This window comes from Caulobacter vibrioides (assembly GCF_002858865.1).
Classification (GTDB): Bacteria; Pseudomonadota; Alphaproteobacteria; order Caulobacterales; family Caulobacteraceae; genus Caulobacter; species Caulobacter vibrioides.
On the sequence record NZ_PJRR01000020.1, the window covers coordinates 1 to 43,962 of the forward strand.

The following is a 43,962-nucleotide window of genomic DNA, read 5'->3' on the forward strand; positions in this document are numbered from 1 at the left end:
TGGCCAGCAACCAGATCCCCGGACCGTCCGAGTACCCCCCTCGAACCTGTCCCCGCTCGACCGCCCCCCGCCGCCGCAAATGGTCGCTGGCCATGCGCCCTTTCCTCGCGACGAGGTGGAACCAGTATAGGGCGGGTTTCAACGCCGGGGACAAACTGTCGCGTAAAAGTGGGAAGTGATTGATTTCGTTGGATACGGCGTCGCCGGCGCCGAGCGTTCACGCCCGCCAATCCCCGTAAGACCAGTCCCCTCTCCCAGAGGGAGAGGGTGGCCGCGAAGCGGTCGGGAGAGGGGTTTCAAAGCCGCCGCCCTGCCGGCGCGCCGGCCAAGGCCGTACCCCCTCACCCCAACCCTCTCCCCATGGGAGAGGGCGCATGGTCACCGCAACCTAGATCGAAATCGTCTTCAAGGGATTGGGCCCATAGCGATTGGCGCCCTGCTCGCCGCCCATCACGCCCAGCTCGACCACCGACCAGATGATCACCAGCGAGAACAGGAAATCCAGGAAGTGCTCAGGCTGCGGCCAGACCGCGACCACCGCGATCAGGATCAGCATCGACCACCAGCCCGACCGGCCGCGATCATGCAGACGCTTGGACAGCAGGCAGGCGCCGGTGAACAGCAGGATCGGATAGACGAACCACCCCGTCAGCCAGTGCAGGGTGTAGTTGGCGATCGCCTCGTAGAAGACGGCGACGCCGACCACCACGGCCGAGGCGACCAGGAACGGCGTGCGCGCCAGCCTGCCGTTCGACGACAGGAACAGTTCCGCCAGTTCGCTACGATCGCTCATGCCCGCTCCTTCGAGTCGGCCACGCCGACCGCCGCAATCTAGAGCGAGCGCCGTTCCGGCGCAAAGACGTCAGTCGAAGACGCCGGCCAGGTGATCGCCCACGCCGGGGCGCCCCAGAAATCTCGGCGAAGGGCCATAGGCGTTCGCCTCCGGGGTCCCGTCGATCAAGCCTTAGTCGACGAAGACGTAGACCCAGCCCACCAGGGCGAACAGCCCACACGCCCCTCCGGCGCTACGCAGGCCCGCGTCAAACAGATAGCCCATGGCCACGCCCGCGCCATAGACAAGGCCGATCAGCATGACGCTACGGGCGGCTGGGCGGTTTCGATCATGGCCGCGCTTGGCGGCGATCGCCGCGCTGGGCCAGAACAGCGCCAGATCGATGATCCCTCGGACGGCGTATCCGGAAGGGTCCTTCATTCCTTCCCGCGTAACAGCCAGGGCCAGGATCACGAGAACGACATGCCCGATCGCCAGCCCCAGCGACGCGAGCAGAAAGTCGAGCCGCTTCATCCGTCCCGCGAAGGAAAAGAGCGCCCAGAGCACGGGACCGCCCGCCCGGGATCGTTCAGTCGAAGGTCTTGGCGACGTCATCACCCCGCCCGCCATGGCCCTTGGGCGAGGCGCCGTAGCGATTGGGGCCCTTGGTCCCGTCGATCAGGCCGTAGTCGATGAACATGTACAGGCCGACTGGGATGATCAGCAGGCCAAGGACACCGGCCGTCATCACGTCGCCGGCGGCGTTGAAGACCGCGCCGGCCTGGCCCAGCCCGAGACCCGCCGCCATGAGCGTCAAGGTCCACCAAGCAGGGCGGTTTCGGTCATGGCCTCGCTTGATAGCGATCGCGGCGCTGGGCCAGAGGAACAGCAGCGTCAATCCGAGGCTGAGGGGCATGTAGGTTGACGCCTCAGCCATCCCCATCCCCATCGCCGCGCCGATGGCGATCAGCAGCACGAAGCGCACGACGCCGAGGCCGATACTGGCGATCCAGTACTCCGATCGCCGGAAGCGGCCGTCGAAGCTGAAAAGACCTTCGATCACGGGATGGGTTTTGCGAGCCATGAGTCGGAGGCTATCGACTCCACCCCAGGTCGCAAGCCTTATCCTTACGCGAACTCGACCAGCACCTCGTCCGCCGCCACCGGGTCGCCGCCCTTGGCGTTGACCGCCTTGACCACCCCGTCGCGCTCGGCGCGGATGATGTTCTGCATCTTCATGGCTTCGAGCACGCAGACGACCTCGCCCTCGCGGACCTGCTGGCCGGCCGTGACGTCCATCGAGACCACCAGGCCCGGCATCGGCGACAGCACCAGCTTGGAGGTGTCGGCCGCCTGCTTCTCGGGAAGCTTGTCGTGCAACTCAGCTGAGCGCGGGGTCAGGACCAGCACGCGCGTCTTGGCGGCGCGGTGGCGGATGGTGAAGCCCTCGGCGGCCGGCGCGGCCTGGACGGTGAAGGCCAGTCCGTTCAGCACGGCCTTGAACACCGGCTTGCCCGGGCGCCAGTCGATGTCGGTCAGGAACAGGGTCCGGCCCTCGTCGAGCAGTTCGACCGCCACTGCGCCGTCCTCGCCGCCGACCTTGACCCGGCGACGGGTGTCGCCGATCGCCACCACCCACTCGTCGCGCGCTTCGCCGATCAGGCCGGACTCGTAGCTGCGGGCCCGGGTCGCATAGACCCGCTGCATGGCCGCGCCCACGGCGGTCAGAATGTCCAGCTGCACAGCCGTCGGGGTCGTGCCGTTGAAGCCGTCGGGGAACTCGTCCTTGATGTAGCTGGTCGCCAGCGCGCCCGAGCGGAAGCGCTCTTCGTCCATCACGGCGGCCAGGAACGGGATGTTCTGGCCCAGGCCCTCGATGTGGAAATCTTCCAGCGCCCGGCCCATGCCATCGATGGCGGCCAGGCGGGTCGGCGCCCAGGTGCAAAGCTTGGAGATCATCGGATCGTAGAACATCGAGATCTCGTCGCCCTCGCGGACGCCGGCGTCGTTGCGGACCTTGTAGCCGTCTTTCTCGCCTTCGGCCGGCGGGTCGTAGCGCACGAGGCGGCCGATCGAGGGCAGGAACTTGCGGTACGGGTCCTCGGCGTAGATGCGGCTTTCGATGGCCCAGCCGTTGATCGAGAGGTCCGACTGGCCAAAGGCCATCTTCTCCCCGTAGGCCGAGCGGATCATCTGCTCGACCAAGTCCAGGCCGGTGATCAGTTCGGTGACCGGGTGTTCGACCTGCAGGCGGGTGTTCATTTCCAGGAAGAAGAAGCTCTTGTCCTGACCGGCGACGAACTCGACCGTGCCAGCTGAGTCATAGTTCACGGCCTTGGCCAGGGCGACGGCCTGGGCGCCCATGGCGTTGCGGGTGGCCTCGTCCAGCAGCGGGCTGGGGGCTTCCTCGATGACCTTCTGATTGCGGCGCTGGATCGAACACTCGCGCTCGAACAGGTGGACGACATTGCCGTGCTTGTCGCCCAGCACCTGGATCTCGATGTGGCGCGGGCTCTCGATGAACTTTTCGATGAAGATGCGGTCGTCGCCGAAGCTGGCCTTGGCCTCGGCGCGGACAGCCGGGAAGCCCTCCTCGACGTCCTTGCGGGTCCAGGCCACGCGGATGCCCTTGCCACCGCCGCCGGCCGACGCCTTGATCATCACCGGATAGCCGATCTCCTCGGAGATCTTCACGGCCTCGGCGGTGTCGGCGATCTCGCCGATATGGCCGGGCACGCAGGAGACGCCCGCGGCTTGAGCGAACTTCTTGCTCTCGATCTTGTCGCCCATGGCGCTGATGGCGCCGGGGTTGGGGCCGATGAAGACGATGCCCTCGTCGGCGCAGCGCTGGGCGAAGCCGGCGTTCTCGGACAAGAAGCCAAAGCCCGGATGCACGGCCTGCGCGCCCGTTTGCTTGCAGGCGGCGATGATCTTGTCGGCGACGAGGTAGGACTGATTGGCCGGCGAGGCGCCGATGTGTACGGTCTCGTCGGCCATCTCCACAGCGAGGCTGCCCGCATCGGCGTCGGAGTAGACGACCACCGTCTTGATCCCCAGACGACGGCAGGTCTTGATCACCCGGACTGCGATCTCGCCACGGTTGGCGATCAGGATCTTCGAGAACATCGGCAACTTCCGCCCGCAGTTTTTTGTGCTTTGCAGCATGGCCTATCAGGCCTCGCCGGGTTTGCAAGCTTGCCCTTACGGCGCTAAACCGGACCAAAGGCATGACACCGGTTACCGAACACGGGGTCCGAGATGGTCGCCATCGGGAGGAGACGGTCGTCATGAAGTCGATGTTCCTGGGCTCGGCCTGCGCCCTGGCCCTGGCCGGCGCCGCCAACGCCGCGCCGGCCGGTGATCCGGCGCTTCTCTTCCGGCTGTCGGGCGACAAGGGTCTGGTGGCCGACATCGCCGCCGGCGATCCCATTCCGAACTTCGCCGACAAGGTCACCCTGATCGAGGGCAGGAACGGCCAGGGCTTCCGCGCCGCCGATGACGGCGTCGTCTCGTGGAACGCCCCCGGCAATATCCAGGCCCAGCGGGGGACCCTCGCCTTCTTCTGGAAGTCCGGCTACCCGGTCGGCGTCGCGCCGTTCGTGATCTTCCGTGTCGGTTACGCCGACCATTCCAGCTGGGACATGGCGTTCCTGCGCATCGACTGGAACGGCCAGGGCTTCGACGCCTTCGTCACCGACAATGGCCTCTCGCGCACCCGCGTGTCGTTCAAGGTCGACAAGGCCCCCGCCCCCGACGCCTGGACGCATCTGGCCTTCACCTGGGACGAGACCACCGGCGTCCAGCTCTTTGTCGACGGCAAGCTGGCGGCGAAGAAGGAGGCCAAGGCCGTCTATGACGCAGGCCTCGACCAGTTCGGCGTCGCCGGTCGCGTGATCGCGCCGCACCAGGTGCAGAGCCGCTACAACTTCACGCGCGGCGGGGATCTGGACGAGTTGCGGGTCTATGACCGCCCGCTGGCCGCCAGCGCCATCGCCGCCCTGGCCCGCAACGAAACCCCGGCCATCGCCGCGCCCGTCGCCACGCTCGATGATCCCGCCGTCCGCGCCGCCTGGAAGCAGCGCTATGGCTGGACCAAGGCCGCGCCGCCGCTCCTGGCCGACGGGAAGACCACGATCCGCAAGGTCGAGATCGCCGACGCCAAGGACATCAAGCAGTGGATGTGGCGAGCCAATGACGGCATCTCGGAAACCACCTGGCCCGGCGTCTACAACCGCTCGCGCCTGCCCGGCCGCGACGACTATTTCCCGCTGCCGGACTGGAACGTCTATGTCGACGGCGGCAAGGCCCTGACGCTGGCCCTGCCCGACGAGCCGATCAACCGCATCGAGATCCAGGGCCCGGCCTATGGCGATCTCTCCTGGGCCGCCAAGGCGGGCGACAAGGGCGCCGGCGTGGCGAGCCGAGCCAAGGACCAACAGCGCAGCGTCGCGAGCCTGGACCAGCCGCTGAAGGGCGGCGTCCTGACCTTCACGAACGTCGCGCAGGAAACCCCGATCCAGGAGCTCTGGGCCTATAACGTCTTCGCCGGCGCCGAGCCGAAAGACGCGTTCAAGATGAGCTACACGATCCGGACCGAGGTGGCGCCGGACTATCTCAACCTGGCCGACCTGAACGCCTACATCGCGGGCCGCCATCCGATGGGCGAGCGCGCTACGGTCGTCGCCCTTCCCGAAGGCGCGCCGAACCGGCTGCGCCCTGCCGGCGACCTTACGGCCAAGGGCCTGCCGATCGTCCACGTGCTGATCCCGTCCGGCTTCGGCGATGCGCCGGCGGCCAAGCCGCTGGCTCGCAACTGGGCCTATGGCTGGGAGAACGCCCGCGACGGCCTGGACGGCGTCGCGCTCGACATCCCCGCCCTGCCCGGCGCGGCCGGGACGATCATCCCCCTGAACATCCAGGTGAAGGACCCGATCTGGCCGGGCCGCAACATGATCGACGTCAGCGTCTCGGTGAAGGCCGGCGAGGCCCGCACCGTGTGGCTGGACCTGCGCGACCGCATCCTGACCGCCGACAGCCTCTACCTGACCCTGGCCGCCGACAGCGCCGAGTTCGGTCCCAAGGCCCTGGACGGCGCCAAGATCCGTCTGGTGCTGAAAGACCGCGACCAGGCCAAGGTCGAGCACATCCAAGACCGCCTGAACCAGGTGAAGGACAACTGGGCCTTCCTGGTGGAGGAGCACACCACCTCCAAGCGCCAGGGCCTGTACCGCCGCCTCTACGCCGACATTTCCGACCTGCTGCGCGTCGATCCGGACAACAAGATCGGCCGCGAGTACTGGGGCGACATCACCTATGGCAGCCAGGGCTGGCCGGCGTTCGAGCAGCCCAAGCCAAGGGACGACACGCCGCTGTGGGCCTTCCGCCAGTTGGAAGACCTCAAGCAGGTCTCCAAGTTCATCACCTGGTGGATCGACGAGCGGCAGGCCGACTTCGGCGACTTCGGCGGCGGCCTGTCTGACGACAGCGACCTTCTGCAGCAATGGCCCGGCGTGGCCTTGATGGGCGTGCAGCCCGACAAGATCACCCACTCGCTGAACCGCCTGACCGACGCGGTCTACAAGAACGGCATGTTCACCGACGGCCTGTCGACCATCGCGACCGACGAACTCCACGCCTATGAGGAGGGCATCAACGCCAACGCCGAGGCGATGTACGTCAACTACGGCGATCCGCTGGCGGTCGAGCGCCTGTTCACGACGGTGAAGGCCTTGCCCCGCATCGTCGACCAGAACCCGGCCGGCCATGTGCACTTCAACACCAACTGGTACAGCGGCAAGATCTCGTATCGCGAGGGCCCGTGGGAGTGGCAGAAGCCCTATTCGTTCGGCGTCACCCATCCTTCGATCCTGATCGCCGACTACAATGGCGACGCCACGGCCAAGGCCACGGTGCTGGGTCTCGCCGACGGCTATCTGGCCCACGCCAAGCCCGATGGCTCCCTGCCCAACGAGATCAACTGGCGCAGCGACGCCGAGCGCGGCGGCACGGTGCTGCAGGGCTCGGGCGCGGATGGTCCGTTCCAGCTGTTCTGGTCGGCCTGGCGCCTCTCGGGCGATGCGAAATATCTGGCGCCCATCCACTGGCGGATCGGCAAGAACGGTCTGAAATCGCTGGCGGCGGTCAACGAGAACGCCCTCACCGCGCTGAACCTGGGCGCGCCCAACAAGGACGCCCTGGTCAAGGCCGCCGCCAAGGGCGGCGCGTTCGAGCGCTACGCGGCCTGGACCCTCACGGGCGACAAATCCCATCTGGAGGACCTCTACGCCGACGAGATCCAGTGGAACGCCCAGCATATGTACATGCACACCGAGGGCCACTGGTGGTCAGACCGCGTGGAGCTGCCGTCCGATTTCCTGCAACGCACCCGCCTGGGCGGCATCGCCAACAAGCGCGGCCAGATGAACCCGGGCCATACGGTGTCCTGGCGCTTCGACGGCGCTGACGGCACGGATGTGGCCCTGCTGGTCAAGGACGCGACCAGGAGCGGCTTCAAGGTCATCGCCTACAACACCACCGACAAGCCGGTGACGGCGACCATGACCGGCTGGAATGTCACGCCCGGCCAGTGGCGCCTGACCCAGGGTCTGGACGCCGATGGTGACGACGCGATCGACGGCGCCGGCGAAGCGCGCACGGTCGCCTTCGAGCGCAGCCTGGGGACCAGGATCGTCCTGCCCCCGCGCCAGACGACGATCCTCGACATGAGCCTGGCCAGGGCGGGCGATGATCCGGCTCAGCGCGCGGATCTGGGCGTGGGTCGCGGCGATGTCACGGTGAAAGGCGCTACGGTCACCGCCAGGGTTCACAGCCTGGGCGCCCAGGATACGGCCACCGCCCGGCTCGACCTGGTCGATCAAGCGGGCAAGGTGCTGAACACCGCCGCGATCCCGCCCCTGAAGGCGCCGCGCGACTTGCTGCCCAAGACCGCTTCGGTGAAGCTGAAGATCCCTGCGGGCGCAAAGGCTTCGGGCCTGCGGGTCCGCATCGTCTCCAGCCAGCCTCAGAACACCGCCCTGAACGACGAGGTCGTGCTGCCATGAACAAGACGCTTGCCCTGATCGCCGCCGCCCTGACCCTGTCCGGCGGATACGCCTTCGCCCAGACTGCGCCGGCGCCCGCTCCTGCCTATTCCAGCCGCGTGGTCACCCTGGCCGAGGCGAAATCGATCGTCGCCGCCGCCGAGGCCGAGGCGCGCAAGAACGGCTGGACCATGACCTTCGTCGTGGTCGAGTCCAACGGCCAGCCGGTGCTGCTCGAAAAGATGGACGGCACCCAGTACGGTTCCACCGAAGTGGCGATGAAGAAGGCCCAGACCGCCGCCAACTTCCGCCGCCCGACCCTGGTGTTCCAGGACGCCGTGAAGAGCGGCACGCTGAACGCGATCTTCACCGGCGCCATGGCCGTGGAAGGCGGCGAGCTGCTGCTGGCCGACGGCAAGATCGTCGGCGCCATCGGCGTCTCGGGCGGCACGTCGGCCCAGGACGGCGTGGTGGCGCGCGCGGGTCAGGCGGCGATCAAGTAGAACCTTCCGCCAAATCAATCACCTCTGTGTCATCCCGGCCGTAGCGCGCAGCGCGGAGAGCCGGGACCCAGGGGGTGTCGAAACGCGGTGCGCGCGGCCCCTGGGTCCCGGATCGCCTCTACGAGGCGTCCGGGATGACAAGTGTTTCGGTCTTGTGGGAATGGCGCTGAGGTAACCCCTAAGCCGAAAACTCCCGCGCGAACATCGCCTCGTATTCCGCGATCAGCGCTTCCTGTTCGGGCGCCACCAGCCGCGCCACGGCCGCCGCGAAGGTCACCGGCGCCAGGCCCGAGGCGCTGACCAGCTTGCCGTCGGTCACCGCCTTCGGCGTATCGACATAGTGCTCGGCGCCCGCATAGCCTGGGACCACGCCCTCCAGCCAGTCCTTGCCGTTCGAGGTGTGCTGGCGGCCGGCGAACAGGCCGGCCCGCGCCAGGGCCGTGGTGCCGGCGCAGATGCCCGCCACCGGCTTGCCGTCGGCCAGGGCCTGGCGGATCAGCGCGCTGATCGCCGGATCTTCGCCCTCGCTCCAGGCATCGCTGCCGATCAGCAGGAAGACGTCGGCGTCGCTCAGCACCGGGTCGTCGAACCGATAGTCGGCCGCCGCCAGCACGCCGCCGATCGAGGTTTCCGGATCGCCGGTCGGGGTGGCGATCTCGATCTGCACCTTCAGGTGCTCGCGCAGCAGGGCCAGCACCGCGCCGGCTTCCCAATCGGCCCAGCCCGGCTGCAGAAAGGCGACGGCGACGGTCATGCGGGGCTCCTAGTGCTACCGAAAAGACGCTCAAGCGCTTACACTGGCCTTCATGACAGACGCAGCCACCCTTTCAACCGCCGGCTTTGACCTGACCCCGCCGACCGAGGCCGAACGCGAACGCCTGGAGGCCGATCTGACGGCCGAGGAGGCTCGCGTCCTGCTGCGCCACGGCACCGAGGCGCCGTTCTGCGGCGGCCTGCTGGGCGAAAAGAGCCCCGGCGTCTATGGCTGCCGCCTCTGCGGCCTGCCGCTGTTCAAGCACGAGACCAAGTTCGAGAGCGGCACCGGCTGGCCCAGCTTCTACGCGCCGTTCGCCGAGGACCACGTGGTCGGCGTGCGCGACACCTCCTACGGCATGGTCCGCATCGAGACCCGCTGCGCCCGCTGCGACAGCCACCAGGGCCATGTCTTCCCCGACGGCCCAGCGCCGACGCGGCTGCGCTACTGCATCAACTCGGTGTCGCTGCAGTTCGTGAAGGTGGGCGCTCCCCTGCCCGATCCGCTGCATCGGGGCGACAAGATCACCTGACCCAAAGGGAAGTTTGACGGCGAGCCTCTTTCGACATCCCCTCTGCCAAAAGCTCGATGATGAGCGACAGCGGAGGGAACATGTCCAAAGCGGCTTCAGCGCCCCTGGCCCTGCTGGGCGCGGCGGGATCGCCCTATACCCGCAAGATGCTGGCGCTGCTGCGCTTTCGGCGCATCCCGCACGCCATCCACTGGGGCAGCCACCGCAACCCGCCGCCGGGCCTGCCCGCGCCGAAGGTCAAGCTGCTGCCCACCTTCTATTTCCCCACCGCCGACGGCTTCGAGGCGGTGACCGACTCCACGCCGATCATCCGCCGCCTGGAGCGCGAGCACGCCGGCCGCTCGGTGATCCCGGACGATCCGGTCGTGGCCTTCCTCAACGACCTGATCGAGGACTATGCCGACGAGTGGCTGACCAAGGCCATGTTCCATTTCCGCTGGGCGCACGCGGCCGACATCGAGAACGCCGGGCCGATGCTGATCTACTGGCACGACCCCACCCTGCCCGCCGCCATGGCCGAAGTGGCGGCGCGCGAGATCTCCAGGCGCCAGATCGACCGCCTCTATGTGGTGGGCTCCAACCCGATCACCGCCGCGACAATCGAGGCCAGCTACGCCCGCTTCGTCGAGGTGCTGGACGGCCTGATCGAGCGGCAAGGCTATGTGTTGGGCGCGCGCCCCTCGGCGGCGGACTTCGCCATCCAGGGCCAGCTGTCGCAACTGGCGATCATCGAACCGACCTCGGCGGCCATCACCGTCCAGCGCTCGCGCCGGGTCCGCGCCTGGCTGGACCGCGTCGAGGACCTGTCAGGCCTGGAGCCCGACGCGGCTCACTGGGCTTCGCGGGCGGACCTCACAGACATTCTGCGGCCGCTTCTGACCGAGATCGGCCGGGTCTATGCGCCGTTCCTGCTGGCCAACGCCAAGGCCGCGACGAACGGGGCCGAGACGGTCGAGGCGGAGATCGACGGCCGCCCCTGGACCCAGCCGACCTTTCCCTATCAGGCCAAGTGCCTGATGGCGCTGCGGCAGGCCTACGGGGCGCTGTCTGCCGCTGACCGCGCGGCGGCGGACGCTGTGTTGGCGGAGACGGGGTGCGAGGCGTTGTTTGGGGCGGGGTGACCGGGTAGCTAACAGCTTTCCTTAAATCCTACTCAATTGATATGAATTGAGCGCAGACCCCGCCCCGCCTTAGAGATCGCGCATCAGCGCTCAACCTCCGGCGGACCACCATGCCCCTCCCCAACCGAGACGCCACGCCGCCGATCCTGATCGTGCCGGGCCTCTACAATTCGGGTCCCGACCACTGGCAAACGCACTGGGAGCGAGCCTTGCCCAACGCCGAGCGCGTCGAGCAACAGGACTGGGAGCGCCCTCTGCTGGGCGACTGGACCATCAGCCTGGCCGAGGCCGTGCGCCGGCGGCCCGGCGCGATCCTGGTGGCGCACAGCCTGGGCTGCGCGCTGGTGGCCCACTTCGCCCAGGTGACGGGCGGACGCGGCGTCGCCGGGGCCATGCTGGTCGCGCCGGCCGACGTCAATCGCGAGGGGCCGGCCGGCCGCCTGCTGGTGGGTTTCTCGCCGATCCCGCGCCAGCGCCTGCCCTTCCCCAGCCTGGTGGTCGCCAGTCGCAACGATCCCTATGTGGAGATCGACCGCGCCGAGGCCTTCGCCCGCGGCTGGGGCTCGCGGTTCGTCGACCTGGGCCGGGCGGGCCACATCAATGTCGACTCCGGGCACGGCGCCTGGCCAAAAGGGCGAGCGCTTCTGAAGAGCCTGATCCGCGACATCGAAGCCGCCGACGCGCCTAGACGCTCGCGCGCAGCAGGGCCTCTGGCGTCAGGGCCCGTGGCGTAAAGCGCGCCTCGCGGATCGCGCCCTTGAAGTAGTCGACCTTGTTCATCCGCGCCCCGACCGAGGATCGCCCCTGCCCCTGCGGCTTGAAGGCGATGTCGGCCTCGCCCTGCAGCTGGCCGTCGACAAAGGCGCGATAGGTCTTGCCGTCATAGCTCTGGGCCACCCAGTACCACTTGCCGACCGGGAACAGCTTGTCCTGGAACAGCAGGGTGTGCTTGTAGCCCGGCCCGGTGGTGAAGGTGTCCAGGGCCCAGGCCTGGCCGGTCACGCGGATCTCGAACAGCATGCGGGTGACCGACGGCGGCGCGCCGGGCGTGGGGTCTTCCTCGTTCAGGTGGAACCAGCGCTGGGCGAACACCCCGCCGTCGGGGCGGAACAGCGCCTCGAAGGTGAACTGGCCCATGCCGGCCAGCGGGTGGCGGTCGATCAGCAGCCGGTCGTCCACCCCGTCGAACTGCACCGCCTTGCCATAGGGACTGTCGATCAGCCGGGGATCGCCCTCGACCGTGGTCCTGGCGCCGCCGATGTCGCTGAGGCGATCAAAGGTCCAACGCGTCTGGTCCGGCGCGTCCTTCGGCGGCTTGGGCCGGCGGCCCATGGCCAAGACCCCGCTCCCGCCCGACAGCGCGCCCAGCCCGCCCAGCACGGCGCGACGGCCGACAGCGCGCAAATCCGCGCGGGCGCTGTTGGATGTGGTCATGACGTCTCCTCCCGGGGGCGCTTGATGACACCGGTATCAGCACTGATGCTGGAGCGAGGCCCGGGCTTTTTCAAGCCGAAACCGGGTTCGTCCGTCTGGAAGAGAAAGGAGTTGGTGCGGGCGGTCGGGGTCGAACCGACACTCCTTTCGGAACCGGATTTTGAGTCCGGCGCGTCTACCAGTTTCACCACGCCCGCATGTCTTCGCGCTCGCGAAGGGTGGTCTTCCTAGCAGGCGTTCGCGGCGAATTCCAGAGGCGCGATGGACGGTTTAGCATCGTTCCACACGGAGATTCCCGATGCCCAAGCCCGGCCCTCGCAACCTGATCACCGACGTGCCCGGCCTGAAGGTGGGCTGTGTCGAGGACGAGGCCGTCCGCACCGGCGTGACGGTGGTGCTGTGCCCCGAGGCCTGGACCGCCGCCGTCGATGTGCGCGGGGGCGGGCCCGCCGTCCGCGAGACCGACACCCTGCGGCCCGAGAACAGCTTCTCCAAGGCCCACGCAATCTGCTTTTCGGGCGGATCGGTGTTCGGCCTCGGCGCGGCCGACGGGGTGGCCTCAGCCCTGTCGAACCGTGACGTTGGTTTGCGGATCACCGCCGGCACGCCCGCCATTCCAATCGTGCCCGCCGCCTGCCTGCACGACCTCTCGAATGGCGGCGACAAGGCCTGGGGCCTGACCCCGCCCTATCGCGCCCTGGGCATGAAGGCGGTCGAGGCGGCCGGCGAAGACTTTCCGTTGGGCCCCGTCGGCGCGGGGCGCGGGGCGATGGCGGGCCTGCGACCGGGCGGGCTGGGCTCGGCCTCGCTCGACCTGGGCGACGGGCTGATCGTGGCGGCCCTGGTGGCGGCCAATCCCGTGGGCTCGGCCTACATGGCCGATGGCGAGACCTTCTGGGCCTGGCCGTTCGAGATCGATGGCGAGTTCGGCGGTCGCCGCCCCGGGGACATGCCGCCGGCGGTCGAGCCCCTTCCCGACGATTCGAAGCTGGGCGCGCGCCTTGCGGCCGGCGCCAACACCACCCTGGCCCTGGTGGCCACGACGGCCGACCTGTCGACCGCCGAGGCCCAGCGGATGGCGATGATGGCCCATGACGGCATGGCGCGGGCGGTGCGGCCCTGCCACACGCCCTTCGACGGCGATGTCGTCTTCGCCCTGGCGTCCGGCGCCAGGCCGCTGGGCGACGATCCCATGCGCAGCGTGCTGCGGACCCGGATCGGCTCGGCGGCGGCCGACTGCCTGGCGCGCGCGATGGCGCGGGCGGTCTATGAGAGCAACAAGGGCCGCTAGAGCCCTTTAGCTTTAGATGGAATCATCTAAAGCGTTTGAAAGGGCTCTAAGTGTTTGACTTTAGAGCCTGTTTATCTGGTTTAGATGGTTCCATCTAAACCAGACAGGCTCTAAGGCCTAGGGCGGCGAGATGGTCTCGCCGCCGGCCAGCTGGATGGCGGCGGTTTCCAGATGGTCGAGCAGGCGCTTGAACGTCGCCACCTCGCTAGGGGCCAGACCCGCCAGCAGCGTCGCCTCGTAGGCCAGAGCCAGCGGCGCGATCTCGGCGAACAGACGACGACCCGCTGCGGTGAGTTCCAGCGTGTGCGACCGCCGATCCGAACGCACCGTGGTGCGGGCCACCAGCCTGCGGACGACCAGTTCCTGGGCGGCGCGACTGACGCGAACCTTGTCCATCGCCGTGCGCGTGACGGCCGTATGCTGGGTCAGCGGCCCCTCAGCCAGCACCGACATCAGCCGCCACTGCGGGATGGTCAGACCGAAACGATCTTCGTAGGCGCGGGCGATCAGACGGCTGACCGCCGCCGACGCCGTCGCCAGACGGTAGGGCACGTAGTCCGAGAGACTGACATTGGCTTCGGGCGCCTCGGGCGCGCCAGACGTGATCGGAGAGACCGTTGCGGTCATGTCCCTACCCCTCGCCCTCCCAGGCGCGGCCGCCTTCGGAAGGAGCGACCTTTCGCTTGATCCGTTAAGCCCGATCGCCGCCCTGATGGGGACGCCGCCAGTGCTGTCTGTTTGGGCTTCGGCGCCGCTGGAGCTCAATGCTCGTCACGGTTTAAGCCGAAGATGCCTCATGATCGCACGTCACTTGAGCAGAGAATAGTCATCTCGCCTTCCTGAACGGCGATCCGTCAGTGATGGGCGGCGGCGGCGTGCTTGTCCTTGGGCGGCTCGGGGGTCGTCAGCAGCGCCTGCTGGCAGGCGCGCAGTTCGTCGAGGCACGTCTTGCGATTCCAGAAGTCGGAGAACTCGGCGACCGCCAGGCGGAGCAGCTGGATGTGCTCCTTGTACTCCAGCGGCTTGGGCCCCTCGTCGTGAGGGTCGTGCTCGCCATGGTCGGGCTTGGTGTCGGTCAGCAGCACGGTCTGCGAGCCGACGATCGTCACATTGCGGCTCAAGACCTCGACTCCGGCCTTGGCGGGCGTGGCCTTCGGATCGTCGTGGTGACCGCCGCCGGCGTGATCGTGATCCTTGTCGTGCCCCTTGTGGTCATGGCCCTTGCCGTGACCGTGCTTGTCGCCCTTGCCGTGATCGTCCTTCTTGTCCTCGGGACGCTCGCCCTTCATGGCCTTGTTGAGCAGTTCGAAGGTCTTGCCGCAGGGACCGCCGAACGCCAGCACCGGGCCGATTCGCAGCTTCACCTCGTCGATCAGGTCTTGGGTCTTGGTGACCAGCTCGCCCGAATGGGCGCTGCTGGCGGCCACGCACTTGGCCTTGATGGTCTCGTGGATGATCTTGGGGGTCTCGGCGTGCTTGTCGCCCTTGTCGCCCCGCCCCGTCAGGCGGCCGGCGAAGAAGGCCAGGCCGATGATCGCCAGGCCGGCGAGCACAAGAAGGAAGACCAGCGTCGGATCGAAGACCGGCACAGGTTGATCCACCGGAAATTCTGACTGGTACACCCGACTTCTCCGCCCCACGCGACGCGCCATTTGATGACGCACGATATGGTTAACGCAACAGCGTTACGGATGCACGGCCAAGGTGCTTACAAGGGGCGAGAAATAACGGCGGAAACCCGCGCGCCGTGCTCGTAACGCGACGGGCCGCCATAGACTGCGACCTCACAGAGGATGTCGCCGCCCTCGCCTGCGGCCCAGATATAGCTGCGCTCGACCTCGACATGGCGGCCGGCGGGCGAGATGCCCTCGAAGGTGTCGCCCCAGGGAATCACGCCCTTCAGGTCCTGCCAGCGCAGCGTCATGGCGCGCGAGAGCTCGTCGCGCGCCATCGCTTCAAGGTCGGGGTCGGAGGTCGACAGAACCTCAGCCCTCGGCCGAGTCGCGGAAATAGGCCTCGACCTCGCCCTGCAGTTTGATCGTCATCGGATTGCCCTTGCGATCCAGGGTCTTGCCGGCCGCGACCCGCACCCACTTCTCGCTGATGCAGTATTCCTCGACATTGGTCTTCTCGACGCCCTTGAAGCGGATGCCGATGCCGCGCTCCAGCAGATCGGCGTTGTAATAGGGGCTGTCCGGATTGACGGAGAGGCGGTCGGGGGGCGTGTCGCTCATGGTCTTCAGCTTTCGGTGCGGGCCGCGCGGCCCCTGTCTTGGCCGGGGGTGATAGCCACGAAACGCGCAGAATCCAAATCCGGAAGACGAGGAGCCCTCCCCCGACGAAGGGCTCCTGCGCCGCTTCAGGTCGTCTGGTCGCTCTTGATCGGATCGGCGGCCGAGACCGCGCCGTCATTGTTGGTGTCGTGGGTCACGAACATCCGCCAGCCGGAATAGTCGAACTCGGCCTTGGTGATTCCGCCGCTCTTGTCGCTGTCGAGCACGCCGAAGCGGACATCGGTCTGCCGCATCTGGCGCATGCGTTCCTCGGCCTTCTTTTCAGGCGTCATGTCCGAAGCCGTCAGCTTGGCCTCCAGCCGCGCCTTGAACTCGGCGACGTACTCAGCTTGCGACAGCGCGCCGCTGTTGTCCGTATCGGTCTTGGCGAACTGGATGGCGCGGGTGGCGGCGTATTCGTCCTTGGTGACGACGCCGTCGCCGTTCTGGTCCTGCTCCTTGATGAAGATGTCACGAGCGTGCGAGGCGGCGTGGGCCGCGCCGGCGATCAAGGACACAGCCACGGCGGCGGTCAGGAGAGTGCGGGTCTTCATGACGGGTCTTTCGCTCAACGGAGGGATTCGAAGGTCAGGGCGTAGGTGAAGCTCTGGCCCGGCTGGCCGGGGGCCGGTGCGGCGACGCGGTAGCGCGACTGGATCTGGTAGACGCCCGACCGATCGACCCGGACGGCGAAGCGGCCGTTGGCGTCGCTCTTCAGCGTCTTGGGCGCCGCCTTGGTGTCGGCGTAGCGGTCGTCAGCGCCGTGCAGGGTGATAGGCAGGTTCGCCACGGGCTTGCCGTCGAACAGCACCTCGAACACGGCGTCCTGGCCGGTGACGATCTTGCTGGGATGGGTCACGGCCCGGAACTCCAGACCCTTGCCGTGCGGCGCCAAGGCCGCATCGCTGGGCGCGCCGCGCGTCACATAGACGTCGGCCAGGGTCAGGCTCTGCATGTCGATGGCGTCGGCCGGCGCCTTGGAGCCTTCGAAGAACTCCCACTCGCCCTTGACCAGAGCCGCCTTGGCCACGCGGCCGGCGCGCAGACCGGTGGTGATCCTATAGGTGCCGGGCTTCTCGGTCGCGGCTTCAACCAGAGCCAGTTCGCGTGTGTAGACCGGAACCAGGACCGTGCGGACGCCGTCCGGCCCGATCACGGCGTAGCCGTCGGACTTCATCGCCACCTCGGGCGTGAAGAAGCTCTCGGTGAAGGCCCCCTGCACCGTGACGACCTTGCGGTCGGACGCATCGAACACGGTCGGCAACAAATAGGGCGAATGGGCCTGGGCGGCGGGCCCGAGCACGGCGAGCAGGAGCGCGCCGCCTGTCAGGCCGGCGCGAAACGAACGGATCATTGGACAAACCCCAAGCGCCGCATCGGCTGCGGCGGCTCCGCTTTATTGCGATTGATTCTGAGAATCAATCTTAATTAGCTTGACCAAGCCCCTCGCCGGCCTTAGGCCCCTCGACGCCAGTTGCGAGCCATTCGCATGTTTTAGTGTTTAGAGGGGATCTCGATGTCGCGCCTGAAACTCGCCGCCGTCGCCGCCGCTTCCACCGCCGTTCTGATGGCCACGGCCGCCCGCGCCGACGCCGTCAAACCCGAGGCTGACGCCGTCGAGGTCGACAAGGTCACCGTCACCGCCACGCGCTCGGAGAAGGCCCTGTCCAAGGCGCCGGCCAGCGTCACCGTGATCTCCGGCCAAGAGATCGAGGACGGCCTGATCAAGGATATCAAGGACCTGGTCCGCGACGAGCCTGGCGTTTCGGTGCGCAGCGCCCCTGCCCGCTTCACCGCCGCCGGCGCCTCGACGGGCCGCGATGGAAACGCGGGCTTCAACATCCGGGGCCTGGAAGGCAACCGCGTGCTGATCGTCGTGGACGGCGTGCGCGTTCCCGACAGCTTCGCCTTCGGCGCCCAGTCGGTGGGTCGTGGCGATCACGTCGATCTCGATACGCTGAAGTCCGTAGAGATCGTCCGAGGCCCCGCCTCGGCGCTCTATGGCTCCGACGGCCTGGCCGGCTCGGTCAGCTTTATCACCAAGGACCCGTCCGACATCGTCAAGGCCGGCGAGACGTTCGCGGGCCGGGCGCGCATCGGCTACGCCTCAGCCGATCAGAGCTGGACCGAGAGCGTGCTGCTGGCCGGCCAGTCCGGCCGCTGGCAAGGCCTGCTGACCTATACCCGCCGCGACGGCGAGGGCCAGAAGACGGCCGGGACCAACAACGCCGCCAACACCGACCGCACGACCGCCAACCCCGAGGACAACCAGTCCAACGCCATCCTGGCCAAGCTGATCTACAGCCCCAATGACAACAACCGCATCCGCCTGACGGTCGACCACCTGGATCGCGACGTCGACTGGACGGTGCTGTCGGCGATCGCCAAGCCGCCTCTGGCCGCGACCAGCGTCATCGGCATGACCGCATTCGACAAGGTCAAGCGCGACCGGGTCACCGTCGACCACCGCTTCGACGGCGGCCAGGGCCTGATCGACACCGCGCAAACCACGCTTTACTGGCAAAAGAGTACGACGCGTCAGTTCTCGGCCGAGGACCGCAACACCGCCGCTGACCGCACGCGCGACGCCACCTTCAACAATCGGGTGTTCGGCGGCAGCGTCGAACTCCACAGCCGCTTTGACCAGGGCGCGGTGACGCATGACGTGGTCTGGGGCGGCGACGCGTCGATCACGCGCCAGAGCGGCACGCGCGACGGCACGGTGCCGCCCGTCGGCGAGTCGTTCCCGGCCAAGGCCTTCCCGACCACCGACTTCACCCTGGGCGGGCTCTACGTTCAGGACGAGATCAAGGTCGGTCGCCTGACGCTCTATCCGGCGCTGCGCTTCGACTACTACAAGCTCGATCCCAAGGCCGACCCGCTGTTCCACGCCTCGGCCGCCGGCCAGAGCGACTCGCACCTGTCGCCCAAGCTGGGCCTTGTGTGGGAAGCCAGCGACGTCGTCACCGTGTTCGCCAACGCCGCGACGGGCTTCAAGGCCCCGTCGCCCTCGCAGGTGAACACCGGCTTCTCCAATCCGGTCTCGAACTACCAATCGATCTCGAACCCTGACCTCAAGCCGGAAACCAGCCGCACGCTGGAGGCCGGCCTGCGGCTGGCGCAGGGACGCTGGCGAGCCTCGGTGGCCGGCTTCACCGGCGAGTATGACGACTTCATCGAGCAGGTTCAGGTCGGCGGGAACTTCACCGCCGCCAGCCCGGCCGTCTACCAGTATGTGAACCTGTCGGGCGTGACGATCAGCGGCGCGGAAGCCAAGGGCAGCGTTGATCTGGGCGGCGGCTTCACCGCCCGCGCGGGGGTCGCCTACGCCAAGGGCTCGTCGAAGGCGAACGGCGTCACCACGCCCCTGGTCTCGATCGATCCGGTCAAGATCACGGGCGGTGTGGCCTATCGCGCACCGTCGGGACGTTTCGGCGGCGATCTCGCCGTCATTCACGCCGACCGCAAATCGGCCAGCCGCGCGGGCGTCACCTGTGCCGGCGGTTGCTTCATCCCGGCGGCCTTCACCGTCGCCGACGCCACGGCCTGGTGGGCTGTGACCGACACCGTCACCTTGCGCGCAGGCGTCTTCAACCTGACGGACGAGAAATACTGGTGGTGGAGCGACGTCCGCGGCCTGTCGAACACCTCGACGGTCAAGGACGCCTACAGCCAGCCTGGCCGGAACTACAGCGTGTCCTTGGCGCTGAAATTCTGATCAGGCGGAGCGGCGCGCGCGGGCGGGAAGCCGCGCGCGCCGACATCCTTGCGGACAAGCGCCTCGGCCCCTGCTAGCAAGGCGCGGTCACGACATCGGAGTTCGCATGCTGCGTCGCCTTTACGACTGGGTCATGGGCCTGGCCGCCTCCCGTCACGCCTCCAAGAGCCTCTTCGCCGTCTCGTTCGCCGAGAGCTCGTTCTTTCCCATCCCGCCGGATGTGATGCTGGCGCCGATGTGCTTGGCCAAGCCCGAGAAGGCTTGGCACTACGCCACGCTGTGCACGCTGGCTTCTGTTCTGGGCGGCGTACTCGGCTATGCGATCGGCTTCTTCCTGCAGGACCTCGGCATCTGGATGATGAAGGTCACCGGCCACGCCGGCGGGCTGGAAGAATTCCAATGCTGGTATGGCAAGTACGGCGTCTGGGTGATCCTGGCCAAGGGCCTGACGCCGATCCCCTACAAGCTGGTGACGGTCGCCTCGGGCCTGGCGGCCTTCAGCTTCCCGATGTTCATCATCGCCTCGGTCATCACGCGCGGCGCCCGATTCTTCCTGGTGGCCTTCGTGGTCAAGAAGTTCGGCCCGGCCCTGCTGCCGGTGATCGAGCGACGCTTGGCTCTTTTCGCCGGAATTTTCATCGCGCTCCTTGTCATTGGCCTCGCCGCCAGCCACCTCCTGGGCGGAAGTGGAGACGCCGGAGCCTGCGTGGCATGACGAACGACGACCCGAAGGTCGAGAAGGCTGGTCCGGCCGGCGAGCTTGAGCCGCAGGCCACGCCCGTGCGCGGCCCGGCGCCGGTCGAGGCGCCCGCGCCGTCGATCGTGGACCGTGCTGTCGACGTCGTGACCCGGCACTGGCCGCTGATGGCGCTGCTGTCGAGCGCGCTGTTGCTGGCCATCGCCCACGCCTTCGAGAAGTTCGGCGGCCTTGCGCCCTGTCACCTGTGCCTGAAGCAACGCGAAGTCTATTGGGTCGCCGGGACGGTCGGTCTGGTCGGACTGGTCCTGCAGCGCACGCCGCTTTGGCCGCGTCTGCGTATGCCCGCTCTTTTGCTGCTGGGCGCGATCTTCCTCTACGGCGCGGGCCTGGCGGCCTATCACGCCGGCGCCGAGTGGAAGTGGTGGCCGGGTCCCAAGACCTGCTCGGGCGGCGACGCTGCGGCGGCTTCAAACCTCGAGGCGATGCTGAAGGGCACGGCCGACATCAAGCCCCCGGCCTGCGACAAGGCCGCCTGGGTGTTCCTGGGCCTGTCCATGGCCGGCTGGAACGTGCTGATCTCGCTGAAGCTGGCCGCTTGGTCCGTCCTGGCGGCGTTCCGCAAGTCGGAGACCCCCGCATGAGCCGCGCTGTCCCTCCGCGTCCTGGCGCGGCCGCGTCAAAGGCGCGTCTGGCCGAGATCCTGCGCGTCGACCAAGCCGGCGAGCTGGCGGCCGTTCACATCTATCGCGGCCAGGCGGCGGTCATGCGCGCCGCCCCAGGTCGTGAACGCATCGCCGACCAACTGCGCGAGATGGAAGGGCACGAGCAGGTCCACCTGACCCGCTTCAATGAACTGCTGACCGAGCGCGGCGTGCGTCCGACCCTGATGTCGCCGATCTGGCGCGCGGCCGCCTTCGCCCTGGGCGCAGGCACCGCCTTGCTGGGCGACAAGGCCGCCCATGCCTGCACCGAGGCCGTCGAGACGGTGATCGAAAAGCACTATGCCGGCCAGATCGAGGAACTGAAGGATCGCGACCCCGCGCTGGCCGCCGAACTCAGCCAATTCCGCGACGACGAACTGGCCCACCGCGACCTCGCGGTCGAGGAAGGCGCGCACGAGGCGACGGCCTATCCGCTTCTGACGGCGGTGATCCAGGCGGGCTGCCGGGCGGCGATCAAGATCAGCGAGAAGATCTGACGCGCCCCGCGCGCGTTTCGACTCCATTTTCCTGGCCGGATGCTTGGCGTCTCGGGCGCGCGCGCCTACCGATACCCCCTGATCGTCCGGGTTGGGGAGTCGTTCATTGTCGCGCCGTATCCGCGTTCTCGCCGCCTGCGCGGCTTCCGCCTTGGCGCTCGTCGCCACCGAAGCTTCTGCGCAGAGCCTCAAGACCAGCCCGCTCAGCCTCGAGACCGGCGGCGCCATGCCCGTCGAGCAACAGGCGCTGGCGTTCGATCACGCCGATCTGAAGCTGAAGATCCTACCTGAGAAGAAGACCATCGAAGGCGAGGCCACCCTCACCTTCACGGCCCGATCCAGGCTCGACAAGCTGATGGTCGACTTCGACCGTGTCTTCACAATCCGTAGACTGACAATCGACGGAAAGGCGCTCAAGCCGGGCGCCTGGAGCAACCCTGAGGGCCGGCTCACTGTCACCCTGCCCCGGAAGGTGGCCAAGGGTCGGTCGGTGACCCTGGCGATCACCTATGACGGCGTTCCCCACGAGGCCAAGCGCGCGCCCTGGGACGGCGGCTTTGTCTGGAGCAAGACCGAGACCGGCGAGCCGTGGATCGCCACGGCGGTGCAGGGCGACGGCTGCGACCTCTTCTGGCCCTGCATCGACTATCCGACCGGCGAGCCCAAGCTGATTGATCTGCACATCACCGTGCCCGCTCCACTGGTGGCTCCCGCCAACGGCGCCTTCAAGGGCATGACCGAGCAGGACGGCTGGCGCACCTATCACTGGCGGGCGCGCAACCCCAACACCTACGCGATCGCGCTGACCGTCGGCCCCTACGAGGAGCTGACCGGCGTCTACAAGAGCCGGTTCGGCGACAGCATTCCCATGTCGTACTGGCACCTGAAGGGCCGCGCCGAGAAGGCCAAGGGCCTGTTCGCCGAGTTCACGCCGATGGTCGACTTCTTCGAGCAGATGATCGGCTCCTACCCGTTCCGGGACGAGAAGATCGGCGTCGTCGAGACCCCGCACCTGGGCATGGAGCACCAGACGATCAACGCCTATGGCAACGAGTACCGGCTCGACGGCTATGGCTTTGACTGGCTGCTGCAGCACGAGTTCGCGCACGAGTGGTTCGGCAACCAACTCACCAACGCCGACAACGACGACATGTGGCTGCACGAGGGGTTCGGCACCTACATGCAACCGCTCTACTCGCAGTGGCTGCATGGCGACATGGAGTATATGAGCCGGCTGAACACCCAGCGCCTGGCCGTGCGCAACAAGTTCCCGATCGTCTCGGGCCGTCCGCTCAAGGAGGACGCCGTCTACAACGGCGATCGCGGGCCGGGGAACGACATCTACTACAAGGCCTCGAATGTCCTTCACACGCTGCGCACGCTGATCGGCGACGAAGCGTTCTTCAGGATCACGCGGATCGCCGTCTATGGCCGCGATGATCCAAAGCCCGGAAACTTCAAGCCGCGCCACCTGGGCACGAAAGACTTCGTGAAGATCGTCAATCAGGTGACCGGCAAGGACTATGGCTGGTTCTTCGACGTCTATCTCTACGACGCCGCAGCCCCCGAACTGGCCGAGACCCGCGACGGCGTCGATCTGGTGCTGACGTGGAAGACCGCCGGCGACAAGCCCTTCCCGATGCCGGTGGAGGTGAAGGTCGGCGATCGGATCGTCACGCTCGCCATGGCGGGCGGAACAGGCCGGGTGACCGTGGGCGACGCCACGCCGGTGATCATCGATCCGGCGTCCAAGGTCCTGCGGCGACAGCCCTATGTCGAGGCCTATCAGGCCTGGAGAGCCGCCGCCGACAAGGCGGCCGCCGAGGCCCGCAAGAAGGCCGCAGAGGAGAAGGCGGCGGCGGAGAAGAAGTAGTCTTCAGCGCAGGCGGACGGGTCTGGTGATCTCTCGCTAACCCTGTCGCTTTACCGAATGGCGCGATCTTTCCCCTAGGGTCAGCTCGCCCCGAGGAGATCGCGTTCTTGCTTAAGCCCACCCACTTCGTCGTCGCCGCCCGCGTCACGCTGGTGCTGGGCGGCCTTGCGGTCGCGGTGCTGGCGCTGGGCCCGTTCCAGGGCGCCGAGCGGATCGTTGGCCTCAACGACAAGGCGGCGCACGCGATCGCGTTCGGGGGCCTCTTGGCCGTGTCCTTCCTGGCGTTTCCGCGCATGCGCCGCAACGACCTGGCGATCGCCGCCTTGGTGCTGGGCGCCGGGGTCGAGGTGGCCCAGCTGTTCGGCGGCCGTAGCGCGAGCCTTCTCGATTGGCTGGCGGACGCGGCCGGCGTTCTGACGATCTACGGCGCCAGCATGATCGAGACCGTCCGCAAGATGGCCCGCGAACAGGGCGACATGACCTTCGCCGAGATCGCGGCGACGGACCGTCGGCGGGCGCGTCGCCGCGCGCCGGCCGTGTTCACGCCCCTCGTCGAGACGCCACAGACCGAGCACGCCCCGCCGCTCAGCTTCGCTCAGCGCGCCGCGCGCCGGTTTCCGGTCAGCTAGAGGGCTGATCGTACCCCGGCCAGGCGATCAGGCCTCCAGCTCGATGTCCCAGTAAAGATAGTCCAGCCAGCTGACGTGCAAACGGCCGGGCGGGAACCGCCGGCCGCGTTCCTGCAACTCGTACATAGACGGCCGACGCGCGGTGTGGAACGGCTGCATGCCGGCCTCGCGCGGCGTGCGCCCGCCCTTGCTGAGATTGCAGGGTGCGCAGGCGGTGACGATGTTCTCCCAGGTGGTGCGGCCACCGCGTGATCGCGGGATCACGTGGTCGAACGTCAGATCCTCCGGCGAGCCGCAATACTGGCAGCTGAAGCTGTCGCGCAGGAACAGGTTGAAGCGCGTGAAGGCCGGCGGGCGCTCCTGCGGCACGTACTGCTTCAGCGCCACCACGCTGGGCAGCCGCATCTCGCAGGACGGCGAGTGGATGACCTGGTCGTAGCTGGCCACGACATCAACGCGGTCGAGGAACACCGCCTTGATCACCTCCTGCCAGGGCCAGAGGGACAGCGGATAATAGCTCAACGGCCTGAAGTCGGCGTTCAAGACCAGAGCGGGCATGCCCGATGGCGGGCGGGTGAGGACCTGCATCAAGTCCTCCTCACGAGGCGACTAGGGCCTCGGACGATGGGGTACGCGACAGGACTGAAGACGGGCCTCCTTCCTACGGTAATTCAGGGAATCGCCATTCATTCCCGAACGCACCGAAAGGATGATCCGACTCAGCGACAGAACCAAGACATCTATGGCTCAAGGTCAAAATGGCGCGATTTCGCGTCGTTTGACGGCGCCGTAACACGCCCAGAGCAGATGGGCGGCGACGCCCCGGTAGGGCCGCCAGAGCTCGGCGCGGGCATAGGCCTGCTTTTCGGTCGGGCGGGTCTCGGCCCTGTCGACCCAGCGCATCGCTTCCTGCAGCGCCACATCACCGCCGGGGAACAGATCCAGCCGCCCTTGCGTGAACATCAGAAAGACCTCGGCCGTCCATCGGCCCACGCCCTTGATGGCGGTCAGGGCTGCGATGGCCTCTTCGTCGGATAGCGCGCGCAAGGCGTCGAAATCGCAGGCTCCGGAGAGATGGGCCTCGGCGATGGCGCGGGCATAGCGGGCCTTCGGTTGCGAGAGGCCCAGCGTGCGCAGGTAGGCCTCATCACGATCCGCGACGATTTCAGGCGTCATCTCCGGCAGCCCGGCCTCGACACGCGCCCAGATCGCCGCCGCCGAGGCCAGCGAGACCTGCTGCTGCACGATCATCTTCAAAAGCCCGGGGAAGCCGCCCAGACCCATCCGCCAGGCGAAGGGCGGCGTCACCGCCTCCACCGCCGCCAAGGCCGGATCGGCGGCGGCCAGAGACCTGCGGGCGGCCAGGATCGCATCGGCGGAAGGCGGTTCGAACATGCGAACTTGGTCGCTCTAGCAGCGGCCGGGCACAACCCGAAACTTGCGGGCCTACGCGATCGCCGTGATCTCGATCTCGCCGCCGGGCGCGGGGGAGACCTCGCCGACCGCCTTGCCGAGCAGCGCCCGGGCGATCGGCGCGATGTAGGAGATTGTCCCCTTGGCGGGATCGGCCTGATCCTCGCCGACGATGCGGAAGGTCTGCACGCGGCCATCCTCGCGCTCGAACGTCACGCGGTCGCCGAACTGCACGAAGGACTTGGCGGGGTCGCGCTCCATCAGCTGAGCGGTGGCCCGGCGCGCGGACCAGTAGCGGAGGTCCCGCGTGGCGCGGGCCATGGCCGTGCGGTCGCCATCGGCCGCGCCGCCGGCGCTCTGGGCGGCGGCGTAGGCGGCGCGGGCGTCAGCCAGCGCGCGCTCGATCTCGGCGAGGCCATCGGCCGTCACCAGGTTGGGATGGGGGGAAATCGGACGATCCGGCAGGTCGGCGGCGAAGGCTTCGCTGTCGCCTTCCTTGGTGAAGGCGACGCTCATGGCCGGAAGAACTCGTGGATCATGAAAAAGGCCCGCGACGCGTCAAACAGATGAGCGCCAGGGGGGCTAACGCGTCCGGTTCTGGTTAGCTCCGCCGAGGCGGAGGTTCAAGCCGGGCGACGCGGAACACGGCGGTGGGCGGCCCAAGGCCTGCCCACCGATCGCGACTTGTCGGCTTTAGAGAACCACGCCGAAGATAGCGGCGGCGACGCCCAAAGCGATGACAAGGAAATAGCCGGCGGCCATGCGGTCGAAGGCGGTTTCAAAGGCGTTCAGCGTGCGGTTCATGATGGAAGTCCCTCATTTTGGCTTGCCCCGACCCCCTGTGGGTCATCGCCCTCGAAAGTTACGAGGCGATCTGGACAGTGCTTAGATAGCACCAATCTGAACGCCGTCAAGATGGTCTTTACAGCGTTTAGATGAAATTTTAGAAAGCTATGGTTAGAGTGAGGCCGATGAGCACAGCGACCGCCGAATCCCGCCCCTATCACCATGGCGATCTGAGCCGCGCCCTGATCGACGCGGCGCGGAAGATTCTGGAGACCGAGGGTCCCGCCGCCCTGTCCCTGCGGGCGGTCGCGCGGGAAGCCGGCGTCAGTCCCGCCGCGCCCTATCACCATTTCAAGGACAAGGCCGAGCTGCTGGAAGCCGTGGCCCACGAGGGCTGGCACGAGCTCGACGCCGCGCTCTCGAAGGCCCGCGGCGAAACCGACAACGCCCGCGACCAGATGACCAATCTGGGCGTGGCCTATGTCTGCTTCGCGCGCGACAATCCGGCGCTCTATCGCGTGATGTACGACCGCTCGCGAGACAAGGACGCCCTGCCCGACCAGTTGAAGGACGACGGGGCCTATTGCCAGGTCCGCGACACGATCGCCGAGAACAGCGGCGGCCGCGCCACCGAGATCGATCTGGAGCTTGCCACCATCGCCGCCTGGTGCGCGGGCCATGGCCTGGCCGAAATGATCAGCTTCAAGCAGTTCGCCCCGCTCAAGGACCTGCTCGGCGGCGAGGAAGCCTTCCTGCGCGCCGTCTTCGAGCACCTGGGCATGTTCGCCAAGGTCATCGACAGGGACCCGGCTTGACGCTCGTCACCCGGTTCGCGCCTTCGCCCACGGGCTATCTGCATCGCGGCCACGCCTATTCCGCGCTGACCGCGTTCGAGGCGGCGCGACGAGCGGGCGGACGGTTCATTCTCCGTATCGAGGACATCGACGCCACCCGTTGCCGGCCGGAGTACGAGGCGGCGATCCTTGAGGATCTCGCCTGGCTGGGCCTGAACTGGGAAGCGCCCGTGCGCCGACAGTCCGAGCACCTGGCCGACTACGAGGCGGCCATCGCGGGCCTGCGCGACCGGGGTCTGGTCTATCGCTGCTTCAAGACCCGCAAAGAGATCGACATCGGGCGCGCGCCGCACGAGCCCGCTATCGCCTATGTCGGCGCACCGCTCGGCGCTGACGAGGAAGCCCAACGGCTGGCGCGCGGCGAGCCTTTCGCCTGGCGGCTGTCTCTGGCCGCAGCCCGTGAGGCCCTCGGCGGCTTTGATCACCTCGGCTTCTTGGAGGACGGCGCAGACGGATCGTCACCGCGCACAGTCCAAGCCCTGCCCGAAACGGCGGGCGACATCGTCCTGGCCCGCAAGGATGTCGGTGTGGCCTACCACCTGGCGGTCGTCCATGACGACGCGCTGCAAGGGGTCACCCATGTGATCCGGGGCGAGGACCTGTTCGAGGCCACCCATATCCAGCGTCTGCTGCAGGCCCTGCTGGGCCTGCCGACCCCGATCTATCGCCACCACGGCCTGCTGACCGGGCCTGACGGCAAACGCTACGCCAAGCGCGACAAGGCCCAGACCCTGCGGGAGCTCCGGGCGTCGGGCGTGAGCGCCGCGGCGCTGCGCGCGGAACTTGGCTTTTCCTAGAACCCCGATCCTCCCGGCGAACGCCGGGACCCAGATCGAAGCCGCCGACGTCTTTCCGCTCAGCCCAAAGAGATGTCGCACCATGCCTGACCGCCCCGGGTGAATCTGGGCCCCGGCCTTCGCCGGGGAGGTCGGATGGACTTGGATCAGCCCCCGCCCGCCTGCTCCACCAACTGACCCATGGCCCTCAGATAGCTTGAAAAGGCCGCGCGTCCGGTGTCGGTGAGCCGCACCCGGGTCAGAGGCTTGCGGCCAACGAAGCTCTTGTCGATCGACACGTAACCCGCCTCCTCCAGCTTGCGCAGGTGGATTGAGAGATTGCCTTGGGTGACCTCGAGCACGTCCTTGAGCTCGGTGAAATCGGCCACCTCGGCGCTGGCCAGATAGGCGACGATGCCCAGCCGCACCCGGCCATGGATCACGTCGTCCAGCCCGCTGATGTCGAACTTGGGGGCCACGGAGCGCCTCAGGCCGCCGACCGCATGGCCTGGCGCATCATGTAGAAGCCCGGGGCCGCCATGAACGCGAACAGGCCAAAGCTGGCGATCAGCAGGTAAAGGTCCGCCCGCTCGATCAGCAGGCCCATGGCCACGCCCGAGACGAGCCACCCCAGGGCGACGACCAGCATCCACATCCGCCGGCGGAGCACATAGATCACCTGCCACACCGCGCCCTGCAGGATGAACACCACCGCCGGATGGAACAGCCAGTAGTGGAAGTCCTTGTGACGCGAGGCGGCGGCGGCGAAGACGATGATCAGGGCCAGGTTCGCCACGCCCGTCGCCTGGAACGCCGCATTGACCGCCCGGTTGGTGACGCCGCGCTGCGGGTTCTTGTGATCCTTGATGATGACGATGATCATCAGCACCAGGAAGATCACCGTCGGCGCCCAGGCCAGGATCAGGTTGCCGAGGCCGCCAAGGCCGATCAGCCCGCGCTCCTGGACGACATAGATCAAGGACTGGAGGCCATAGAGCAACCCGGCCGCGCCGTAGAGCGCCCCGCCGGCGACGCCCAGCCCGCCGCGTTCCTGCGAGCCATCGGCGAGGCCGCGCAGGAAAGCCAGGTCGTCCTGGACGCTCTTCAAGTCTTTGCTCATGTCGGCCCCTCTCAGCGCGGCATCATGGACGGTCACAGGATTCGACCCAACAGCGGCAGGCGGCGAAGCGCCATGGTCAGGATCCAGCTCAGCAGGGTGGCCCCGACGAACACCGCCGCGCCCTTGGCCAGTCCGCCCCAGGCCTGCGGCAGAAGCAGCCACGCCAGCCAGGCCGTGAAGACGTAGTGGGTCAGGTACATGCCGTAGGCGTTGGCCTGCAGGCTCGCCGCCACTGGACCGGTCTTCTTCACGAAGCGCAGGAAGGTCGCCAGGGCCGCGAAGGACAGGGTGGCGCAGGCCAGGGCGAACATCACGCCGCCGCCGATATCCAGCGCCACGCGCGGCGGCGGCTTGGGCGAGAAGGCCATGATGATCACCGCGATCACGCCGACGACGGGCAGGATCGGCGCGGCCTGCCAGGCCCACCAGCGCTTGGCGAGCTTGCCTTCAGAGTCGGTCAGACCCTGGCCGACGCCCGCAGCACCGACCGCGACGCCGGCCAGGAAGTAGACGAAGTAGTGAACGACGCGCGAGGTCTGGACGGTGAAGGGGCCCAGCTGCGTCCAGTGCATGAAGGTGAAGGTCGCGCTCATCGGGATGTAGGCCACAGCGCTGGCGATCACGAGACCCAGGAAGAACAGGCCGGGCTTGCGATCCGCGCCCCGGACCAGCCGGCCCAGGGCGTCGATCACGCCCGGCGCGATGAGGTTGAGTAAGGTTATGACGGCGCCAAAGGCCAGCAGCACCCACAGGAACCAGGCCGGACCGCTGGGCCAGGACGGCAGGTCGAGCCAGGCGCTTGCAAAGCCGGCGAGGGAGACATCCCCACCCGCCTGCAGCCACGCCGGGAAATAGGCCAGCGGCGCCAGCAGGCCGGCGGCCAGCACGAACGGAACGCCCAGTCGCGCGGCCCTTCCGCCCAGGAAGCCGCCATTCCCCTTGGCCCGCAGGCCATCGGCGACGAACAGCCCCGAGATGAAGAACATCAGCGACATGAAGAAGAGGTCGTTGATCAGGGTCAGCAGCCCAAACAGCTCGAACTTCTGCGGATCGCGGACCGGGAAGGCCTGCCAAAGGTAAGGGGCCTGGCTGAAGTCGCCGATGGGCGGCGGGTTGGGCGTGTAGGCCAGCACCGTGTGGTGAGCGATCACCAGCAGCGTGACAAAGGCGCGCAAGGCGCCGATCGGGGCGTTGCGGCCGCCGATCTCTGCGATCGTCGATCGTTCGGTGGCGCTGATGGGCGCGTGCATGGGTTGGCTCCCGTTCCTCAAGTGGCCGCACCATGGATCAACAAGTTTGTTTTGTAAACTAGTCTGCCGAACCCCTTGCATCTCTCACCGTGTCATCCCGGGCGGCGAAGCCGACCCGGGACCCAGGGGCCAAGCGCAGTGCGGTCGCCCCTGGGTCCCGGCTCTCCGCTTCGCTGCGGCCGGGATGACACGGATTAGTGGTGTGAATTTGCGGATGTTCTGGCGCTCATCGCGCCCAGTAGCGATACCGATAGGCCGGCTCGAAACCCTCGTCGGCATAGAGGGCGATAGCCGGCGCGTTGTCGGCCTCGACCTGAAGCCACGCGCGATCCGCCCCCAGGGTCGCAGCCTCGGCCAGCAAGGCGCGCAGCACCAGGCGGGCCAAGCCCTGGCGACGATGGGCCGGGGCGGTGCGCATGCCGAAGACCCCGGCCAAGCCGCCGCTGACGGCGCTGGCGCCGATCGCCGCCGGCGCGCCATCGATGTCGAGACGTGCGAACCGCGCGGGCGCCGGGATTCGCCGGAGGGTCTCCAGACGCTCGCGGCCGTCTTCGGGGTCGCCGGCGGTGGCGGTGAACACCGCCTCGAAGGCGTCGTCGGGCGTCGTCGAGACGACCACACGATCGCTCCCCTGCCCGCCGGTCGGGCCCAGCATGACCAGGGTTTCCTTGGTCGGCGCATAGCCGCGCGCGGCGAGCCGGTGGTCGAGGTCCGCGGGCGCGAAGACGCCGTCCGTCAGCTTGAAGCGCGGCGGCAGGCCGCGCGCCTGCAGCCAGGCCTCGACCGCCGCAATGGCCTCATCGACGTCGCGATCGGGCGCGCCCAGCGGCCAGCAGGCGTTGATGCGCATCGAATAGCCCGCAGACGCATTGAGCCGCCAGCCGCCCAGGACAGCCCGCTCCCGCGCGGGCCAGGCGTCGTCGGCCAGCGGCTCCAGCCGCGCCGGATCAATCACTTCTCGGCCAGGAGCTTTTCGACGATTCCCCGCACCTCGGGCGCCGACCAGTCGGCCGGCCCGGCCAGGCGCGCGCGCTCACGGCCCTGACGGTCATAGATGATCGTCGTCGGATAGCCCTGGGCGCGCGGCTGCAGATCGAAGGACAGCTTGTAGGAGGGGTCGCGATAGGTGACGAGCGGCGGGTTGGCCGCCATCTCTTCGCGGACGAGGTTCAGATCGCTGTCGCGGTCGACGCTGATCGGCAGCACGGTGACCGGCTGGGTGGCGTAGGCGGCCTGGAGCTTGGCCAGGGTGGGCATCTCGGCCTTGCACGGCGCACACCAGGTCGCCCACAGGTTCATGACCACCACGCGCCCCTTGAAGTCGGCCAGGGTCGTGGGCTTGCCGTCCATCGAGGTGAAGACCGTCGTCGGCGCAGGACGCGGCGTGGCGGGCACGTCCAGCTTCTCGAAGGCGCCCTTCTTGAATTCTGTGAGGTCGGCGGGACCAGAGGGTTTGAACGAAGCCGACGCGATGACGTATAGAACCGCCGCGACGCCCAAGAGGATGACGCCCGCCAGCGCCATTCTCATGGGATTACGCTTCTTGGCTTCCTCGCCGTTCTGACCCGACTGGACTTCGTTCATATGACCGACAACGCCTCCAACACGCCCAAGGCCAAGGGCCAGGGCCAAGCTATGTGGGGCGGCCGGTTCTCGGCCAAGCCGGCGGAACTGATGCAGGCGATCAACGTCTCCATCGGCTTCGACAAGCGCCTGTGGGCGCAAGACCTGGCAGGCTCCCGCGCCCACGCGCGGATGTTGATGAACCAAGGCGTGATTGCAAGCCATGACGGCGAGGAAATCCTGGAGGGTCTCGCCCGCGTCGAGGACGAGCTGCTGTCGGGGACCTTCCCGTTCCGCGACGAATACGAAGACATCCACATGAACATCGAAGCGCGGCTGCGCGAGCTGATCGGCCCGACGGCCGGCCGGCTGCACACCGCGCGCTCGCGCAACGACCAAGTGGCCGTCGATTTCCGCCTGTGGGTCCGCGACGCCTGCGACCGCACGGTCGGCCAGCTCGAGGCGCTTCAGAAGGCGCTGCTGACCCAGGCCGAAGCGCACGCCGAGTCGCTGATGCCGGGCTTCACGCACCTGCAACCGGCCCAGCCGGTGACCTTCGGCCACCACCTGATGGCCTATGTCGAGATGTTCGGCCGCGACGCCGGCCGCTTCCGCGACGCCCGCGCCCGCATGAACGAGTGCCCGCTGGGCGCCGCAGCCCTGGCCGGCTCGCCCTTCCCGATCGACCGCCAGCAGACGGCGACGGCGCTGGGCTTTGATCGGCCGACCGCCAATTCGCTGGACAGCGTCTCCTCGCGCGACTTCGCGCTGGAAGCCCTGTCGGCCGCCTCGATCACGGCCACGCACCTGTCGCGGCTGGCCGAGGAGATCGTGCTGTGGACGACGCCGATGTTCGGCTTCATCAAGCTGACCGACGCCTTCACCACCGGCAGCTCGATCATGCCGCAAAAGAAGAACCCCGACGCGGCCGAGCTGATCCGCGCCAAGGTCGGCCGCATCCTGGGCTCGCTGACCACCCTGACGGTGGTCATGAAGGGCCTGCCGCTGGCCTATTCAAAGGACATGCAGGAAGACAAGGTCCCGACCTTCGAGGCCTTCGATGCGCTGGAACTCAGCTTGCTCGCCATGGCCGGCATGATCGCCGACCTGACGCCCAACACAGAAAACATGGCCAAGGCGGCCGGCGCGGGCTTCTCCACCGCCACCGATCTGGCCGATTGGCTGGTGCGGACGTTGAACATGCCTTTCCGTGACGCTCACCACGTGACAGGCTCCGCCGTGAAGACGGCCGAAGGCTTGGGCGTCGATCTGGCGGATCTTTCCCTGGCGCAGTTCCAGGCGATCGAGCCCCGGATCACGAACGATGTCTACGCCGTCCTGACTCCGGCCGCCTCGGCGGCCAGCCGCATGAGCTATGGCGGGACGGCCCCCGCCCAGGTGCGCGCCCAGATCGCGCGTTGGAAGGAATTGCTGGCATGAACCGTCCCGTGACGATCCTCGCCCTGGCCGCTCTGGCCGTCTCGGTCGCCGCCTGCGGCAAGCAAGGGACGCTAGAGCGCCCCGCCCCGCTGTGGGACGCCCAGAAGAAGGCCGCATGGGCCGCTGAGCGCCGCATGGCCTCGGCCCAGGCCAACCAGCCCGCCCGCGCCGGCGGCGCGCAGGAGATCCGCGACCCGGCCTCCAGCAACCGCACCATCCGCGCCGCACCGCTGCCCGGCACCAAGGACCCGTTCGGTGGCCCCTCGGCCGCCGGCTTCCCCGGCGCCACCCCCAATTAAGAGACTCCGTTGAATCACTTCGAGTACGGCCCGCAGGGCCTGGCCTGCGAAGGCGTGCCCCTTGCCAAGATCGCGGCCGAGGTCGGCACGCCGGTCTATGTGTACAGCCGCGCCACGCTGGAGCGGCACTTCGTTGTCTTCCGCGACGCCCTGGCGATGTCCGGCGTGGTCGATCCGCTGATCGCCTACGCCGTCAAAGCCAATTCCAACGTCGCGGTGCTCAAGGTGCTGGGCGACCTGGGCGCCGGCGCCGACACGGTGTCCGAGGGCGAGGTGCGCCGCGCCCTGGCCGCCGGCATTCCCGGCGAGCGGATCGTGTTTTCGGGCGTCGGCAAGGCGCGGCGCGAGATCGTCTTCGCGCTGAAGGCCGGCGTCGCCGAGATCAATGTCGAGTCTGAGCCTGAGCTGAATCTGATCGCGGACGTCGCCGCTGAGCTGGGCGTGCGCGCCAAGGTCGCCTTCCGGGTCAATCCGGACGTCGCGGCCGGCGGTCACGCCAAGATCGCCACCGGCAAGTCCGAGAACAAGTTCGGCGTCTCGTTCGCCGAGGCCGCGCGCCTCTACGCCAACGCCAGCAACAATGCCAATCTCCAGCCCGTCGGCGTCGCCTGTCACATCGGCAGCCAGATCACCGATCTGGCCCCCATGCGCGCGGCCTTCACCAAGATGCGGGGCCTCGTCGAACAGCTGCTGGCCGAGGGCCTGTCGGTCGAGCGCCTCGATCTGGGCGGGGGCCTGGGCGTGCCCTATTTCAACCACCCCGAACCGCCCTCGCCGGCCGAGTTCGCCGCCATGGTCGGCGAGGTCACCCAAGGCCTGCCCGTCACCCTGGCCTTCGAGCCCGGCCGGGTGATCGCCGCCAACGCCGGCGTGCTGGTCTCGGAAGTCATCCATGTCCACGAGCGCCCCGAAGGCCGCAAGTTCCTGGTCATCGACGCGGCGATGAACGACCTCGTCCGTCCGGCCATGTACGATGCGTTCCACGACATCCGTCCGGTCATCCAGCGCGCCGGCGAGACGGTCTATGACGTGGTCGGTCCGGTCTGCGAGACGGGCGACACCTTCACCCGCGACCGCGCCCTGCCGCCGTTCGCAGCGGGCGACCTGGTGGCCTTCATGTCGGCGGGCGCCTATGGCGCGGCCATGGCCAGCGAGTACAACACCCGCCCGCTGGTGCCCGAAGTGCTGGTCGACGGCGACCGCTACGCGGTGATCCGCCAGCGTCCGACCTATGACGAGATGCTGGCGCGGGATCTGGTGCCGGACTGGGTGTAATCTTGAGTTTCCCTCTCCCCTTGCGGGAGAGGGTGGCCCACGCAGTGGGTCGGGTGAGGGGTCGCGTGGCCGACGCTAAGCCACCCCTCATCCGTCAGCTTCGCTGACACCTTCTCCCGCAAGGGGAGAAGGAAAACATCAATCCATCGCGCCGATGTACGGCAGTCCCCGGCTCTTGCCTTCATCATCGAGACCGTAGCCGACGAGATAGCGGGCCGGCGCTTCCCAGGCGACGAAGTCGGGCTCCATGCCGCGATCCTTGGGCCAGGGCTTGCGGGCGAAGACGGCGGTCAGCACTTCGCTGGCGCCGGCGTCTTTCACCAGGCGCGCAGCCTCCGACAGCGACAGGCCGGTGTCGAAGACGTCGTCGACGACCAGGGCGCGACGGCCGACCAGCGGGCGCTGCAGGTCGGCGCGGACTTCGCAACGGCCCGAGCTCTTGCGCTCGTCGTGGTAGGAGGCCAGCCACAGGGCGTCGAAGCGGACGTCGCGTCCGGCCTTCCACAGCGCGCGGGTCAGGTCGGCGGCGAACCACAGGCCGCCGGTGAGCAGGCAGACCACGACGGTGTCGTCGTCGATGCGCGGCGCGATCTGCTCGGCCAGTTTTTGAACCCGTTCAGCGATCTCGGCTTCCGAGATCAGGACTTCGGGCTTGGGAAGGTCATTCATGATGAGCGGGTTCGTGAGAGTCTGAAGGGGGAGTTTGGTCCCCGCTCTCATGTCCCGGGGGTTCCTGTCCAGCCGCTTCGTGCGCGGCGGGCGCGTCCTGGGCGCCGCGCAGGGCGACCTCGGGCTCGGCGCCATGGGCTTCAGGCTTCTTCAGCGCGGCCTTGACCGCCTTGGCCGCGCCCGGCTCGGTGGCGAAGGCGATCTGCAGGTCCTTGGCGGTGCGCGGCGGATTGAGGAAGGTGATCGAGAAGTGGCGCACCTCGCCCGGCGGGATCTTGGCGTCGGCGGCCGCAGCCAGCTGCCCGGCCACGCGCTTCTCTTCCTTGCTCAGCAGCTCCACGCGCAATGGCGGCGAGATGACCTCATGCTCGGTGATGTTGCGGATCGAGCCGGTGATGGTCACCGCCGCGCGCCCGTCCTGCATCGAGGGCTGGGCCTTGATGCTGCCGGCGTCGATCACCAGGCCCACCGTGTTCACCGGCAGGCCCACGGCGGCGTAGGCGCCCGCCGAACCCGGCATGATGCGCACGACATCGATCCTGAAGATCAGGGCCGCGACCACGACCACCGCCATGGCGGCGGCCATGCCGGCCCAGATCACGCCCGTGGCGGTCGCCGCGCGCAGGCGCCGCTCGGCGTCGGCGCGGGCGCGGAAGACCTTGGGAAGTTCTTCGCCCGGAAGCGCGCTGACCGGCGGCTCTTCGGCCTCGGCGGCGACGGCTTCTTCCGCGGCTTCGTCGCGATCACCCTGGGATCTGGCGCTGGCGGCGGCAGGCTCTTCGAAGAGGTCGAGCGGCTCTTCAGCTTCGTCCTTGAAGGCGGTCCAGCGATTGCCGCAAGAGGCGCAACGCACGACGCGACCGTCCGGCCCGACCTTGGAGTCGTCGACGAAATAGCGGCTGGCGCACTCCGGGCAGGTCAGTATCATGGCCGCGAATCGAACGAACCCCACATAACTTACTGGGGTCGCTGATTTTAACCCTGATGTCCAGAAAGCCCAGTGACGCGCCTTGCGGATCGACACAGAACAGGGCGATGACGCCCTTCCGGTGGTCCGCTTCGAAGGCGTGTCGATGCGCTATGGGCGGGGTCCGGAAACCCTCAGAGATATAAGCTTTTCCCTGGAGCCGGGATCGTTCCACTTCCTGACCGGCGCGTCGGGGGCGGGCAAGAGCTCGCTGCTTAAGCTGATCTATCTGGCGCACCGTGCGTCACGGGGTCGCGTGGAGCTGTTCGGGCGTGATGTGAGCCTGACCCACGCCTCGGACCTTCCCTTCCTGCGCCGTCGCATCGGGGTGGTCTTCCAGGAGTTCCGGCTGCTGGAGCACCTGTCGGTGTTCGACAACGCCGCCCTGCCCTTGCGGATTCTCGGTCGCAAGCCGGCCACCTATCGCGAGGACGTGGCCGAGCTCTTGACCTGGGTGGGCCTGGGCGAGCGCATGCACGCCCTGCCCGCCACGCTGTCGGGCGGCGAGAAGCAACGCCTGGCCATCGCCCGCGCCGTCGTCGACCGTCCCGACGTGCTGCTGGCCGACGAGCCGACCGGCAATGTCGATCCGGCCATGTCGCTGCGCCTGCTGCGCCTGTTCGTCGAACTGAACCGCCTGGGCACCACGGTGCTGATCGCCACCCACGACGAGGACCTTGTAGCGCGCGCCGCGCGTCCGACCCTGCACCTGGAGCATGGACGCCTCGTGGATCTGGGAGGCCGGCCATGAGCGAGTTCTTTCAGGTTTCGCGCTGGAAGCCGGGCCCCTTGCTGCCGCCGCGAGACGCCCGTGACGGCGCGCTGGTGTTCGTGGTCGCGGTGCTGTGCTTCCTGGCGTGTCTAACGGCCTTCGCCGCCCTTGCGGCCAATCGCGCCGCGCACGGCTGGACGGCGCAGCTGAGCGGCTCGGCGACCGTGGTGGTCCGCGCCCGCAGCAATGAGACGCCCGACAGCGCCGCCGCCCGCGCCGCCGAGACCCTGGCCGGCGTTCGCGGCGTGATCGAGGCCCAGGCCTTGCCGCGCGAGAAGGCCGAAGCGTTGCTGGCGCCGTGGATCGGGGCCGAGGCCCTGGTCGACGACCTGCCCACGCCGCGCCTGGTCACACTGGATCTCGATCCCAAGGCGCCGCCGACGGCGGGCATTCTGGACCGGGCGCTGCGGGCGGCGGGCGTCGACGCCACGGTCGACGACCACAGCCGCTGGATCGCCGATATCGAACGCGCCGCCAACATCGCGCGGTTCGCGGCCCTGGGCGTGTTCGCCCTGATCGCAGCGGCCACGGCGGCGGTGATCGCCTTCGCCACGCGGGCGGGTCTGGCGGCGCGGCGCGATGTGATTGAGGTGCTGCACTTCTCGGGCGCCGAAGCGCGTTTCATCGCGAGCCTGTTCCAGAACCGGTTCGCGACCATGGGCGCGCTGGCGGGGTTGCTGGGCGGCGCGGCGGCGGCCATCATTGGCGCGCTCGCGCGTTACTTCGCCGGCGGCGTAGGCGTCGCACCGGTTCTGCCGCTGGCCTGGATTGACCTGCTGGCCGCCCTGCCCGCGCCGGTGCTGGCGGCCTTGATCGCCGGCGTCTCGGCCCGCCTGGCGGCGTCGCGCATCGTGAGGGAGATGCCGTGAAGACCTTGGCCGCACTGCTGATCGCCCTGATGATCTGGGGCCTGGGCCTGCTGGCGTTCACCGGCCGCGTCGATCAATCGACCCCCGCGCCCGAACCGCCAATCTCCGACGGCGTTGTCGCGCTGACCGGCGCCTCGACCCTCCGCCTGGAAGCCGCGACTCGCCTGCTGGAAGACGGCAAGGGCCAGCGCTTGCTGATTTCCGGCGTCAATCGCGAAGCCACCCGGGCCGAGATCCAGGCGGTCACCAAGGCGGTGAAGCCGATCTACGACTGCTGCGTCGACCTGGGCTTCGCCGCCGCCAACACCGTGGGCAATGCGCGCGAGACTGCGGAATGGGCCCGGTCCAAGGGCTATAAGAGCCTGATCGTAGTCACCGCCGACTATCACATGCCCCGCTCGATGCTGGAGCTTCGCGCGGCCATGCCCAATGTTGTGCTGCATCCCTATCCGGTGAAGACCGATCTGAACGCCCGTCGCTGGTGGAAGACTGGCGTCAGCGCCCGGCGCATGATCGTGGAGTACTGCAAGTACCTGGCGATTCTGGGTCGCGAGGCGTTCCTGGGACTTGGCCCCGAGGACAAGGCCGCCCCGGCGGCGAAGGAAGTGTCTTGATCTATCTGCGTTCGTTCCTGTTCCAGTTGGTTTTCTGGCTGTGGTCGGCCGGCATGGCGGTCTTCATGCTCGTCACCCTGCCGATGCCGCGCGCGGTGAATCGCGCCTGCATGGCCACATGGTCGCGGGGCTTGCGGCTGCTGCTGCGCGTCCTGGTGAACGTGAAGATCGAGATCCGGGGACAGGAGAACATTCCCCACGCCGCTGGCCTGGTCGCCGCCAAGCACCAGTCGATGTTCGATGTCTTCAGCCAGTTCTCGATCCTGCCGGACGCCTGCTTCGTGATGAAGAAGGAGCTCTTGATGGTGCCGCTGTTCGGCTGGCACGGTCTGAAGGCCGACATGATCGTGGTCGATCGCGACGGTCACTCTGCGGCGCTGAAGAAGCTGGTTCGCGACGCCGTCGGTCGCATGAAGGAAAGCCGCCAGATCGTGATCTTCCCGGAAGGCACACGCGGCAAGGTCGGCGAGCCAGGCGACTACAAGCCCGGCATCGCCGCGCTGTATCGCGAACTGAACATGCCCGTGACGCCGCTGGCCCTAAATTGCGGCTCGCACTGGAACAAGGGCTTTCTGGTCCAGCCCGGCACGATCGTGTTCGAGTATCTGCCCGCCATCCCCGCCGGCCTGAAGCGCGGCGAGTTCATGCGTGAACTGCAGACCCGAATCGACACGGCGACCAAGGCCCTGGAGGACGCGGGGCTTTAAGCCGCCTCGCGCGCCTCGACCATCTTCAGAAGCTTCTCCATGGCGTGGTCGCGTACGCCGTCCTCGTGCAGGTGCATGACGAGGTCGCGGAGATAATCGATATTGGGCCCAGACAGACCCACAGCGCCGGCGATCAGCGCCGCCTGCTGCTCCAGGGTCAGGTCGCCAGCCCACTGGCTGTGCTTCATGTCAGACAGGAACACCAGCGCCGGCGCCTTGTCGCCGCCGTCGACCTTCACCTCGCGCCAGGTCTCGAAATAGGTCTCGGTCGGCTGTTCGCGTTCGCGCAGATAGGCGTAGACGCCCTCCCACTCGGCGGCGGCGACGCGATAGGCCATGCCGCGCACCGAGCCCCCGGGCGCGAGACCCAGCACCAGGCCGGGCCGCTCATAGGTGCCCCGGTGATGCACCGAATAGATGCAGAACGCCCGTCTCCGGCCGTGGAGCACGGCGGTTCTTCGGTCTATGAACGGGAAACCGGGCCGCCACATCAGCGATCCGTATCCGAACACCCAGCGATCCTCGCCGCCCTCTGAACTCATCACCGATCCTGACTGGACGCGCCCTAGAATGACCCATAACGACGCCGCCCCGTCCCGCAAAGCCCCTGCGAGGGCTCGTCGCAGCCGCCTGTTCGCGCCGTTCATCCTGGCCGCCATCCTGGCCGGCGCCTGGAGCTATGGCTGGATCTGGCTGCGTGGCCAGGCCGAGCAGCGGATGGACGCCCAGGCGGCGGATCTGAGGTCGCGCGGCTATGACCTGTCGTGGAGCGCGCGGACCTTCTCGGGCTTTCCGTTCCGGATGAACATCCAGATGTCCGAAGTCCGGGTCGCCGAACCGAGCGGTTGGGCGCTGCGCCTGCCGCAGTTGAAGGGCGAGGCGGCGGTCTACAACCTGACCCACTGGGTGCTGGTCGCCCCAAACGGCGTGGTGCTGACCCGCCCTGAGTCCGGCGATGTCACCATCGCCGGCGACGCCCTGCGCGCCAGCATCTCGCATGTCACCGAGTATCCGCCGCGGATCTCGATCGAAGGCGCCAAGCTGACCTTCGTCCCTGGCGCCAACGCCAAACCCTTCACCCTGGTCTCGGCCGACCGGATGCAGTTGCATGTGCGCGGCGGCGGTCCCGACGATCAAGGCGCGGTGTTCTTCAAGGCCGACGGGGCCAAGACCGCTTTCCCGGGCCTGCTGGGCCGCATCGCCCAGGACAAGACCGCCTCGATGATTCTGGAGACGCATCTGACCCAGGTCTCGCAACTGCGCGGCCGCAACTGGCAAGCCGCCGTCAAGCGCTGGAGCGAGGCCGGAGGGCAGATCACCGTACAGAAAAGCCAGATCCTGGCCGGAGACGCCGAAGGGCGGGCCAAGTCCGGCGTTCTGGGCGTTGACTCCGATGGCCGCGTGACCGGCCTGCTCACCGTCGCGATCAAGGAGCGCGCCGACCTGTCGCAGCCGATCCGCACGCCCGAGCAGGCGCTATCCGCCGCCGCCCAGGCCATGGGTCAGGAGCCGGTCATCGAGGCCGACCTGCGATTCGACAACGGCCGCACCTATCTCGGCGCCATCGACACCGGCCCCGCCCCCACCGTCTACTGAGCGGGCAATCGCGCCTCGCACGCAATTTCCTTCCCATGAAGGCTAGCTATTGCGTGTTTGACGGCAAAGACTATGGTCCGCCCTCCAATTTCGGGGAAGAACATGGGCAGCGACGCGACGGAAGCCACGCCGTCTCTCGAAGAGGTTCGATGGCGGCTCGACGCCATCGATGGTGAACTGCTGAAACTGCTCGACGAGCGCGCAGGCCTGGCCGGCGCCGTCGCAGCGGCCAAGCGCGCCTCGGGCGATACCGGCTTTGGCCTGCGCCCCGGCCGCGAGGCCCAGATCGTCCGCAAACTGCTGTCCACGCCCCGCAAGGGCGCCGGCGCCGCCCTGGTGATCCGCATCTGGCGCGAGATCATGGCCGACAACCTGGCGCGTCAGGGTTCCTATCAGCTGGGCGTGTTCGGCGGGCGCGAGCCGGCCCGAACGGTCGAGCTGACCCGCCTGCGGTTTGGAACCGCGCCGCGCCTGTCGCTGCTGCCGAGCGCGCAGGACGCCCTGGCCGTGGCCCGCACGCCGTGGGGCGTCGGCGTGCTGCCGCTCTCGTCCGACACGCCCTGGTGGGGCCGCCTGCTGGCCGAGCCCAAGCTGAAGGTCTTCGCCGCCCTGCCCTGCCTCGCCGCCTGGGGGCCGCAAGCTGCTTTGGCGGTGGCCGAGGTCGAGGTGGAGCCGACCGGCGGCGACCAGACCTTTTGGGTCACCGACTCGCCCAAGAGCGCTCCCGCCATCATCGAGGCCCTCAGCCAGACCGACGTGGCCGCCGAACTGATCGCCGACGCCGGCGGCCTGAAGCTCTTTTCTCTGTCCGGCTTCTTCCAGGCCGACGACCCGCGCCTGGCGCGCGCGCCGGGCCAACTTACGGGGGTCATCGGGGCTGCACCGGAGCAGTTCGACGTGTAAGAGACGGCCGTCTCCTATGAAGACATCCGTCAACCGAGTAGTCCGATGACCGCCGCCTCCAACGACCGCTTCGCCGCGCCGCGCCCCATGCCCAAGCCCGGGATCATGGACATCCACGCCTATGTCGGCGGCAAGTCCAAGGTCGAGGGCATCGCCCATCCGGTCAAACTGTCGAGCAACGAGAACATCCTGGGCAGCAGCGACAAGGCCAAGGACGCATACCGCGCCGCCGTGGATCGCCTGCACATCTATCCGGACGGCAAGGCCAATATCCTGCGCGCCGCCGTGGCCGAGCGCTACAAGCTGGAGCCCGAACGCCTGACCTTCGGGGACGGCAGCGACGAGATCTTCGCCCTGCTGTGCCAGGTCTATCTTGAGCCCGGCGACAACATCGTTCAGGGCGAGCACGGCTTCGCCGCCTACGCCATCGGGGCCCGCGCCTGCCAGGGCGAGGTGCGCATGGCCAAGGAGGTCAACCACCGCGTCGACATCGACGAGGTGATCAAGTGCGTCGACGAGCGCACGCGCCTGGTGTTCATCGCCAACCCCGCAAACCCCACCGGCACCTGGCTGACCGGCGAGGAGATCCGCGCCCTGCACGCGGGCCTGCCGCCTTCGGTGGTGCTGGTGCTGGACGGCGCCTATGCGGAGTTCTGCACCGATCCGCGCTTCGAGGACGGGCTGGAGCTGGCCCGTACGGCTGAGAACGTCATCGTCACCCGAACCTTCTCGAAGATCCACGGCTTGGCCGCCCTGCGCGTGGGCTGGGGCTACGCGCCCGAGCATATCATCGCGCCGATCGAGCGCATCCGCCCGCCGTTCAACACCTCGATCCCCGCGCAGGAGGCCGCAGTGGCGGCGCTGTTCGATCATGAGTTCCAGGAGCGCTCGCGCGCCCTGGTCGAGCAGTGGCGGCCGTGGCTGGCCCAGCAGCTTGGCGGCCTGGGGCTGGAGGTCACGCCCTCGGCGGCCAACTTCGTGCTGGCGACCTTCCCGACCACGCCGGGCAAGACCGCGCCGGAGGCCGAGGCCTTCCTCGCATCCAAGGGTTATCTGGTCCGCGCGGTGGGCAACTACAACCTGCCCCATGCGATCCGCATCACCATCGGCCTGGAAGAGCAGAACCGCGCCGTGGTCGAGCTCTTGTCGCAGTTCATGGGGCGCTAGCGACCCATGCCTAACCCCGGCGTCCTCTATCCGAAGCTCGCCGTCATCGGCTGCGGCCTGATCGGCGGCTCGGTGATCCGCGCGGCGCGCCAGCACGGCGTGGTCGGCGAGATCACCGTCGCCGACGCCAGCGAGGCCCATCGCGCCCGCGTGACCGAACTGGGCATCGCCGAGCATGTCACCGGCGACATCGCCGAGGCGGTGAAGGACGCCGACCTCGTGGTGATCGCCACCCCGGTGCTGTCGGTGCCCGAACTGGCCCGCGTGGTGATCCCCGCCATGAAGCCGGGCGCCACCCTGACCGACGTCGGCTCGACCAAGGGCAATGTGGCCGAAGCCTTCCGGGCCCAGGACCTGTCGAAGATCTTTGCGATCCCCGGCCACCCGATCGCCGGCACCGAGCAGTCGGGCCCTGACGCGGGTTTCGCCGAACTGTTCGAGAACCGCTGGACGATCCTGACGCCCTTCGAAAGCGAAGACGACCACTACGCGGCCGCCGTCGCCAAGCTGTCGGCCTTCTGGCGCGCCTTCGGGGCCCAGGTCGAGCTGATGGACGACAAGCACCACGACCTCGTCCTGGCCGTCGTCTCCCACCTGCCCCACCTGATCGCCTACACGATCGTCGGCAGCGCGGCCGACCTTGAGAACGTCACCGAGAACGAGGTGATCAAGTACTCGGCCTCGGGCTTCCGCGACTTCACCCGCATCGCCGCCAGCGATCCGACCATGTGGCGCGACATCTTCGTGGCCAACAAGGACGCGGTGCTGGAGATGCTGGGCCGCTTCACCGAGGACCTGCAGGCCATGAGCCGCGCCATACGCTGGGGCGACGCCGACACCCTGCACGCCCACTTCACCCGCACGCGGGCGATCCGTCGCGGCATCGTCGCAGCGGGTCAGGAGAGCGCCGAACCGAACTTCGGCCGCGATCGCGGCAAGCACTAGAGCCGCCGGAACCGGCCCCTAGGTGGTGTGGACTCTAAGGATTCCCAGGATCGCTGATGCGTGATTCAAGGCTGTCTTTTGGAGGCGGTCTTGGGTGTGATGGATCGGCTAGTGCTGAGCGACGCGGCGTGGGATCGGA

49 protein-coding genes, 1 tRNA gene and 2 pseudogenes are annotated in these 43,962 nt (G+C 67.9%); 26 read left to right on the forward strand and 26 right to left on the reverse strand.

What is annotated here, in order from left to right; all coding sequences use genetic code 11:
- Nucleotides 1-183 (forward strand): annotated as a pseudogene (locus CVUC_RS17110) (hypothetical protein); the annotation flags it as partial.
- A gap of 205 nt (nt 184-388) precedes the next feature.
- On the opposite strand, the gene CVUC_RS17115 reads toward CVUC_RS17110, so the two are convergent.
- The 4 genes from CVUC_RS17115 to CVUC_RS17130 all read right to left on the reverse strand — a co-directional run bounded on the left by CVUC_RS17115 (nt 389) and on the right by CVUC_RS17130 (nt 3,898).
- A complete protein-coding gene (locus tag CVUC_RS17115; protein WP_096033556.1) occupies nt 389-793 on the reverse strand; it encodes a DUF805 domain-containing protein in 405 nt (134 codons plus the stop codon).
- A 171-nt stretch (nt 794-964) separates the two neighbouring features.
- Nucleotides 965-1,402 carry a DUF805 domain-containing protein gene (locus CVUC_RS17120; RefSeq protein ID WP_096033557.1) on the reverse strand — a complete coding sequence of 146 codons (438 nt, stop codon included), beginning with the start codon at nt 1,400-1,402 and terminating at the stop codon, nt 965-967.
- Nucleotides 1,362-1,856: a DUF805 domain-containing protein gene (locus tag CVUC_RS17125; RefSeq protein WP_096033558.1), complete on the reverse strand. Its 495-nt coding sequence runs from the start codon at nt 1,854-1,856 to the stop codon at nt 1,362-1,364. Before CVUC_RS17125 ends, CVUC_RS17120 begins: the two co-directional genes overlap by 41 nt.
- Nucleotides 1,857-1,900: 44 nt before the next feature.
- A complete protein-coding gene (locus CVUC_RS17130; RefSeq protein ID WP_096033559.1) occupies nt 1,901-3,898 on the reverse strand; it encodes an acetyl-CoA carboxylase biotin carboxylase subunit in 1,998 nt (665 codons plus the stop codon).
- Between the two features lie 23 nt (nt 3,899-3,921).
- On the opposite strand from CVUC_RS17130, the gene CVUC_RS17135 reads away from it, so the two are divergent.
- Both CVUC_RS17135 and CVUC_RS17140 read left to right on the forward strand, forming a co-directional pair.
- Complete coding sequence (locus tag CVUC_RS17135) at nt 3,922-7,833, forward strand: LamG-like jellyroll fold domain-containing protein (RefSeq protein ID WP_096033560.1); 3,912 nt, start codon at nt 3,922-3,924, stop codon at nt 7,831-7,833.
- On the forward strand, nt 7,830-8,315 hold the full coding sequence (locus CVUC_RS17140) for a GlcG/HbpS family heme-binding protein (protein WP_096033561.1): 486 nt from the start codon (nt 7,830-7,832) through the stop codon (nt 8,313-8,315). Before CVUC_RS17135 ends, CVUC_RS17140 begins: the two co-directional genes overlap by 4 nt.
- 178 nt (nt 8,316-8,493) lie before the next feature.
- Here CVUC_RS17140 and CVUC_RS17145 read toward each other — a convergent pair whose 3' ends face one another.
- Nucleotides 8,494-9,069, reverse strand: coding sequence for a type 1 glutamine amidotransferase family protein (locus tag CVUC_RS17145; RefSeq protein ID WP_096033562.1), 576 nt, complete (start codon nt 9,067-9,069; stop codon nt 8,494-8,496).
- A gap of 52 nt (nt 9,070-9,121) precedes the next feature.
- Between CVUC_RS17145 and msrB the strand changes: the two genes are divergently transcribed.
- The 3 genes from msrB to CVUC_RS17160 all read left to right on the forward strand — a co-directional run bounded on the left by msrB (nt 9,122) and on the right by CVUC_RS17160 (nt 11,456).
- The gene (gene msrB, locus CVUC_RS17150; RefSeq protein WP_096033563.1) at nt 9,122-9,601 is read left to right on the forward strand and encodes a peptide-methionine (R)-S-oxide reductase MsrB; all 480 of its coding nucleotides are present in this window, start codon (nt 9,122-9,124) and stop codon (nt 9,599-9,601) included.
- Nucleotides 9,602-9,657: 56 nt separating this feature from the next.
- A complete protein-coding gene (locus CVUC_RS17155) occupies nt 9,658-10,722 on the forward strand; it encodes a glutathione S-transferase N-terminal domain-containing protein (protein ID WP_096033564.1) in 1,065 nt (354 codons plus the stop codon).
- Nucleotides 10,723-10,832: 110 nt separating this feature from the next.
- Nucleotides 10,833-11,456, forward strand: a complete 624-nt coding sequence (locus CVUC_RS17160; protein WP_096033565.1) for an alpha/beta hydrolase — start codon at nt 10,833-10,835, stop codon at nt 11,454-11,456.
- Here the strand turns inward: CVUC_RS17160 and CVUC_RS17165 are convergent.
- A complete protein-coding gene (locus tag CVUC_RS17165) occupies nt 11,407-12,156 on the reverse strand; it encodes a LamG domain-containing protein (protein WP_096033566.1) in 750 nt (249 codons plus the stop codon). The two genes, CVUC_RS17160 and CVUC_RS17165, sit on opposite strands and share 50 nt — an antisense overlap.
- Nucleotides 12,157-12,268: 112 nt before the next feature.
- Nucleotides 12,269-12,353, reverse strand: a tRNA-Leu gene (locus tag CVUC_RS17170).
- Between the two features lie 101 nt (nt 12,354-12,454).
- Here CVUC_RS17170 and CVUC_RS17175 point away from each other — a divergent pair.
- Nucleotides 12,455-13,447: a P1 family peptidase gene (locus CVUC_RS17175; protein WP_096033567.1), complete on the forward strand. Its 993-nt coding sequence runs from the start codon at nt 12,455-12,457 to the stop codon at nt 13,445-13,447.
- Nucleotides 13,448-13,564: 117 nt separating this feature from the next.
- On the opposite strand, the gene CVUC_RS17180 is transcribed toward CVUC_RS17175, so the two are convergent.
- From CVUC_RS17180 to CVUC_RS17210, 6 genes are all read right to left on the reverse strand, one after another.
- A complete protein-coding gene (locus CVUC_RS17180; protein WP_012640429.1) occupies nt 13,565-14,074 on the reverse strand; it encodes a MarR family winged helix-turn-helix transcriptional regulator in 510 nt (169 codons plus the stop codon).
- A gap of 227 nt (nt 14,075-14,301) precedes the next feature.
- On the reverse strand, nt 14,302-15,087 hold the full coding sequence (locus CVUC_RS17190; RefSeq protein ID WP_024265773.1) for a stalk cross-band protein StpD: 786 nt from the start codon (nt 15,085-15,087) through the stop codon (nt 14,302-14,304).
- A 68-nt stretch (nt 15,088-15,155) separates the two neighbouring features.
- A complete protein-coding gene (locus CVUC_RS17195; RefSeq protein WP_096033568.1) occupies nt 15,156-15,398 on the reverse strand; it encodes a hypothetical protein in 243 nt (80 codons plus the stop codon).
- Nucleotides 15,399-15,432: 34 nt separating this feature from the next.
- Complete coding sequence (locus CVUC_RS17200; RefSeq protein WP_096033569.1) at nt 15,433-15,681, reverse strand: DUF3297 family protein; 249 nt, start codon at nt 15,679-15,681, stop codon at nt 15,433-15,435.
- 125 nt (nt 15,682-15,806) lie between these two features.
- On the reverse strand, nt 15,807-16,292 hold the full coding sequence (locus tag CVUC_RS17205; protein WP_096033570.1) for a hypothetical protein: 486 nt from the start codon (nt 16,290-16,292) through the stop codon (nt 15,807-15,809).
- Nucleotides 16,289-17,074, reverse strand: a complete 786-nt coding sequence (locus tag CVUC_RS17210) for a DUF4198 domain-containing protein (RefSeq protein ID WP_096033571.1) — start codon at nt 17,072-17,074, stop codon at nt 16,289-16,291. Before CVUC_RS17210 ends, CVUC_RS17205 begins: the two co-directional genes overlap by 4 nt.
- 162 nt (nt 17,075-17,236) lie before the next feature.
- Here CVUC_RS17210 and CVUC_RS17215 point away from each other — a divergent pair, with 162 nt between their 5' ends.
- From CVUC_RS17215 to CVUC_RS17240, 6 genes are all read left to right on the forward strand, one after another.
- Nucleotides 17,237-19,438: a TonB-dependent hemoglobin/transferrin/lactoferrin family receptor gene (locus CVUC_RS17215; RefSeq protein WP_096033572.1), complete on the forward strand. Its 2,202-nt coding sequence runs from the start codon at nt 17,237-17,239 to the stop codon at nt 19,436-19,438.
- A 106-nt stretch (nt 19,439-19,544) separates the two neighbouring features.
- Nucleotides 19,545-20,153 carry a YqaA family protein gene (locus CVUC_RS17220; protein WP_096033573.1) on the forward strand — a complete coding sequence of 203 codons (609 nt, stop codon included), beginning with the start codon at nt 19,545-19,547 and terminating at the stop codon, nt 20,151-20,153.
- Nucleotides 20,150-20,779, forward strand: a complete 630-nt coding sequence (locus CVUC_RS17225) for a disulfide bond formation protein B (protein ID WP_096033574.1) — start codon at nt 20,150-20,152, stop codon at nt 20,777-20,779. The genes CVUC_RS17220 and CVUC_RS17225 overlap by 4 nt, the downstream gene beginning before the upstream one ends.
- A complete protein-coding gene (locus CVUC_RS17230) occupies nt 20,776-21,336 on the forward strand; it encodes a demethoxyubiquinone hydroxylase family protein (RefSeq protein ID WP_012640434.1) in 561 nt (186 codons plus the stop codon). The genes CVUC_RS17225 and CVUC_RS17230 overlap by 4 nt, the downstream gene beginning before the upstream one ends.
- 91 nt (nt 21,337-21,427) lie before the next feature.
- The gene (locus CVUC_RS17235; protein ID WP_096033575.1) at nt 21,428-23,209 is read left to right on the forward strand and encodes a M1 family metallopeptidase; all 1,782 of its coding nucleotides are present in this window, start codon (nt 21,428-21,430) and stop codon (nt 23,207-23,209) included.
- Between the two features lie 107 nt (nt 23,210-23,316).
- Complete coding sequence (locus CVUC_RS17240) at nt 23,317-23,838, forward strand: VanZ family protein (RefSeq protein WP_010920060.1); 522 nt, start codon at nt 23,317-23,319, stop codon at nt 23,836-23,838.
- Between the two features lie 27 nt (nt 23,839-23,865).
- On the opposite strand, the gene CVUC_RS17245 is transcribed toward CVUC_RS17240, so the two are convergent.
- The 4 genes from CVUC_RS17245 to CVUC_RS17260 form a co-directional block, all read right to left on the reverse strand.
- On the reverse strand, nt 23,866-24,429 hold the full coding sequence (locus tag CVUC_RS17245; RefSeq protein ID WP_010920061.1) for an HNH endonuclease: 564 nt from the start codon (nt 24,427-24,429) through the stop codon (nt 23,866-23,868).
- Between the two features lie 162 nt (nt 24,430-24,591).
- A complete protein-coding gene (locus CVUC_RS17250; RefSeq protein WP_096033576.1) occupies nt 24,592-25,233 on the reverse strand; it encodes a DNA-3-methyladenine glycosylase family protein in 642 nt (213 codons plus the stop codon).
- 51 nt (nt 25,234-25,284) lie between these two features.
- Nucleotides 25,285-25,767 carry a transcription elongation factor GreA gene (greA, locus tag CVUC_RS17255; protein ID WP_096033577.1) on the reverse strand — a complete coding sequence of 161 codons (483 nt, stop codon included), beginning with the start codon at nt 25,765-25,767 and terminating at the stop codon, nt 25,285-25,287.
- A 177-nt stretch (nt 25,768-25,944) separates the two neighbouring features.
- On the reverse strand, nt 25,945-26,055 hold the full coding sequence (locus CVUC_RS17260) for a hypothetical protein (RefSeq protein ID WP_010920064.1): 111 nt from the start codon (nt 26,053-26,055) through the stop codon (nt 25,945-25,947).
- A gap of 167 nt (nt 26,056-26,222) precedes the next feature.
- Between CVUC_RS17260 and CVUC_RS17265 the strand changes: the two genes are divergently transcribed.
- Nucleotides 26,223-26,852, forward strand: a complete 630-nt coding sequence (locus CVUC_RS17265; RefSeq protein ID WP_164468145.1) for a TetR/AcrR family transcriptional regulator — start codon at nt 26,223-26,225, stop codon at nt 26,850-26,852.
- A complete protein-coding gene (gene gluQRS, locus CVUC_RS17270) occupies nt 26,849-27,688 on the forward strand; it encodes a tRNA glutamyl-Q(34) synthetase GluQRS (protein WP_096033579.1) in 840 nt (279 codons plus the stop codon). Before CVUC_RS17265 ends, gluQRS begins: the two co-directional genes overlap by 4 nt.
- Before the next feature lie 146 nt (nt 27,689-27,834).
- Here gluQRS and CVUC_RS17275 read toward each other — a convergent pair whose 3' ends face one another.
- The 6 genes and pseudogenes from CVUC_RS17275 to CVUC_RS17295 form a co-directional block, all read right to left on the reverse strand.
- Nucleotides 27,835-28,146 (reverse strand): winged helix-turn-helix domain-containing protein, encoded by a 312-nt coding sequence (locus CVUC_RS17275; RefSeq protein WP_096051844.1) that lies wholly within the window; start codon nt 28,144-28,146, stop codon nt 27,835-27,837.
- An 8-nt stretch (nt 28,147-28,154) separates the two neighbouring features.
- The gene (locus CVUC_RS17280; RefSeq protein ID WP_164468276.1) at nt 28,155-28,802 is read right to left on the reverse strand and encodes a hypothetical protein; all 648 of its coding nucleotides are present in this window, start codon (nt 28,800-28,802) and stop codon (nt 28,155-28,157) included.
- A 17-nt stretch (nt 28,803-28,819) separates the two neighbouring features.
- Entirely contained in the window at nt 28,820-30,058 is a 1,239-nt protein-coding gene (locus CVUC_RS17285; RefSeq protein ID WP_096033582.1) for an acyltransferase family protein, read from the reverse strand.
- Between the two features lie 37 nt (nt 30,059-30,095).
- Nucleotides 30,096-30,227, reverse strand: a pseudogene (locus CVUC_RS20890) (hypothetical protein); the annotation flags it as partial.
- Between the two features lie 36 nt (nt 30,228-30,263).
- Nucleotides 30,264-30,992: a GNAT family N-acetyltransferase gene (locus CVUC_RS17290; RefSeq protein WP_096033583.1), complete on the reverse strand. Its 729-nt coding sequence runs from the start codon at nt 30,990-30,992 to the stop codon at nt 30,264-30,266.
- Nucleotides 30,989-31,621: a TlpA family protein disulfide reductase gene (locus tag CVUC_RS17295; protein ID WP_010920071.1), complete on the reverse strand. Its 633-nt coding sequence runs from the start codon at nt 31,619-31,621 to the stop codon at nt 30,989-30,991. The genes CVUC_RS17290 and CVUC_RS17295 overlap by 4 nt, the downstream gene beginning before the upstream one ends.
- Between CVUC_RS17295 and argH the strand changes: the two genes are divergently transcribed.
- Genes argH through lysA form a run of 3 tightly spaced genes read left to right on the forward strand, consistent with a single transcriptional unit; the run spans nt 31,622 to nt 34,614 of the window.
- A complete protein-coding gene (argH, locus tag CVUC_RS17300; RefSeq protein ID WP_096033584.1) occupies nt 31,622-33,040 on the forward strand; it encodes an argininosuccinate lyase in 1,419 nt (472 codons plus the stop codon).
- Nucleotides 33,019-33,339, forward strand: coding sequence for a hypothetical protein (locus CVUC_RS17305; RefSeq protein WP_010920073.1), 321 nt, complete (start codon nt 33,019-33,021; stop codon nt 33,337-33,339). Before argH ends, CVUC_RS17305 begins: the two co-directional genes overlap by 22 nt.
- Before the next feature lie 9 nt (nt 33,340-33,348).
- Nucleotides 33,349-34,614 (forward strand): diaminopimelate decarboxylase, encoded by a 1,266-nt coding sequence (lysA, locus tag CVUC_RS17310; protein WP_096033585.1) that lies wholly within the window; start codon nt 33,349-33,351, stop codon nt 34,612-34,614.
- Nucleotides 34,615-34,752: 138 nt separating this feature from the next.
- Here the strand turns inward: lysA and CVUC_RS17320 are convergent, their stop codons facing one another.
- Nucleotides 34,753-35,334, reverse strand: coding sequence for a phosphoribosyltransferase (locus CVUC_RS17320; RefSeq protein ID WP_012640439.1), 582 nt, complete (start codon nt 35,332-35,334; stop codon nt 34,753-34,755).
- A complete protein-coding gene (locus CVUC_RS17325) occupies nt 35,276-36,235 on the reverse strand; it encodes an MJ0042-type zinc finger domain-containing protein (RefSeq protein WP_164468146.1) in 960 nt (319 codons plus the stop codon). Before CVUC_RS17325 ends, CVUC_RS17320 begins: the two co-directional genes overlap by 59 nt.
- 58 nt (nt 36,236-36,293) lie before the next feature.
- Here CVUC_RS17325 and ftsE point away from each other — a divergent pair, with 58 nt between their 5' ends.
- The 4 genes from ftsE to CVUC_RS17345 are packed head-to-tail and all read left to right on the forward strand — an operon-like array spanning nt 36,294 to nt 39,212.
- On the forward strand, nt 36,294-37,001 hold the full coding sequence (ftsE, locus tag CVUC_RS17330; protein WP_024265777.1) for a cell division ATP-binding protein FtsE: 708 nt from the start codon (nt 36,294-36,296) through the stop codon (nt 36,999-37,001).
- Entirely contained in the window at nt 36,998-37,891 is an 894-nt protein-coding gene (locus tag CVUC_RS17335) for a cell division protein FtsX (RefSeq protein WP_096033587.1), read from the forward strand. The genes ftsE and CVUC_RS17335 overlap by 4 nt, the downstream gene beginning before the upstream one ends.
- The gene (locus CVUC_RS17340) at nt 37,888-38,505 is read left to right on the forward strand and encodes a YdcF family protein (protein ID WP_010920079.1); all 618 of its coding nucleotides are present in this window, start codon (nt 37,888-37,890) and stop codon (nt 38,503-38,505) included. The genes CVUC_RS17335 and CVUC_RS17340 overlap by 4 nt, the downstream gene beginning before the upstream one ends.
- A complete protein-coding gene (locus CVUC_RS17345; protein WP_096033588.1) occupies nt 38,502-39,212 on the forward strand; it encodes a lysophospholipid acyltransferase family protein in 711 nt (236 codons plus the stop codon). Before CVUC_RS17340 ends, CVUC_RS17345 begins: the two co-directional genes overlap by 4 nt.
- Here the strand turns inward: CVUC_RS17345 and CVUC_RS17350 are convergent.
- On the reverse strand, nt 39,209-39,754 hold the full coding sequence (locus CVUC_RS17350; protein WP_012640440.1) for a gamma-glutamylcyclotransferase: 546 nt from the start codon (nt 39,752-39,754) through the stop codon (nt 39,209-39,211). The two genes, CVUC_RS17345 and CVUC_RS17350, sit on opposite strands and share 4 nt — an antisense overlap.
- A 28-nt stretch (nt 39,755-39,782) precedes the next feature.
- On the opposite strand from CVUC_RS17350, the gene CVUC_RS17355 reads away from it, so the two are divergent.
- From CVUC_RS17355 to CVUC_RS17370, 4 genes are all read left to right on the forward strand, one after another.
- A complete protein-coding gene (locus CVUC_RS17355) occupies nt 39,783-40,808 on the forward strand; it encodes a DUF2125 domain-containing protein (RefSeq protein ID WP_096033589.1) in 1,026 nt (341 codons plus the stop codon).
- A gap of 102 nt (nt 40,809-40,910) precedes the next feature.
- Nucleotides 40,911-41,711, forward strand: a complete 801-nt coding sequence (locus CVUC_RS17360) for a chorismate mutase (protein ID WP_096033590.1) — start codon at nt 40,911-40,913, stop codon at nt 41,709-41,711.
- 45 nt (nt 41,712-41,756) lie between these two features.
- Nucleotides 41,757-42,878 (forward strand): histidinol-phosphate transaminase, encoded by a 1,122-nt coding sequence (gene hisC, locus CVUC_RS17365; protein WP_096033591.1) that lies wholly within the window; start codon nt 41,757-41,759, stop codon nt 42,876-42,878.
- 6 nt (nt 42,879-42,884) lie between these two features.
- On the forward strand, nt 42,885-43,823 hold the full coding sequence (locus CVUC_RS17370; protein WP_096033592.1) for a prephenate/arogenate dehydrogenase family protein: 939 nt from the start codon (nt 42,885-42,887) through the stop codon (nt 43,821-43,823).
- Nucleotides 43,824-43,962 lie beyond the last annotated feature (139 nt).

Coding starts and splice junctions, on each gene's coding strand:
- CVUC_RS17195 (WP_096033568.1), bottom strand. CDS start 15,398: ATGGCGCGCGACGAGCTCTCGCGCGCCATGACGCTGCGCTGGCAGGAC.
- CVUC_RS17155 (WP_096033564.1), top strand. CDS start 9,658: ATGATGAGCGACAGCGGAGGGAACATGTCCAAAGCGGCTTCAGCGCCC.
- CVUC_RS17165 (WP_096033566.1), bottom strand. CDS start 12,156: ATGACCACATCCAACAGCGCCCGCGCGGATTTGCGCGCTGTCGGCCGT.
- CVUC_RS17130 (WP_096033559.1), bottom strand. CDS start 3,898: ATGTTCTCGAAGATCCTGATCGCCAACCGTGGCGAGATCGCAGTCCGG.
- CVUC_RS17215 (WP_096033572.1), top strand. CDS start 17,237: ATGTCGCGCCTGAAACTCGCCGCCGTCGCCGCCGCTTCCACCGCCGTT.
- CVUC_RS17125 (WP_096033558.1), bottom strand. CDS start 1,856: ATGGCTCGCAAAACCCATCCCGTGATCGAAGGTCTTTTCAGCTTCGAC.
- CVUC_RS17175 (WP_096033567.1), top strand. CDS start 12,455: ATGCCCAAGCCCGGCCCTCGCAACCTGATCACCGACGTGCCCGGCCTG.
- CVUC_RS17210 (WP_096033571.1), bottom strand. CDS start 17,074: ATGATCCGTTCGTTTCGCGCCGGCCTGACAGGCGGCGCGCTCCTGCTC.
- CVUC_RS17295 (WP_010920071.1), bottom strand. CDS start 31,621: ATGAACGAAGTCCAGTCGGGTCAGAACGGCGAGGAAGCCAAGAAGCGT.
- CVUC_RS17360 (WP_096033590.1), top strand. CDS start 40,911: ATGGGCAGCGACGCGACGGAAGCCACGCCGTCTCTCGAAGAGGTTCGA.
- CVUC_RS17355 (WP_096033589.1), top strand. CDS start 39,783: ATGACCCATAACGACGCCGCCCCGTCCCGCAAAGCCCCTGCGAGGGCT.
- CVUC_RS17160 (WP_096033565.1), top strand. CDS start 10,833: ATGCCCCTCCCCAACCGAGACGCCACGCCGCCGATCCTGATCGTGCCG.
- CVUC_RS17230 (WP_012640434.1), top strand. CDS start 20,776: ATGAGCCGCGCTGTCCCTCCGCGTCCTGGCGCGGCCGCGTCAAAGGCG.
- CVUC_RS17260 (WP_010920064.1), bottom strand. CDS start 26,055: ATGAACCGCACGCTGAACGCCTTTGAAACCGCCTTCGACCGCATGGCC.
- CVUC_RS17350 (WP_012640440.1), bottom strand. CDS start 39,754: ATGAGTTCAGAGGGCGGCGAGGATCGCTGGGTGTTCGGATACGGATCG.
- argH (WP_096033584.1), top strand. CDS start 31,622: ATGACCGACAACGCCTCCAACACGCCCAAGGCCAAGGGCCAGGGCCAA.
- CVUC_RS17335 (WP_096033587.1), top strand. CDS start 36,998: ATGAGCGAGTTCTTTCAGGTTTCGCGCTGGAAGCCGGGCCCCTTGCTG.
- CVUC_RS17180 (WP_012640429.1), bottom strand. CDS start 14,074: ATGACCGCAACGGTCTCTCCGATCACGTCTGGCGCGCCCGAGGCGCCC.
- CVUC_RS17120 (WP_096033557.1), bottom strand. CDS start 1,402: ATGGCGGGCGGGGTGATGACGTCGCCAAGACCTTCGACTGAACGATCC.
- CVUC_RS17220 (WP_096033573.1), top strand. CDS start 19,545: ATGCTGCGTCGCCTTTACGACTGGGTCATGGGCCTGGCCGCCTCCCGT.
- CVUC_RS17250 (WP_096033576.1), bottom strand. CDS start 25,233: ATGTTCGAACCGCCTTCCGCCGATGCGATCCTGGCCGCCCGCAGGTCT.
- CVUC_RS17200 (WP_096033569.1), bottom strand. CDS start 15,681: ATGAGCGACACGCCCCCCGACCGCCTCTCCGTCAATCCGGACAGCCCC.
- msrB (WP_096033563.1), top strand. CDS start 9,122: ATGACAGACGCAGCCACCCTTTCAACCGCCGGCTTTGACCTGACCCCG.
- CVUC_RS17145 (WP_096033562.1), bottom strand. CDS start 9,069: ATGACCGTCGCCGTCGCCTTTCTGCAGCCGGGCTGGGCCGATTGGGAA.
- greA (WP_096033577.1), bottom strand. CDS start 25,767: ATGAGCGTCGCCTTCACCAAGGAAGGCGACAGCGAAGCCTTCGCCGCC.
- CVUC_RS17320 (WP_012640439.1), bottom strand. CDS start 35,334: ATGAGAGCGGGGACCAAACTCCCCCTTCAGACTCTCACGAACCCGCTC.
- CVUC_RS17115 (WP_096033556.1), bottom strand. CDS start 793: ATGAGCGATCGTAGCGAACTGGCGGAACTGTTCCTGTCGTCGAACGGC.
- CVUC_RS17370 (WP_096033592.1), top strand. CDS start 42,885: ATGCCTAACCCCGGCGTCCTCTATCCGAAGCTCGCCGTCATCGGCTGC.
- hisC (WP_096033591.1), top strand. CDS start 41,757: ATGACCGCCGCCTCCAACGACCGCTTCGCCGCGCCGCGCCCCATGCCC.
- CVUC_RS17265 (WP_164468145.1), top strand. CDS start 26,223: ATGAGCACAGCGACCGCCGAATCCCGCCCCTATCACCATGGCGATCTG.
- CVUC_RS17140 (WP_096033561.1), top strand. CDS start 7,830: ATGAACAAGACGCTTGCCCTGATCGCCGCCGCCCTGACCCTGTCCGGC.
- CVUC_RS17225 (WP_096033574.1), top strand. CDS start 20,150: ATGACGAACGACGACCCGAAGGTCGAGAAGGCTGGTCCGGCCGGCGAG.